This window comes from Paenibacillus sp. LC231 (assembly GCF_001860525.1).
In the GTDB taxonomy this organism is placed as follows: Bacteria; Bacillota; Bacilli; order Paenibacillales; family Paenibacillaceae; genus Paenibacillus_AQ.
In genome coordinates, this window is record NZ_JFOM01000005.1 from 57,672 (window position 1) to 115,342 (window position 57,671).

Here is a 57,671-nt window from a genome sequence, read left to right on the forward strand (position 1 = left end):
GTGCAACGCCGAACGACGGCCAAGATGACCTATCGGCGTTTGAAGATGCTGTGCAGGCTGCCGCTTCAACCGGCAAAACCTTATACATTCCTGAGGGGACATTCCATCTGGGCAACATGTGGAAGATCGGTTCGGTTGGGAATATGATTGATGACATCAAGATCATAGGGGCAGGCATCTGGCATACCAATATTCAATTTACCAACCCGAATGCCGCTTCTGGAGGGATATCACTTCGGATTGCGGGTCAGCTTGATTTCAGCCATATCTACCTCAACTCAAATCTGCGGTCACGTTATAATCAAAACGCAGTCTACAAGGGATTTATGGATAACTTCGGCACCAACTCCAAAATCCACAATGTGTGGGTTGAACATTTTGAGTGTGGGTTTTGGGTAGGCGATTATGCGCACACCCCAGCCATCATCGCGGAGGGGCTGATCATTGAAAACAGCCGGATCCGCAATAATCTTGCCGACGGTGTTAATTTTGCCCAAGGAACCAGCCATTCAACCGTACGTAACAGCAGCATTCGTAATAACGGAGACGATGGTCTCGCCGTATGGACGAGTAACGTGAATGGCGCACCTGCGGGCGTTAACAACAACTTCTCCTATAACACCATCGAAAATAATTGGCGTGCGGCAGCTATCGCATTCTTTGGGGGAAGCGGTCATAAGGCTACTCACAACCTGATTGTTGACACCGTAGGCGGTTCCGGTATTCGAATGAATACCGTGTTCCCGGGTTACCATTTCCAGAACAATACCGGCATTCTGTTCTCCGATACAACGATCATTGGGAGTGGAACCAGTAAAGACCTGTACGATGGGGAGCGCGGCGCCATCGATCTGGAAGCGTCAAATGATGCGATCCGCAATGTCACGTTTACCAACATCGATATCCTGAACACCCAGCGCAGTGCAGTTCAGCTTGGTTATGGCGGCGGTTTTCAGAACATCGTGTTTAACAACATCCATATTGACGGTACGGGGCTTGACGGGGTCACATCCTCCAGATTCTCGAATCCTCATCCAGGTGCGGCAATTTACACCTATACGGGCAATGGGTCGGCAACATTTAACAATCTGACAACGCAAAATATCGCTCATCCTGATTTGTTTTTCATTCAGAACGGTTTTCAATTAATCGTGCAATAACCCGGCTTAAATATCAAAAGGAGGAGTCCTGTGCGACTCCTCCTTTTGATGTTGACGGATTAGATAGATAACGTTAGGTTTGTTTCAGATTAACCACCAACATATTGATTATACAACGACCTGGCCTTGGCGATATCTGATGTGCCATGCACCAGGGTTCTGCCGTCCCGGAATATAACCAAACGATGTGGATTCACCTGATAGATGATCATATACGGCGTTACGGTTGCTTTTCCTTGATGAAGCTTGTTCAATCGCTCAGCCATTTCGTCCAATTGAAGCTGCAGGGGTCTGGCTGGCCTGATCTGCACCGTATCCCTACCGCACAACACTTCGCTTTTATCCGCGTGTTCAGCCGTCAAGTAAGGATATTTCGGATGCTCCCCGCATGTGGGGCAATCCGATTTTTTCGCTCGGTCTACACCAAACTCCACCCGTTCATTACGCCACAAATCGAAGGACAGCATCTTTTTTCTAAGAACATGTCGATGCCCCGATAAAAGCTTCATCGCTTCCATCGTTTGATGGGCAGCGACCATCTGTACCGCTTGCGGAAGAATTCCGTTAATGTCGCAGGTGTCGCCGCCCAAGGGAATCGTCCCCAGCAGACAGTTCAAGCATGGCGTCTCTCCCGGCAAAAATGTGTAACTCATGCCTGAGCTTCCGACGCAGCCTCCGTAAATCCACGGGATTCCATACTTAAATCCGATGTCGTTCAGGATTAGCCGGGTTCCGAAATTATCGGTAGCGTCCATCATCAAATCAACGCCTTGACTGAGTACTGCCAGTTCCTGCGCACGTACATCCATAACGATACCGTCCACGATAACGTCTGAATTAATAGCAGATAAGCGTTTAGCTGCTGCTACGGCCTTCGGCAATCGATCGATCGCGTCCTGTTCGGTAAACAGCTGCTGACGCTGCAGATTGCTCCATTCCACGTAATCTCGATCCACGATGGTTACATGCCCGACACCTGCGCGAACCAAAGTTTCCGCTACGGCGCTTCCCAGTGCCCCGGCACCAAGAACGAGCACATGGCTCTTTCGGAGGCGAAGCTGACCTTCTTTTCCAAATGGGGTAAACCGCTCTTGCCTAGAATATCGATCCTCTCGTTCCATAGGAACTGTTACCCCGCGGTCCGAAGACTCCGAGGCTGCCATCAAGTGAGGCAACGTACGATTTACTTCCTCCCTGTTATCGTTTAAACGAGACATGAATTATCCTCCGATCAATATCTGCAAATCTTCTAAATAAGAGAAGACTTCTCGAAGTTTTTAGATGACAACCTATGATTAGAAATACCCATCCCCCGAAGTGGATGGGCTGTTTACTATTTCAGCCTAAAACAACCTTGTATTCAGCGCCTTCTCCAGGACACCGCGATGACGCAGAATCCAGGCTGCACTCCGCGCCCTCCAGGCCAATCCCCATAGAGGGCCTTCCGATTCCGGCGTGACCTGCAGCTCGATCGCTTCCTCTGCCGTTTCCCGAACGACCACCTCAACGATCATATCAAACAGAGCCGTTCGAAGGGATGGATCGACGCCATAGGCGTCAACCAATAAACGGAGCTGCCTTGCACGGGCATTAACATCAGGCAGACCAACTCTTCCTGCAACATCATCATCGTGCAGCTGCGGAAAGAGCCAGCACACACGGGCTAATTCGACGAGCGGATGTACAGGTCCGGCATATTCCCAGTCAATTAACGCAATTGGCATCCCATCACGGGTAACCATATTCCAAGGTGCAATATCACCATGGCTGTATACAAGTCTGCTGTCACCCAGCTCACGCAGGAACCACGGCTTCCAGACACTCCCGGGCTGCGATTTAAATGTAGCCGAAGCGTCATGAAGTTTACGCAATAATTGTCCTACTTCGATGATGCCTTCGTCGCTCCAGGGCCCGGGATGAACAAATTCGCCTTCGATATAACTTAACATCTCTTGGCCATTCTCATTACATCCAGAGCCTATAATTTCCGGAATCGACGTAAACCCTGTTTGCCTCAGATGCCTCAACAATGAGTGTATAGCCGGCGTCCAAGGTCCTGATGGGCGGTACACAATCTGGCCCTGCCGTACAACCGACTTTTCAGGAGAAAGGACGACGTCCTCTCCCTGACTGGAGTTATGTTCCGAATTCATTTTAAATACGTCTCCCCTTCAGAAGGGAATTACACGGGTTAACGGGGCTATGGATGCGAATCCCCTTCATATAATAATGCCCCGATGGATAAGTCCAGGTCTTCCATCAACATCTCCTCCGTTCGTTTCAGGTTGTTTCTAGCATATCACAAATAAACCATAAACCGAATGTCCATCTTACCGGATATATCAAAGGAGGACAGGCAGCAATCTGCCCATCCTCCTTATAAAATACTAATACATTCATTCTAATCAAAGTTTTCATTTCATATATCCTGCTGAGGGCAGGATGGGGATTCTGAATTGAATCAGGAATTCTGGTTGGACCAATCTTCGACGTTCCAGATCTTGGTCACCCAATCCTCATAAAACTCAGGTTCGTGGGAAACCAGCAGAATCGTGCCTTTATATTCTTTCAAAGCACGTCTTAGTTCCTCCTTAGCCACAACATCAAGGTGGTTCGTCGGTTCGTCAAACAGAATCCAGTTGCTTTCGCGCATCAGAAGTTTACACAGACGGACCTTGGCTTGCTCTCCGCCGCTAAGTGCCTTCATTGGACGTGTAATATGCTCGTTTTTGAGCCCGCAGCGAGCAAGCGCTGCACGAACCTCGTGCTGGTTCAAATGGGAAAATTCGTTCCACACATCATCAATCGGCGTAATATTCCCTGGACGTACTTCCTGCTCAAAATAAGCAGGCACCAGGAAATCCCCTTGATAGGTCTTCCCCGAGAGCGCTGGAATTTTGCCGAGTATGGTCTTCAGCAGCGTTGATTTACCTACGCCATTACAGCCTACAATAGCAATTTTCTCTCCACGCTCGATCAGGATATTCATTTTGGGGAGCAATGGCCGATCGTATCCGATCTCAAAGTCGATTCCCTCGAATACCGTTTTACCGCTGGCACGGGCTTCCTTGAAGTTAAACACAGGTTTAGCCGCTTCCTCCGGACGGTCAATCCGCTCCATACGATCCAGCTGTTTCTCCCGGCTCTTCGCCCGGCCAGAGGTGGAATAACGAGCCTTGTTCCGCTGAATGAAGTCTTCCTGTTTCTTGATGAACTCCTGCTGCTTCTCATAAGCATCAATATGCTGGTTCTTATTGATATCAGCCATTTCCAGGAACTTCTCGTAGTTCGCTGTATAGCGAGTTAATTTCGCAAATTCCAGATGATAGATCACATCCACCACCTGGTTCATAAACTCCGTATCATGGGATATCAAAATGAAAGCATATGGGTACTGCTTCAAATATTGAGTGAGCCAATCAATATGCTCAACATCCAGATAGTTGGTAGGCTCGTCCAGCAACAGTACATTCGGCTTCTCCAGAAGAAGCTTCGCAAGCAATACTTTGGTACGCTGTCCTCCGCTTAAAGTTGCGACATCGCGATCCAGGCCGATGACGGATAATCCAAGACCATTCGCCATCTCCTCAACCTTTACGTCCAGCATGTAGAAATCCCCGATATCCAGCTGCTCCTGAATTTCACCCATTTGCTCGAGCAGCAGCTCCAACTCTTCAGGAGAAGCATCACTCATCTTATTGGTGATCTCCATCATTTCTTTTTCCAGCTCCAGTAGAGGCAGGAAGGCATCCTTTAACACATCGCGAACCGTTTTGCCAGGTGTCAGCTTGGTGTGCTGGTCCAGGTACCCGTACCGGATCTTCGGTGTCCACTCCACCTTGCCGCTGTCTTTTAACAGCTGCCCGGTCAAAATGTTCATTAGCGTTGATTTGCCTACGCCGTTTGCTCCAACCAAACCAACATGTTCGCCTGCCAGCAAACGAAAGGATACATTCTTAAATAGAGTACGTTCCCCGAAATTATGTGATACGTTCTCTACAGTCAATAAACTCATGGCTATAGTAACTCCTGTCTGTATAAAATGAACTTATTTCATGTTAATTTAGCGAAATATACACAGTCAAGAGTTTATTGTATCACATCATGGAGTCCGGCAGAAACCATAACTTTCAGGGATTAGAGGACACCGGGATTAGAACAGCTTTTCTCCTGATATCCTGCTGCCGCTGCATCTTTGGCACTCGGGAATACTTCTTCCACGCGATAGTTGAATTGACAGACATCACGGTAATAATATTTGAGCCCCCTGCTATCCACCCCTCCGAAATAAACAAGAGCTTTAACAAGTCTGCCTCCTCCAAGGGCATAGTTATTATAATACTGATCGCCCATGGGAATGCCTTGAATGAACGCCATCATACCGATGTCATCCATCGTATTCACCCACTCTTCCTGGGATATCAACGGAAGCGCGAACGTATAGGATACTCCGTTTCGGAGAGCCACTTGGTTGTGCCGCTGTATGTAATAAGCAAGACGATCTTGAACGCTATTTACAATCGTGATCCGTCTGACTTGTTCAAACCTATCCTTATCTTCCAGCAAAGTTATACCCGTCCTGCCGCTCAGATCCTCCCGATAGCCGGAGTGCCAGATGGAAGAGCCTCCACGTGATTCATATATCTGAACGAAGGAATCCAATGTAAACTGGATGCTGTTGCCCCTACCATCATTCCAGGCATAAGGAATTTTGGGGGTCCATCTGTGCTCCACGAGCTCCTCCCCATACGCGTTGGTGAAGGTTTGTGAAACATACATATAAAACCCGTCATAATCCAGAACAACGATAGCAGGAATATACCACCACAGAGCAGACTGCGCAGCCGGATCATCCGCGATCCCCATATTGATGTACAACGTCCGGGAAAAGAACTCCAGCGCTCGTTCTTTATCCGCACGCATAAATTTTAAAGAATCATATGCCGACTCTTTGTCCTGGGTCTCATTATCGTTCAGCATCATCCCGCCGTCTTGAACGGCTGTACGCAGAGCAGCCGAGTATTTCATTTCTACGTACCGGACATCCTCTAAACTCTCGGCACGCATGCCCAGAATAATAAACATGGGGAAAAACACGGCGGTAAATACGATGGCAAGATCAGTAATCTTCATTCAGTACCAAACCTCCGTATGGAAATGCGATTGCTGCTTTGCCACCTGAATTTGATCCGGTCAACGTATCGAACATGATCAATCCGGGTGTTCGATTCAGAGTACTGACACTTACCTGAAAGTGATCTCCGGCCGTTAGACGGTATCGGCGCCTTTCATCCTGTTTATCGACATTCGACTCCGGGAATAGATAACCCATAACATCTTCCTGATAATAAGCATCATATACGACGGAATAGCGGTTCAAGAACGTTCCAGGATCTGAAGGATCGGCATATTCCGGGTGGTATTTCTTATGATGATGTTCCATTTCCACATTGTAAATGTTCCCGGTGGCTGCCAGCTCTTGCAGGAAGTCATTGTACATGATCGGAGTAATATACCCCTTCGTACGAACACTGTCCACGAATTTGGTAACGGATTGATAAACAACGAGTCGTGACAGATCATCCTGTCTTCTGGCCATCTCGCCTGCGGGAACCAAGTACAGCAGAAGAAGGGCCAGAAAGGCAGCAAACCATTTCGAAACCGAGTTTGACATTGTTGTTACCTCACTTTTACAAACTGGATGCTCTCCACATCTCCATCGATCCTTCGAACGTACTCCGCATCATAATCGGCTTCCATATCTATGATCGAAAGATCTAGTTCCTCCGGATTACTGCCTGATCGGAACAGCACGCCATCCACATACATATTGAAGCCGCCAGCTTGAACCTCTCGCAGCGTGAATAATACTTCGCTTCCCTTATAAATGAGCTTCATGTTCTCGTTCGTCATCTCTACGGTGATCATACCCGCATGCTGCTCCTGAGTCATTCTGCCTACGGCTGATATACCGCCATCCACCATCGTCTGAATATGGAAGGCATACAGGGCTGCGCCAAGAAATAATGCCACCGCTGCTGCCAATTCAAGTGCGCTTATCGTTTGTCCACGCAAGGCAAGTCACCTATCCATTCATAACTATTGATCGAATTTAATGCCTCTGATTACGTTAGAATCATCCTTAACGATGGTCGCCTTAAATTTGCCGCTTGGATTGACGTACTCCGGGCTTTTCTCATCCATGACGAGTTCGATATTCCCTTGTCTTGAATCCGGATTGAGAATCGAACCGTCCTTCTCCAACACATTGCCGTACCATTGCCCTGCTTTATTTTTCCCTGTTGCTATAAAAACGCCAAATTGATCCTTATCCTTGTATTTGCGCAGTGCGTTTGTCACCTGAGAACCGCTGATGGTTGTTCCGTCATACACGGTAAATGCTGCCTGGGACAACTCAGTCTGAATATCTGAAAAATTGTTTTGAGCGGTTTTGGTTGCCTCCTGCGCCGAAATAAACAAAATAACAACAATGGTAATCAGTGCTATGGTCAGAAATATGCCTGCTGCAACCTTTAAAGCGGATGATGCATTATTCATTGAAATCTCCCTCATTCTTTCAATTATTTTTTGATCCTGTCGATCATGATTCCAGTTGAGCCAATCCACGTATCGTTATAATCGTTGAATTTGCTCATAATACGTTTCCATCTGGGAGAAACTCATGCCGATAAGCGGGATAACAAGATACATAAAGATCAACGCATACATCGGAGTAAAACCGATCATTCGCCCCCATGCGGCCTTCGTATCGATCATCGCTTCGTACTCCTGCTTGCGTCGCTCGAAACTGTATATCATTTCTCCATCGAGGTCATCAAAAACATCCTTGATCGGTACTTTATCTACCGCAAGCAGCAGCTTGTCCACCAACCGCTGAAATTCAGGAAACCAGACGTCTTCCTTCAGCTCCAGCAATGCCAGCTGGGCGCCATGTTCGTAATGAAGCAAGCTTTTTTGAATGGGAATCTTAAAAATAACAGCAAACCGATTAAGCCATTCCAATATGGCCTCAACCGAGATGCGCTCCATTCCGCGCAGTATGGATATGACCGTCTGAAATTGATAAATTTCATGCCTCATTTCCATATTGCGTACTTTCCGGTGAAAATGCAGCAGCCATAATGGCGCCGCATATGCAGCCACACCTGCCAGAAAGGATAGCAGCAGCTCCCACCATTTCAAATACTCGCTGTCATAGCGCTGCAGTTTGGTCATAATTCGATCGGTTATGATCTCAACTTGTTCCTTGGTCAATGAAGTAGGATCTGTCTCACTAATCATCTGCTTGACCTGATCATCGGTCACTTCCGGCGACATATGCAATTGTTCCATTAGCAGCCGATCGCGCTCAACCGTTTCCTCTGCCTGCCGACGCTCGATCTCATTCATCTGGCCGAACAGGGAATGATTCAAAGAAACGGGGACATACAGCAGATGATGTTTAGCCTGCACATGCAGACCTGCAGCCAGCGATAGCGACAGGAAGAAAGCCAGGAAGAAGAACGTCACCCTTCTGATATAGAGCCATTCGAACTTGATTCTCGCGTTGCTTTCCTTTAGTAAGCGTACCTGCCTGTCATATTTCACCGTACCGGGTGTCGGAGCCATCACCTTCACAAGCCAGCGCATAACAGCAATCCGGTACATTCTTTCTTCCAGGGTCATCTTCTGAACCTCTGCGCGGTAATCCGTTTCCCGATTTTGCTGGAGCTTCTGAAGCAATATGTAAGAGATTAGAATGATGACATAAATCGATATCTTGGTCATAAACCCGAGCTTGCTCATATAAAACTCATCCATCGACGGAAAACTGCTTCTGGCCCAGCGTTCAATCGGTTTGGTGAAAAAGACCGGAGCCAACGCAATCACATTCAAGCCCTTCATTAAATAATCCAGCTTGTCTCTGCGCAATATTTCCAATTGGATCTCCTTGGTCAACCCGCTTAGGCCATGCAGATAGATAGAGCCTTGTTTTCTCGCATGATCACCAAACTCCATGACAAGATGTGAAATACCCGCAAACGCTTTAAGATATCGGTTCGGCGCTACCTCATAATACCTCTCCAACTCGTCATCAGGATCGTTGGATACCAAGGCATTATAGATACGATGAGCATGCATAGAAATTTCATGCCCTGAAGTCTCCGCTCCCTCGTACAAAGCTTCCTCTACCATTCCATGCTGCTGATAGTGATGGCGGACGGAGGAGAACAATTCAACCGATTGGACAAGTATTTTTCGTTCCAGTCGGTTTATGAACATCTCAATAAGCATGTTGTTTATAACCGCTGCTGCAAGAATAACAATGACAATAAACCCCAGGTCCGGATGACTCCATATAAGGAGCATGGCGGTTAACCCGATCGTACCGGTAATCGCGAAGGCTAATCTCACGGTTTCAAACCGGAGTGATATTTCGTCATAGGGATGCATGATCGCGATCCGCTGTCTGATCCGTTTAAGATAGGCCTTGATTATAGGAAGCTTCATTCCGTACCTATAGGCCAATTGAAACCATTGCCGGTACATCCCGCGCAAGGACCTTACCTCGCCCGCATCCACCTTTACGACAGCTACCTCACGATACCCTCGTCTTCTGTTCATCCACGACACGATACCGAATGTGATGGAAAACAGTGCCAAAGATATGATTAAAATCAGAATTAATACATCTTTAGAGGACACTTTGTTCCCCCCAACCCGAAGCCAGAAACACTCTGAATTCCTCGGCATCTTCCGGATGCATATGCTCCGTCATTTCGCGAACACTGCTTTCGGATAACTTGGCGGCAGCGATATAGCTACCGTCCCGGTATTCAATCACATTACGAGATACGAAATAACTTACTTCGTTCAATCTCCGCATATGTTCTGTACTTAACTGAAAATATTCCTCCATACTGTTCTTCCAGCGCTTTTCTGAAGTTCCCTCAAATGGTGGCAGGGATCCCTTCTCAACCGGGATGCACTCTGTAATACGTTCTATGTAACGGTTACCGTAAGCGTCTCTTCTTAGATGGATGTCAAAGTTGATCACGCTGACCACCTGCTGCTCCGCAATATGCTCTTGCCTGAAAACGCCGCTCTTGAGCAAGGAGTTGCGCAAGGATTGTACAAGGTCTTTGAATGTCTTGGCATGATGGGTAAACACGGTAAACAAACTTGCCACTTGAGACATCTGTATCATCCATGACGCTACCTCGTCACTGGCAACCTCACCAAGAATATTAACGGTACCGTCCGTCTTCTTCTGCAGATCCAGACCGGCCTGCCCACTAATATGCTCGGTTTCCCTGAAGCTGAGAATATTTCTGCGGCTATAGATTTTCCTTAAATGCAGCTCAAAGGCCATCTCTTGCACCCGAAGGGTATAAGACGCATAAATATGACCCACCATCGCCATGAGCAGCGTTGTTTTTCCGGAACCCTGCGCACCGGTGATTGCCGTAATCCGGCTGCCTTTCATTAAATACCTCAACAAACCGATCACCAATTCCGAGCCGTTTCCCGTAATTAACTGATCAAGCGAAGCCTTGGGCAGATCAAACTTGCGGACAAAGAACGCCCAGGACTCGGCAAACGGAGGCCGAACCACAACGACCCTGGAGCCATCTTTCATCTCATTCACTTTATAACCGCTGGCTTCTGAAAGCTGTCCGGGATGATTGTATTTGTATATGTTTTGACATACTCTCTTCAGTTCCAGCATCGAACCAAACGATAAAAAAGCTAGATGCAGCGACACCCCCCGATAAAAAATCCAAACACTCTCGCAGCCTGTTGCTGGCGATTCGGTATTTGAAAAGCTTAGCCCCAAAAACTCATCTTGGGTGTGAAAGATATTCTGTCCGCTGTCATGGTTGACAGGAATGCCACTTACCCCGCCACTGATCCCGTCGATCCGTTGATCCCTGATTTCATCCACAACGGAAAAGCCTTTGTACTGCTGATAAATGCGCTGAACAACGATATCAAGCTTCTCCGGAAACAAGAGCGGTCGCTGCTCTGACTCATAGATATAAGCAATATCCTCTGCGGTTACCGCATACACGCTGCCCTCTCCATAACCGGGAATCACGCGAGGCCCTGCAAGATCATACGTCTCAAGAAGTACGGATAAAGCATTCTCTCCGTGCCTCTGCTTATACAGGTATAAGATGATCTCGAATTGATCCTGGGCTGTTAACTCGGTCAAGTTTTCGAATGGAATGGCAGCATGAATGTTGGACTCGTTCAAACCCAGATCTCTGACCAGCAGCTGCTTTAAAAAATCCTTTACATATGCTTTATCCAGCACATCTCCGGATACGCAGCCCTTGAGGGCACTTCTCAATTCACTTCGCTTGTTCAGCCTTCGGCGATACTCCTCTTCGTGCAGTCCTAAATCAGACAACTGGCTGTGCGTCAGCTGATGGAGGCTTTCTTTAACAAACGCAGTCATGGCTTCAAGAGAATAAGGGCCGGACCCCCGCGAAATAGCAGCCGCCGGTTTTCGGGTATCCAAATAACGCAGATATACAAACAGCAGTACAAACAAAATAATGACGATGATCCATATCGTATTGAAGGAATTACCCAAGAGCATGCTGGCCTCCCGCTTTCGAACCACTGGAAGGAAGACCAAGTTGTTCAGCCGCGGCATCCGCCAAATTACGAACGGCATCATACAGTGAGCTCATCCGTTTCAGGTCCGCGCCTCCCCGACTTCGCTGCATATAAGGCATAACGGAGCGCATATTCCATGCATCCGTCATGCCGGAACAATATGGAACACCAAGCACCGTCGTCTTGATGCCAAAGCGGCGCTTGATATTTTGCAGTGTACAATGGCTCTCCCGGTCATATTTGCCGACGATATACAGGCTTGCCTTATCCTTCAGTTCAGGGGGCAGCCCCTCCTGTTCAAGCTTATTCTCAAGTACATGCAAATTTTGATTCAAACCAACCACGATGAAGTCGGCAGCTTGAAGTATCGCGCGATCTACCGCTCCCGGAACTCCATTACCTGCATCGGCCACCGTGATGTCGTAACTTCGCTTGGAGAACTCCATAACTCTGGTCATAAGTTCCGCCTGTTTTCTGTCCTCCGCACTGCTTGCGGTCTGTATATCATCGGCGGACATTAGTTTCGGTCCACATAAAAGATCCAGCCGATCAGACAGGAGCGGCAAAGTATAATTACGTACATTCTCCGGGTTCAGCCTCCCGCTTGTACAAAGTCTTTCTAAGGCATCCATTCCGGTATCTTGAAATGCCGTCATAAAATCAAACGATTCCTGCTTAAAGGAAAAAGCTTGTTCCACTCGCCCCCCTGCATGTCCACCATGGGCGAGCAGCACTTTGACCGGATATTCAAACGCCAATACGATAGGTAAACTCGAGGCCAGCATCGTACTGCCGCTGCCGCTCTTCAAGGGACTCCATACAGCAATCAGACTCATGCATGCCTCCTTCCTGCTTGCCGAAGTGCCCGGCGAATATGCCGCTGCTCCATTTCCGTTAACAGGCGGATAAGTTCGGTAAGCGATCGTTTATATTGTCTGGATAATGGCTTAATACCCAGTCTTCCTGCATGTTCATTTTTTATTTTCAAGGCGAAGAACAATTCATCCCACGGCATTTTCACGGGAGGACCCAGCCACTGAATCCGGCTGTCTTCCAGATAGCCTTCTATGTAGGACTCATCCATCAAATCTTTAATGACCTGAACATATACCCGATGAAAAGGAGGGAGCGGATCATCTGTTCTTGCGGCTCTTAGTTCATCAAGCAAAGCCGTACTCTTGCGCAGCCCGGTTACCTCGAACCCGCTAGCCCAAACATGGGCATCTGCTGTATCCCACTGCATCTTGTCCAGGAATTCCGACTTCTCCACGTCCATGACGATATAGTCGTACTTCTTCTCGTCTGTTTCTTCCAGATAGTTCATGAGCGAGGTATAGTTCTCAAATCCGGTTGCCACGTCGAATCCGGCAAACTCCATAACCGGCAACTTCGGGTGCATCACGCCTATGCAATGTTTGTACTTCGCATCCATCGCACCATCCACGAGCAGTACCCTGTTGTCTCCATTGGCTAATATTTTGCACATGTAGAGAAGCATGTCGCTCTTATCACAGATGCCTGTAAATATCCATGTCTTCACTTTGATTACACTCCTTCAATCGCTCATCTGTTCTTCAGGCTTAGCTTTGTCTTTACTAAGGACTTGAGAATATCAACTCCGCTTCTTCTGATTCCTTATCACTGCCCGCCTCGGCTTCTGGCGGTCCGGATGACCCCAGAATCTGCTCCGCTTCTGAATCCCGCTCTTCACGGAGCGGAGTCTCTGTATTATCCTCGTCGTCAGGACGGATGTCAGCAGTATTCGGTTTTGTATCCGTTGAAGATTTCGTTTGGGAGCTTAAATTGGACGCTGGACTCCAGGAGTCTGGACTTCTTGCCCCACTAGCGAAGATGGAGTTGTGATGCATGTCGGATACCTGTGCCTGCTGATTCGGCTGAAGCTTGCTCAAATCCTCTTCCAGCGTGTTTCGCAGCGTAACCTCGAAGTGTTTCTCGGCTTTCTTCACAATGTTCGGGTTGCTTCCAATCAGCTTCGTTACTTCAGCGTTCGGAGGATAATTAGGTATTGCTCTCTCTTGCAGCTCCGGCTCTACATAGGTGAGTGCATAGAGTGTGGCATTATGCAGATAAGCATCCACCAAAGCGCTGGAAAGCAATAAAATCTCCTGTTCGCTTAACGTTGTCCAGAACGCCGGATATTGAAGCCTGTCGATCTTCTTCTTGGATAAAATGATGTAATCCTGTCCGCTTGGAAACTGGACCCTTACATCGATCACGTCCCCTTGGCGTAAATCGCTTGGCAGATATACGGACTTCATCTCCCGATGACGAAGATCGGACGGTGTCGGCTCTTCTTCAAAGAGCATCGAGCGGGTAATCGGTGTTCCCTGCAGCAGCTCGATCTTGGCCCCCTTCCCGGCAATCTCTTCCTTGACCGAGAACAGATTGCCGGAAGAACCGTCATCAGGCAAACGCACCTCCTTAATATCCTTCGCATTGATGAAATGACCAGGCGGAATATCTTTTAACGGGACCCATGCTACCTTCATTGAATTGAGCTGCTGAAGCTGCGTCTCTTCAAGCTCCGTGATTCGCTGCTCGTATTTAGTACGCTCTATACTCTGCTGCTCTTTATAGCCGTGCACATAATACAGCATTGCGCCGGCACATACGGCAGCTGTTACGGCTGCGCCGGCTAGGCCAGCAAATATCAGTTTGCGGCTGCGCCTCCTGATAATCGGCATTGCTTCATCTCCTTCAGTTCATATGCAGTTAATTCTTTAGAAACCTGAATCTTCGCTTCCTTTCTGCCGGCGGCAAGTAGTCCTGAAATAACTGTGCAAATGCCTCCCGGCTGCTGTCAGGCATTTCAAACGGGTCCAATTGCAGGGGCAAAGAATGAACTCTATTCGTTCCTAGCGTTCTTCGCATCTCATGAATCGTTTCTTCTCCAGCAAGAGGCAGCGCGTAGATCCTGGCCGGCTGAGGATGTCTTGACAGCATCCGGGCCAGCGTTACCACATCATGCTGTCGCCACTCCGCTCCTGATCCGATAACGATAGGGAGATCGGCCCGAAGAAACTCCTCAAGCCGTTCGCTGTCCCGGTATGCTCCCAAATCCAACACCACTGCATCGTAACTGCCCCCGAGCAGCGAAATAACTTCCGTTCTGGCTGTTTGCCGCCAAAAGTGAATCCCGTTGATTTCGAACTTTCGGATAGACCCCAGCTTCCCGCCCTCGGCAATTTCCTGAATCCGGGTAAAGGCGGTGGATTTTGCGCTCATTTCTACGATCGCTACCTTCCCGTACCTTGAAGCCAGGTAATGCCCGAATGCGATACAGCTATGGGTTGTTCCTACACCGGATGATGCCCCCAATACGGCTGCCACAAGCGTCCCGGCTAGCGTGTTGGACTGAGCACTTGATATATTCGCAGTGATCGACTGATGCCGACTGAGCGCTGAACGAACTTCTGCCGCGGATTGATATCGATGCTCCGGAGCATATTGCAGCAGCTTTCGAATAACGGGCACAAGTGCTCTTGGTAAATCGCCACGGATATGTCGCTCCACGCCCGTTATCCATTCACTGAATTTACCGCCGGTTGAGAGATAAAGCAGAAGCGCTCCAAGCCCATACAGGTCCGATCTTGCATCGCTTTGCCTTCCTCCGTACTGCTCCGGCGCCGCAAATCCAACCGTGCCCAACTTGACGGTATCCTCTCCACTCTCCTGTTTATAGCTTCTGGCGATTCCAAAATCGATGAGTCGAACCTCCAGCTGATCGGTCAGCATAATGTTTGATGGCTTTAAATCCCGGAATACAACCTGAGGTTCGTGATTATGGAGATACTCCAAAACATCCAGCAGTTGCTCCGTCAGTTCCATGATGAAGTCCGGATTCACATTCCCCCGATATCCCCGGAAGTACTTCTCCAATGTCATGCCCTGAATATAATCCATAACTAAATAGGTGTAGCCGCTAGCCTGAGCATGAAAAAAATCGACAATGCGCGGCAGCCGCGGGTGACTGAGTTTAATCAGAAGCTGTGCCTCGTCCTGAACGGTGCGCTGCATACCGGGTTCAGACAAACTCTCCTTCACTGCCCATTTCTTCCCGGGCAGCTTCAGATCCTCAGCCAGATATACACAACTCATGCCCCCTTCACCGATCACGCGGTCAATCACGTAACGCTCGCTCAACACTTCCCCATGTACCAATCTGCAAGGCTGATTCATCTCAACGCCCTCTCCCCTGACTTACAAGCACAACAAAAAAAGGAAAGCACTCCGCCACATCACTGAATCGTGATGAATAGCGGGATGCTTTCCCTATCGTTGTCGTTGGTTAATTTTGGAATCATTATAGAACAAGATACATTGACTTGTAAAGACTTTTTTAATACTTAATCATATAAAGCGTAATCTCGTCCCGATTGTGGAACAGCTGCTTTGCTCCCTGAATCTGCATTCTGGACTCTTCAAACACCGACATGATCTCTTTCACCAGCGCCATCGGTTTCTTAGTCAGCAGCTTAACCGTAATGACAGCCGTGCCGCCCGTCTGAAGACTGTGCAGCAGCCCGGTTACCATTCTGGCCATTTGTTTAGGACTCCAGCTCATATCACACACCAACAGATCAAACTCAGAATCTCTAAACGATACGTCCGCTGCATTCTTGTGAATCACGCGGAGGTTTTTGTGACCATCGAGTGATGGATGCATTTTCGCCGGATCAATGGCCGTAACTTGCAGGCCGCGCTCCAATAAAAAGGAGGTCCATCCGCCAGGCGCTGCTCCGATATCGACAGCCTTGCGAAAGGAATCAAACGGAATTCCGAACTGCTTCTCCGCCTCAAGGAGCTTGAATTTGGCTCTTGAGATTTGTCCCTCTTCCCGCTGAAAGCGGACGGCGCCTCCGTTCCAATCCGACAGGTTGTCCTCCGGCCGTGATACGCCAACATACCAGACACTGTCAGCAGCGAATAGTGAAATGATCCACTCCGGTGCCTGTACCGTGTATTCAAGTTCTAGTGCAGCCAAGCGATGCTGTAATTCATCCCGAAGGGCCGCGGGGTTTTCCTTCCACGAGCTGTTCTCCGTCTTTCGGATCTGGATGGATACACGGCTGCGGCCGATTTCCTCCCGCTTCATGACATGCTCAACGACAGCATGCAATGCATCGCCAGCGGTATCGGCTGTCACCTCCAGATGTACCGGAAACAAATGCCGCAGAAAAATAGGCGGGGAAGACGTAATCAGCCGCTTCGCCTCATCTTCGGAGCTGCCGACTGTCGCTAAAAACACCTCACCCGGTATCATCATCGTGCTCTTTATACTGCCAAACATCCGGCGGAGCTCTTCTTGGGCGTAAGGAGCAAACCCATGGTTTGCCGTACATACCCACTTGCTGTGAAAATCCCGGTGACTTTGATTCTGTTCCTCATGCTCTTGCATAACATTTAATTCATCCAAACGGATTAACCTCCAGAAATAACTTTGATCCAGGGACGTCCGCCATCCCATTCCAGCTGAGCGTCGATATCATAAGTTTGTTTGATAAGTTCATGGTTTAATACTTCTTCTTTTGTTCCCGCACCCGTTAAGCGGCCGTCTTTCATGAGCGCCACATGAGTAAATAAAGGGACAATCTCCTCGATATGATGCGTGACATACACAACCGTAATTTCGCGCTGCCTCAGCTTGTCAATCTCCTGCAGCATCTTCTCCCGTTCATACAAATCCAGGCCCGCACACGGTTCATCCATAATCAGAATCTTCGGATCGGCCATGAGGGAGCGTGCCAACATTACCTTTTTACGTTCACCCTGTGACAATATCCCGAGCGGCTGCTCCGCCAGATGGCCGAAATTCATTTCGTTCAGCAGGGCATGGGCCTGGTTCCTGGCCTCTTCCGGTATGTCCTGGTAGAAGCGCAGAAAGGCGTAAGCCCCTGTTGCCACAACCTCCCAGACGGGGTCGCTCAGCGTCAATTTCTCCAATAACGACTGGCTAATATAGCCGATCGATTTGCGTACCTCGCGAACGTCGCATTGTCCGTAAACATGGCCAAGGACCTCCACACGCCCGATGGAAGGAAACATATATCCTGTCATCATTTCCAGCAGCGTCGTTTTGCCTGATCCGTTCCTGCCCAGGATGGCCCAGTTCTGTCCCGGCTTCATCTCGATACTAACATCATCCAGAATCTGACGGCTCCCTCTGACGAGCGACAAATGCTGTAGCGAAATCATGATTTCACGCTCCTCACAAAACTCACAATATCCTGCACGGAACCCATCCGGTACAGCACCTCCGGTGCGGGGAGGGGACTCGACTGAATAGCCAGCAATGCAGGAACGCTGCGGATTTGATACCGCTCCACAATGTCCGGAAGAAAGTTCACATCGGCTTCGAGCAGCTGCACGTCCGGCACCACATGTTCTACAATGTTGATCATCTTACGCGCAGCGGCACATGTGCCGCATAATGGCGTATGTAAAAATACGATGACAGGATCCGCATTCGCATCCCGTTTCATCAGACGCTCGTGCCATTCAAGCCTTTCCGTCAATTCACGCTGCGTTACCTCAATCATCTTGAACCCTGGGCGACTTCCCGCAGCACGGATTCCGGCATCGGACCATTGTGAACCCGGACACTTTCCGGCATATGCTCATAGAGCAGCTCATACATTTTTCTTCTGCCTGATGGGCTTGAGGTATGCAAATATATTTCTCGGGCCTGCAGTTTTTCCGCGATCATGGCTGCAACCACGTCTCCGCCGTTCATTTGGCCATGTCCCAATTCAAAGTCAAGGGACAGAACATCCACTTCACATTCACGGAGCATCAGCAAACACTCTTCCCCGCTTCGTGCCAGCGCAAATCCTTTCGGATTGGGGCGCCAGTCGTCTAAATACAGATGAATCATATTACTCTCTCCCTTAATCAGGACCAGGACAGCACCTTGGCGATGTCTTCCCGGTGCGTGCCGTCAGCCCCTTTTTCACTTTCCAGGACAAAAGCCTTGCCTGCAAGTTCCGGTGCCAGAACCAGACGTTTCAGAGCTTCTGTTCCTATCATACCTTGTCCGATGCGGGCGTGGCGATCTTTTCTTGAGCCGGCCCCATATTTCGAATCGTTCAAATGAACGGCAACGGCAGATTCCCAATAGCCCAGCGATTTGCCCCTGGCAAGGAGCTCATCCGTATTCGAAATGTCCCAACCTCCGGCGGCAAACAAGTGGCAGGTATCCAGGCAAAAGCCTATTTTCTCCGGATAATCAGCAAGCTGTCTGACCTTCACGCTCTCTTCAAGCGTCATCCCCATTGATCCATGATCCCCCGCCTGATTCTCGATCAGCAGCTTAGCCCTTCCCGTCCAGGAAGACAACACATCATTCATGCAGCGGATAATATTCTGATACCCTTCAAGGATATCCTGGCTCTTGAGATGCCCAAAATGAACCACGATACCCAGCGATCCGCAAGCCTCGGCAATCATGAGATCATTCTTCAGGGAATCTACCGTCAACTGGTAAAACTCTTCGCCCCGGGTTAAGCCAACCGCCATATTCGTCGGATATGGGGTGTGCGCGATCGAAACGAGTCCTTGTTCCTGACAAAACTTGGAGCAGGCGGCGGCATTGCGGACGTCCGGCATCTTTAAGTGAAGACTGCGCGGATTTTTCGGAAAATACTGATAGGCTAGTGAACCGATCCCGGCTGCATGCTGGGCTGCTGCGAGAAATCCGCCCCGTGTGCTGACATGGCTCCCAATTCGGACTTTAGACTTCATGCTGACAGTTCGGACAAAAGAACACTTTGCGCGAGGTATGCTCCATCTTTACGATCGGAGCACCGCAGCGAACACAAGGCTCTCCTTCGCGATCGTACACCTTGCACTCGTCGTTGTATGCCCCCGTCAGGGTATCCCCTTCCTGAAACGGCATTTCCATATATCCGCCGCCATCTGTCGCCTCGCGCATCACTTTAACGGTACTCTCGTATAACTGCTCTAAAGACTGCTCCGATAAATCCTGGATTTTGGACAGCGGGTGAATGCGGGCATCAAAGGCAATCTCATCCGCATAACAGTTGCCGATCCCGGCGACAACCTGCTGATTGACCAGCGTAGTTTTTAAAGCGCCCCGCCGTTTTCCAATCCGTTCGACAAAGCGAGCTTTGGTCATTCGCCGATCCAGAAGTTCAGGACCAAGCTCTTTAAGCGCATTTTCCGTCTCTCTGGCTGTCAGGAAATGCAAGTAACCCAGACGCAGTCCGATAAAATACAGCACCTGATCACCAAAGGTGATCTCGACCTGGGTCGACCTTGATGGACGCTCCTCATCTTTATGCCCTAAATACAAAATGCCGCCCAGCATCAGGTGAAGAAGCAGTCTGCCTCCGTTATGCAAATGGAATATGAGGTGCTTGCCTCTACGTTCCACAAAAATGACCTTGCTTCCCTTTAACACGGAAGTAAATTCGTCAACGGTCACATTCAGTGATTTTTCACGGTTCACGACGACATTCGTGATCGGCACATTCAAAATGCTCTGCGATAACAATCTTCGGTAATTTTCCATTTCCGGCAGTTCCGGCATCATTCATCTTCCCTTTCGTCAATCACAAAAGTTTATATGTACACTCTCACTCATCATGAACACAGCAGATCTTTCACTTCACTCAAATCCCGGCAGACAAAATCCGGTGTGACACCCGTGGCTTCCATATGGGCTTCCATATTGAGATCGGTCGTGATGCCGGTCATAACGAGCACCGTCTTACAGCCGGCATGCGCGCCAGCCGCGATATCCGTACGTATATTATCTCCGATTACATAAATGTCCTCCGGAGCCAAACCAAGTCGATCCGAAGCGAATTTCATTAATATCGAGGACGGCTTTCCGATGACCGTCGGTTTCACTCCGGAAGCGGCTTCGATCGCAGCGCCCAGCGAACCTGCACCGGGCATCAAGCCGGTATCCGATGGAAGCTGCAAATCCGGATTGGTCAATATCGACGCGGCTCCCTCCTGAATCCAGCGAACGGCACGGGTTAACTTCTCGTAATGGAACGAGCGGTCGATTCCTTGAATGACATATTCAGGGGACTGCTCCACGATGTTCAGACCTGCAGACAAGAGCGCTTCACGAAGCCCCTCTTCGCCAAGCATCGCCACTCTGGCACCCGGCGACTCCTCAGCGATATATTTAGCAGCAGCCAGGGAGGAGGTGCATACTTCCTCCGGCAAGGCAGGTATTCCCATCTCCATCAGATGCGCGGCCACTTGCTCCGGTGTTCGTGATGAGTTATTCGTTACATACAGAAACGGAATCTGCATTTCCTTCAGCCGCTCGATGAGAAGGTCTGCTCCCTCAATCCGATAACGGCCATGATACAGCGTTCCATCCAGGTCAATCAGCAATCCTTTTGGTTTTGGTTTTTCCATGAATTGATAGCACCTTCTTTATTTCTTTCCTTCACGCCATAAATGATTCATTGATTAAAGTATTAGCGTTCTCGGCATCGCCGTGTCGTTACTCATCGTCATATATCAAAATAAATATGTATAACCATGGTTCATACTCTATGCAAATGTTTGCTTACGTAGAAACCCCGGTTAGTATTATTGTAAAGAAGGCTACTTCCGGTTGCAAGGTTCGTGGACAGCTCTTCAGTCCGGCAGCTAAATAGTCGAAAGAGATCGAAGACTGTCCAAGGGTTAGTGATTATAAACCGCTTTGTCATTTCCTGCGCTTTCCCGGAAAATAATTCACTCAATCCCTCGATATTTCCCTGTAAATAGCAGCTGTTCCTGCTTATGATTTGCGCTGGATTGGGTACAAGCCAAAGTCCTCTGCCAAGCGTGTATTCTCAAAAATCTCCTGCGCTTCCTTGAGCAGCGGCTGCAAATGCTCTATATCCTTATACCGGGAGCTGAAATGGGTCAGGAATAACGATCTTGCTTCAGCCCGTTTCGCTGCTTCCGCCGCCTGTTTAGCCGTACTGTGATAGTATTCGTGCGCGAGCTCCGACAGATCCTCCATGAAAGTGGCTTCATGAACCAACAGATCGGCTCCTTTGGCCAGAGTCTCCACCCCAGGGCATGGCCTTGTATCCCCGAGAATCGTGACCACTCTCCCTTTTTTCGGTGTCAGGAGCACATCTGAGGCATGAATCCATCGTCCGTCGCCGAGTTCCACGCTTTCCCCTCTCTTCAGCTTGCCATAAAGCGGTCCTGGCTTGAGTCCATAATCCGCCAAGCGTTTCAGGTCCAGACTGCCGGGAAGATCCTTCTCCACGATACGGTATCCGTAACTCTCGGCCCTGTGATCCAGCTTTGCCGATTCCACGAGGAAGTGATCGTCCTCAAACAACATGCCCCCGGTATGCTCAATGACCTCCATCGTATAGGGCACGCGCGATTGGCTGATGCTCAGCGCAGTATCAATGAATGTCTTTATACCTGGGGGACCATATATCGTCAGGGGTGAAGTTACCCCTTGGGCACCTCGGCTGGACAGCAAACCTGGCAAACCGAACACATGATCACCATGCATATGTGTAATAAATACCTTCTCAAGCTTGGACAGCTTGAGCGGGGATTTCAATATTTGATGCTGCGTGCCTTCTCCACAATCAAACAGCCACAGACTTCTTCGTTCTTCCAGCAAACGCAGTGCAATCGAGGTCACGTTACGCTGCAGCGTAGGAACCCCCGCATTTGTTCCTAGAAAATAGAGTTCCATCCCTCTTCTCCCCTTTCGGTTGTAAACCGGAGAAATCCCCCGAAACATTCGGAGGATTTCAAACCGGCTGTACCGGTATTCAAATGTTAAGCTTTATCCACGTTAAAATAATGAGCCTCCGGGTGGCTGAACACCATAGCGGATACCGATGCCTCCGGCTCCATCATGAAACCTTCGGTAAGATGAACGCCGATATCCTCTGGCTGCATCAATTTAAATAACGGTTCCTGATCCTCCAGATCCGGACAGGCCGGATATCCGAAGGATACGCGAATGCCTTGGTATCTCGCACCCAGGCGCTGTTTCATAGTCATGTCTGCTGGATCTGGGTATCCCCACGTATCCCGCATCATATGGTGAATCCGCTCCGCCAGCCCTTCTGCCGTTTCCAGTGCGACCGATTGAAGTGCATGGGAGCGCAAATAGTCACCCTTGTCCTTCCATTCCCCGGACAATTTTCCGACGCCGTGACCGGCTGTAACGACAAGGAATCCAACGTAATCCATAACCCCGCTGTCTACGGATTTCAGGAAATCCGCCAAGCACAGGTACGGCTCAACCTGCTGTCTCGGAAACGTAAAGGTATGCAATACTTTTGTTGTATCTTTTGGATCGTATATGAGAATGTCATTTCCTCTAGACTGTGCCGGGAAGAAACGGTACATCGCATGAGCCTGTATGATCCCCGATTGAACGGCCTCTTGCAGAATCCCATCAACGGTTTCCTTAAGCGATACCGCCTTGGGATCATTGGCTTTAAGCAGCTGTTCCACTGAGCCTTTCAGACCTAAATGATGTCCTAACAGCATCTGCATGTTGATATATGGCAGAATATGCGAAATCGGATAATTTCGGAGCACATGCCGCTCCATATCCGGTGGTAAATATACAGGAGCGTCGGTCGAAATTTTGGAGCGCAGTCCTTCTGACAGCTTTGGCATTACTTTAACCACTTGCGGAGCCGCAGCATCGGCTTCCTGCTCTGCCTTAATCTCTTCCGCGATTCTCGTCCGCTGGACCGGATCGCTGAGCTGGTTGGCCAAGGCAAGACCATCCATTGCGTCCTTCGCGTAAAGCACCATGCCGTCATACTCGGGACGAATGCGGGTCTTCGTGAATTTTCGTGTAAGAGCCGCCCCGCCTACCATGATCGGAACGCTAATCCCCGCGTTCTTCAAATCCTGGGCGGTGGATACCATCTGTTGGGCTGACTTCACGAGCAATCCGGACAAGCCGATAGCATCGGGCTGCTCGCGGCGGTATGCCTCGATAATTTGCTCTGGTGGTACTTTTATACCCAAATTAATGATTTGGTAACCATTGTTGGATAAGATGATCTCCACCAGGTTTTTACCGATATCATGCACGTCCCCCTTCACGGTGGCAAGCATGATTTTCCCTTTAACCGACGACTCGTTTTTCTCCATAAAGGATTCGAGATAAGCCACGGAGGCTTTCATTACTTCGGCGCTTTGCAGCACCTCCGCGACAATCAGTTCATTGTTGTTGAACAAACGTCCAACCTCGGTCATCCCGGCCATCAGAGGTCCATTAATGATCTCCAGCGCTCCGTATTTGGTTAGTGCTTCATCTAGATCCGGAATGAGGCCTTCCTTGGAACCTTCCACCACATAGGATGCAAGTCGCTCCTCAAGCGTCAGGTTGGATACCTTAACCTTCTTCTCTACCTTCTTATCCCGGAATGCCGCGACAAATGCCGCCAGCGTCTCATCATTGGTTCTGTAAATCAGATCCTCGGCTAGACGACGCTCTTCTTCAGGGATCGAGGCATAACGCTCCAGCTTCTCCGTATTCACGATTGCGTAATCCAATCCGGCCTTCGTACATTCGTACAGATATACAGAGTTCAAGACTTCACGACCCGCTTCCGGCAATCCAAAGGAAACGTTGCTGATACCGAGAATGGTATGCACTTTTGGCATGGCTTCTTTAATTATGCGGATGCCTTCAATCGTTTCCTTGGCTGATCCGATATACTGCTCGTCCCCCGTACCTACCGGGAATACAAGTGTGTCGAAAATAATGTCCTCTGGCGAGACCCCATATTTGTTCACCAACAGATCATATGAACGCTGGGCCACCTTGAGCTTGTCATCGCGATGGATTGCCTGACCGGACTCATCAATAGTTCCAACGACAACCGCGGCACCGTATTTATGCACCAACGGGATCACATGCTCAAATTTCTCTTCACCGTCTTCAAGGTTAATGGAGTTAATAATCGCTTTCCCTTGCGAATATTGCAGCGCCAAGTCAATGACTGCCGGATCCGTCGTATCGATCATAAGCGGCACTTTAACCTTTTTAACTACGAGCTCCAGGAACTTAATCATATCTTCCGATTCTTCACGATCCGGATCCTGTACGCACACATCAATGACATGCGCGCCATTCTTGACCTGTGCACGGGCGATCTCGGAGGCCTCCTCGTATTTACCTTCTACGATTAAACGCTTAAACTTTCTGGAACCCAGAACGTTCGTTCTCTCCCCTACCATGTACGGTCGATTTTCCTGCTCGATATATACCGGCTCGATACCGGATAATGCCGGCAAATGTCCACCATCCAGCGGTCGTGGGGAGAAGCCATCCATCGTTTGTTTTAATGCGCGAATATGGTCGGGTGTTGTCCCACAGCATCCGCCGGCAATGTTAAGCCAGCCTTTTTCAGCAAAAGCCCCCATCTTTTGAGCCAACGATTCAGGAGATTCATGGTACTGCCCATTCTCGTCCGGGAGACCCGCGTTAGGGTAACAGCTGATCGCGCTTCTGGACATTTCGGATAAGGAGCGAATATGGTCACGCATGAATTCCGGGCCCGTTGCACAGTTTAGGCCAATGGATACGGGATTCAGATGTTCTAATGAAATGTAGAAAGCTTCAATATTTTGTCCGGCCAACGTCGTGCCCATCGGCTCAATCGTTCCGGATATCATGATTGGGAGCGTGACTCCCGTTTTATCAAACGCTTGGCGGATCCCAATGCTCCCGGCTTTCACGTTTAATGTATCCTGCGATGTTTCAAGCAGAAGTGCATCAACGCCGCCTTCAACCAAGGCAACGGCTTGCTCCTCGTAGCTCTCAATCAATTCGGCAAAGGTCACACCGCCGGTAACCGAGAGCGTCTTCGTTGTCGGCCCCATCGCTCCGACCACATAACGCGGGCTGTCCGGCGTGGAATATTTTTCAACAGCTGCGCGGGCCAAGTGAGCCGCTTTCAGGTTAATTTCTCGGGCAAGTTCAGGTATATCGTATTCAGCAAGCACAACCGAGGTTGCGCCAAACGTATTGGTTTCAATCAGGTCGGCACCTGCTTCAAGATATTGTTCATGTATTTTCTGAATGACATCCGGCCGATGGATGACCAGCATTTCATTACAGCCATCAAGGTCCGGACCGCCAAAATCTTCAGCTGAGAGGTCCTCCTGCTGGATCATTGTGCCCATGGCACCATCAAGAATTAATATTCGTTCTTTAAGTACTTCTTGTAAGCTAGGCTTGTTCAACTCATAAACCTCCCCCGAAAACGTTAAATCTTAGTGTATCAGAATATTTTTCAATAGAAAAGCCGAAATATTGCGTTGCAATGGGTACAAATCAACATTTGCAGATGACAAATGCTGTGAGGGGGGCTATAATACATATTAATCCAACGGGAGAAAGAGGGTTAAAGCTATGGCAGAGATTGTGATTCGCAACACGAACGAACGCATTACTGGGGAAGAGAATGTTCGGGAATTCCTGAATAACCAAGAGGTTGTTTACGAGCACTGGAATATGGAAAAACTCCCGGCAGCGCTTCAAGAAAATTTCAAGCTGAGTGATGACGATAAGAAGCGCATTTTGGACATCTTTGATGAAGAAATTCGTGACTTGGCTGCAAGACGCGGCTACAAAATCTGGGATGTCATCACACTATCCGAGTCCACGCCTAATATAGAGGACCTGCTGAAAAAATTCGAAGAGGTTCACACCCACTCGGAAGACGAAATCCGTGCGATTGTCGGCGGAAAAGGAATTTTCATTATTAAGGGCTCCGACGATGTCGGTTATTTTAATGTAGAGCTTGAGCCAGGCGATGTCATTTCCGTACCGGAAAACACGCCTCACTTCTTCACATTGATGGAGAACAAGCAAATCATCGCCGTTCGTCTTTTCATTGAGGAGAACGGATGGGTAGCCACACCGGTAGAAGATCCTCAATTCCAATAAGCCCTAAGGTTCATGGAAGCTGATTGAACAGGAAAATGGAATAAGGCAGCGCATCAATCCGCTTCCCGGGATCATGCGCTGCCTTATTTATTTACGATGCGTTACTCTGTTACCTTCAGTTCCTTTAACGGCATGGAATGTTGTCCTCTCGCCGTGACATGTGAAACAATCCGATAGGTTCCTGCCTCATCGAAGGTTTTCTCCATTTTGTATACCCCGCCTTGATCATGCTTAACCGGGACCTTCGCCTGAACGCCGCCGCCTTCCAGCGTGACTTCAAATTCCACAGCGTTCGCGTCTTCCACCGGACTTCCGGCTTGCGTCACCTTCGCTTCGATCAATACCTTCTCGCCAGCCTTAATGCTCTCCGGCGTCAGAGACAGCTCGACGATGATGGGTTCCGCCATCACATCGTCACCGGATTCTGCCTTGCTGTCATTGCATGCGGCAAGCGCAACCGCCATCAGCACCATAGCTGCAATTAGGGCCATCTTTTTTCGGGTCATGCTCTACACCTCTTTTACAAAATAGGGCTATGTATGGTTCATTCACGTAATGGTCATTTCCAAACCTCGTTAAGTTTCCTATTCCATTATATCGCATTATTCTGTTACTTCTATCTCATGCAGCTTACAATTGTGTGACGTTTATCATAGCCAGCTGCAAGGTTGTAGTCCGATCGTATAACTAACAAAAAAACAGCCGATAACCGCAAAATTCCGAAGTTATGGCTGTTCCTATGTACAATCGAATACCCAAATATAAGGGTGTAAGCTCTTTATTGCATGGTTTATAGGGATGCTACGATGGCATGCAGCTCCGATAAATGTTTGATCTCAAACTTCGGTTGAATGGAAGGATCATGAGGTCGGTTTACCCGATTGATCCAAACCGTATGCAGTCCAGCCGCATTTCCGCCTTTAATGTCTGTGGTCAGCTTATCTCCCACCATCACGGCCTGATCCGCCTCGACACCTAACAAGTCGAGTGCATGCTGGAAGATGGAAACATCCGGCTTTCCTCTGCCAAAATCGCCCGAGATGATAATATGATCAAAATAAGGAACCAGTTCTGGAACACCGTCCAGCTTCTCCTGCTGCAGATCTGGACTTCCGTTCGTAAGAAGCAGCAGCTTTACATTCCCCTGCAGTTCCTTCAGAACTTCAAACGTTTCTTCATATACGTATGGTCTTGTTCTGCGTTCAGCAGCGAATTGTTCGGCCAACGTTTGGGCCAATGTTTCATTATCAACGCCCAGGCGCTGAAGTCCGCGCCGCCATGATTCCTTGCGGTATACGGGTGCCAGCTCCTGCAGCTGTCTGAATTCAGGCTGCGATCCAGCCGTAAAATTAGCCCACAAGCCTTCAAAAGGGTTTATTCCGATCATTTTGGTAAAAGCAAAGGTATCATAGGATTCATATAATGCTCTCGCTTCTTCCCGTACTGCGGCCAACAGTGCTTTGGCATCAACGCCGGTCTCGTCCGCTCCGGCCTGGCAAGTCACTTCAAACGCTTCTTCCACACTACGTTCATCCCACAACAAGGTATCGTCCAAATCAAACAAAACCGCAGCTATCGGCATGTCTCTCCCACTCCTCATATACCACTGTGATCTATTTTATTTGTTAATTATGCTCCACTGGAATTTGATGAGTCTTTGCGAACTCTTCCAATCTTTCGCCCATCGCTTTCGTATCATAAAGATTCATCATGCGCGAGAATACCCAGTTGCCTGCTTTTCCCTTGCCTTGGATCACGACGGAGCCCGAAGCCAATTTGATTTTCTCGATATCCGATACAGCCAAACGACGTTCCCGATTGAACTTCATCGTGGATACGGAAGCACGCTCAATCTTCAAGTAAGGCTTGCGCAAGAAAATCATAAGCGCCAACAGAATATACAAGCTGACACCAACCCAATTCAACACGTCATTGCTTCCGCCGGCTGCCTGTGACGTCGCCGTTCCGAGAAGAGCATACAAACCAGCCAATGCAACAAGCACTAACGGAAGTACATACTTACGTCCTTTAAACACGTCATGCTTATCATTAACGGCAGAGCCTTGGTACGAGGTCAGCCCCTGCTTCTTACGCTGCTTGTTGAGCTGTGACATATTTTTGTTGACTTTTCTTTCCCATGATCGTGACATATGGTTCCCCCTGGACTCAATTTCAAAATATTACCAATCCATATAAACTTGGGGTCACCGTATTCGATTCCCACGAATAATCGGCACCCCAAGTATTATAATTCTATCCTTCTATCTGGTCCTGAATCCACTGTTGTAGATCCAGATGCCAGTTCATCGACTAATGCTTTAATCGCGGGCCGCCTTTTTGTTCATTTTCATCAACCCATTCGATCGATTCCAGCTGTTGTCTAAAGTTACTGCGAATATTGTTAAGGTATATTTCCCGAAGCTCAGCCCGTTCTTTGAGCTCATCCGCGGTCAATCCCTCACTCTTCTGTTTTCTTGCTAGTACATTGATGCGTTCAACCAAAGTATCGATGTCCATGACTTCTCCTCCAATTCCGATATCATGTATAACTTAAACATGTGAAAAAGAGCTTGTCAAGGCAACAGCGCCCTTGCAAACTCTTATTAAGAACAAATATGAACATATGCTCCCTATAAATGGGTTCCTCATTGTTAAGAAATCAATACTCGTCTATTATAAACACGCTTACACTGCGTGAAATCACATCGTCAGGCAATACTACAAATATGAAGCGAGAAGTAGGGACATATATAAGGAAAGAGTTTCTGTTAGTGTCATCCCATTACCAGACTGGTAAAGACAACACCTCTCCGGCCTGTATATCCGGACCTTTCAATCCATTCATTCTTCGGATGCTATCCAGATATACTCGTGTATCCATATCTGCCGGTTTATGAAGGGAAGCAATCCGCCACAAACTATCACCATATTGAACAATAACCTGCTTCTCCCCTGTGGGCTTGTCCATCCCCCCGGCAAAAACAGAGTATGCCCCTGTCCAAAAAGAAGCTACGATCAACAGGATGAATAAAAGCTTTATAAAAGGAATGGATTCAATTCTGGACTTTAATTGATGGATCCAAGTCTCCGGGGACTTCATCGTTTGCACTGGAACGTTCTCATAAATGCTGCGGTATGTACTGTATTTCAACATGGAATCATCATCTCCCAAACAAGTGTTCTCTTATGAATCTATAATAACACGAACACTTGTTTGATTCAATACCTAAAAGAACATTTGTTCTATTTATATTTAGAACTTATGTTTGTACGAACGGAAGTTCTATGTTATAATTTTCCCAAACGTTACTAAATGGGGTTGATACGGCATGTCGAAAATATCCAGCCGCCAGCTGGCGATCTTAGAGTTTATCCGCAACGAAGTTCGTAGCAAGGGTTACCCGCCTTCTGTCCGGGAAATCGGAGAGGCTGTCGGACTAGCTTCCAGTTCAACGGTCCATGGACATCTTGACCGTTTGGAGAAGAAAGGCCTAATTCGCCGTGACCCTACGAAACCAAGAGCAATCGAGCTGCTTGGCCAAGAAGAGTCCGAGAGCGCGAATCTGTTTACCCACACCATTGCCAGAGTGCCTGTTGTTGGTAAAGTCACTGCAGGTGTTCCTATTACAGCCATGGAAAACATTGAGGATTATTTCCCGCTCCCGCAGCATTATGTAGGCGACGATAAGGTGTTCATGTTGTCGGTTGTCGGTGACAGTATGATCGAAGCTGGCATTCACAGCGGTGACTATGTCATTGTGCGCCAGCAGCAAACTGCAGACAATGGCGACATTGTAGTAGCGATGACAGAGGAAGACGAAGCAACTGTAAAGACCTTCTATAAAGAGAAGGATCATGTACGATTGCAACCGGAGAATCCTACCTACGAGCCACTGCGCCTGAACCATGTTACGATTCTCGGTAAAGTAATCGGACTCTTCCGGGATGTCCACTAATCTCATAGATCTATGAATAAGAGGTTACCTCCCTTAATTGGATGGTAACCTCTTGCTTTTTCTATATAGATCACAAAAACTTGATCATAGCTAGTTTGTTTGCTCCATAATGCCTTGTTTAAGATCCAGCCGATACAGCCGTAAAGGTTTATAATCCGGCGAGCCTTCCCCACCCGGCCCCTCCGTGGACTGCAGAACAAGCTTATTGTCTTTCACCATGGGTGCAGTACCTGGTCTGTAATAGGAAGTATAGGACACCGTTAATTCATCTTGAAACCTGAGCTGCACAGCCTTGCCCGTATCATGCTCCACGGCGAATGCGTAGATCTGTATGGCATGACAGTCCTGGTATTGCGGTGCAAGAATAAATACATCCGCATCCAGAAACGGCAATCGAACCATATGGACAGCTGCAGAAGTTGGCTGAATAAAAGTAAGATCATCCAGCGTGGTTACTTCATCCGTAACTTCATTATCGCTATATCGTACGATGTAGTTTCCGGTAAACGATTGGTCCGTTTCGATACCGAAGCAGCTAGGAGCTCCCAGTGTCGTGATTTTTTCCTTTTCCACAGCAACCACACTGAGCCTTCCCTGATCTGTAAATCCTTGTGCCCGAATTGTCTCCTCCTTATGTGGTGGTACATCCCCAGCTCTCTGTTGTTTCTCACCGTCAAAAGGCAGCTGTATGGCAAGTAACATAACCAGAAGCAGCAGCACGCCTATAAAGCCAACTTGTAGATACTTTCGGCGCTTAGGCCTACCTTCGTCACGGATCACGGACATCTGGACGTTTTTTTTCATTTCAGCCGTAAATTTTTCATTTGGAAAAGGTCCCTTTGAAACCCGGGAATACCAGTCTGGTTTATCCTCATTCATCTCCATTCTCCTTTAACAGGTTCTGCACTTTTTTCCTTGCCCGATACAGTCTGGATTTTACGGTACCCGCCGCTAGGTTAAGGAACTCCGCAATCTGATTGATTGACATCTCATAGTAAAGGTCCAAGATGAGCACCTCCCTAAACTTCCTGGGTAAAGTCATAATCATGGCCCATATTTCATCCGTGTACTGCCCGTCCAGATACTCCAGTTCCGCGGACCGACTTGACGCATCGATGTGCAGTCTGTCCTTAAGGGTCACTTTCCGAAAGAAAAAAGCCTTTTTGTACCGGAACGCGGTATGTCGTGTGATCGTGAGCAGCCACGTTCTTAACGACGCCTGACCGCGAAATGTATGTATGCCAAAATAAGCTTTAATAAACACATCTTGAGCAATATCGTCTGCCAGTGCTTGCTGTTTGGTCAGAAAATAAGCGTAATTCCAGATATCATTTCCATACAAGCTCATGATTTTATCCAGTGCCTGTGTGTCCATCACCGTCATCTGCTTCAAGTATTCCAGCTCCAACCGATTCACCTCATCTAATTAGAGTCATGGAGGTCAGCAAAGGTTCCCCTCTTCCGAAAAAAACAAAAAAAAAGAATCTCCCCTTATAGAGGGTGATTCTGTAGTAGTTTCATTCTATGAACGATTCTCCATAACCATAAGTCAAAATGATTACTATTATTAAACGAGCGGAGCCTCATCCCAGTCCTGTTTAATTTGGGAACCAAATCTCCGGACAGATTCCTTGTCGGCCTTTAACTGAAAATCCTGTTCCGATCCGTAAAAACGCAACTGATAGATTCCTTCTTGTTCCATGGGCTTCCAGCTCAGCTGATATAAATGTTTTTCAAATGACATAAATAAACCATCTAATTTAAAACCATTTAAGTACTCCAGCGGAAATTGAGCAGTTACCGAGATAAAGTTCCGGATCGTCAAATTCGTCCACCCAAAATTCAAATCATAAATGATTCGGCTAGCCTCATAAAACTTAAAATTGATCTGGCATCCTTCATCCTCACCAGGAATACGAGATATAAAGGTGAACTCTGCCCAGGTCCCTTTTTCTTCATGGTCGTTTAGAATCGCCATTTACTGATCTCCTTTTGTTTCATCCACTACATTCATCCTGCCCCACTACTTTATATGATTTCAACTAAATCCCACAAGCCCTGTTTAAAGCAGCTATCCATTCTTAAATGGGGGCATTTCGGGGGTGAAACAAGAATGGCTATCATTCCACATCATCTGCCCAAAAAAACAAAAACCCCTCACGTCTTACGGCGCAAGGGATTCCTCTATTAATACATCGTAATGTACTGATCACGTTCCCATTGGTGAACTTGCGTGCGGTACATGTCCCATTCGATTTCTTTCAGCTCGTAGAAGTGAGCCAGCGCATGATCACCGAGTGCATCGGAGATGACTTCGCTGCGGATCAACTCGTTGAGCGCTTCCTTCAGGTTTGCAGGCAAGCTAGGGATGCCTTCCTCAATGCGCTCTTCTTCCGTCATCACGTAGATGTTACGGTCAATTGGAGCCGGGAGCGACAGCTCGCGCTTAACGCCGTCCAAGCCTGCTTTCAGCATGACAGCCAGAGCCAGATACGGGTTAGCCGCCGGATCCGGGTTACGCACTTCGATGCGCGTGCTGAGACCACGGGACGCAGGAATACGAATCATCGGACTGCGGTTACTTGCAGACCATGCAACGTAGCAAGGTGCTTCGTAACCAGGCACGAGACGCTTGTACGAGTTAACCGTTGGATTGGTGATCGCGGCAAACGCGCGTGCATGCTTAAGAATACCCGCCATATAGTGCCGAGCCGTTACGCTCAAGCCAAGCTCATCACTCTCGTCGACAAACGCGTTCTCTCCGCCTTTGAAGAGCGATTGGTTACAGTGCATACCGGAGCCGTTCACACCGAATAGCGGTTTTGGCATAAATGTTGCAATCAGTCCATGCTGACGAGCGATCGTCTTCACTACCAATTTAAACGTTTGAATCTGGTCAGCTGCTTTAACCGCATCTGCATATTTGAAGTCGATTTCGTGCTGGCCGGGAGCAACCTCATGGTGAGAAGCTTCGATTTCGAAACCCATCTCTTCCAGCGTCAGCACGATATCGCGGCGGCAGTTCTCGCCAAGATCCGTAGGCGCGAGGTCAAAGTATCCGCCTTGGTCATTGAGCTCCATGGTCGGGTTGCCTTTTTCATCGGTTTTGAACAGGAAGAATTCAGGCTCCGGACCGACATTCATGGAAGTGAAGCCCATCTCTTCAGCTTCTTTCAGCGCTCTCTTCAGAATGCCGCGCGGATCTCCTGCAAACTGAGTGCCGTCAGGCATGTAGACATCACAGATCAGACGCGCAACGCGATCCTCGGATACCCAAGGGAAGATCATGAAGGTATCCAGGTCCGGGTACAGGTACATATCGGATTCTTCGATCCGTACATAACCTTCGATGGATGAACCGTCGAACATCATTTTATTATCAAGCGCTTTAGGCAGCTGGCTTACAGGAATTTCAACGTTTTTAATCGTTCCAAGCAAATCTGTAAATTGCAAGCGGATAAATCGAACATTTTCTTCTTTGGCAATGCGTAGAATGTCCTCTCTGGTATAACTCACTTTATCCTCTCCTTTTTAAATAAAAACTAGATTGAATGAAGAATTACAGCATGGCAATCCTTATTTATTAAAAAACCGGGATAATTCCCCTTGAATCAATGAAACCTGACCCGGTCTTTTAGCGGTAATCAATTCCTGCTTCAGCAAACGTCGCAACTGGGATTCAGACATCTCACGGCGTCTGTTCTCGGTATCAGGAGTAATGACGGTAGCCTCTTCTGACTCCTTCGTGACAGGGTTCATTACTTGCTTAATGCCGGCGATATTAACACCTTTTTCAATCAAAGCCTTAATCTCTAGCAGTCGCTCCACATCATTGAAGGAAAACAGGCGTTGGTTGCCCGACGTACGGGCTGGGACAATTAAGTTATGCTGCTCATAATAGCGAATTTGTCTGGCAGATAGATCCGTAAGCTTCATAACAATGCCTATCGGAAATAACGCCATATTCCTCCGAATCTCATCACCCATATCTCATCAACCTTCCAAGTGGTCTATTCTGATCCTATTGTACATTTCCTGATCAACCACGTCAACCGCATGTAAGGATAACTCACAACAATTTACGATCTTTCATGCTTTGGAGGGCCATAAGCACACCATATTTAACATGAGAGTAGGTTAAGCCGCCTTGCATATAACCGATATAAGGTGATCGGATCGGCGCGTCCGCAGATAATTCGAGACTTCCCCCCTGAATGAACGTACCTGCCGCCATGATTACGGGATGTTCATACCCAGGCATATCCCAAGGTTCAGGCACCACATGACTATCGACCGCCGCAGCCCGTTGAATCCCTTGAACAAAAGCGATCAGATGATCCGCTCCGGTAAACGATACCGCTTGGATCAAATCGGTTCGCTCATCCTGCCAGCCCGGCTTGGTTGTGAATCCCACCGCCTCAAACATCGCGGCAGCATAAATGCTGCCCTTGACCGCTTGTCCAACCGTGGATGGTGCCAGGAATAATCCCTGATAGATGCCTCTGGTCGTTCCCAGCATAGCCCCCACTTCTCGTCCGATGCCGGGAGCGGTCAGCCGATAGGCCGCCTTATCGACATAGGCTGCTTTACCGCATATGTAGCCGCCGGTTTCAGCAATGCCGCCGCCAGGGTTTTTGATAAGCGAGCCTGCCATCAGGTCAACGCCAACCTCCGTCGGTTCCAATCGCTCCGTAAACTCGCCGTAACAATTATCAACGAAAATGATCAAATCCTGGCGTATAGACCTGATCCGGCTGACCATGTCACCAATCTGCGATACCGTGAACGAAGAACGCCAATCATACCCGCGGGAACGCTGGATACCGATCACCTTAGTTGAAGGCGTGATGGCCCTCTCTACCCGCTCCCAATCAATCTCCCCTTGTTCGGTTAGCGCAACCTCCTGATAACCGATTCCGAAATCCCGAAGGGACCCGTTGCCGTCCCCGGGTTCGCCAATCACTTTATGGAGGGTGTCATAGGGACGCCCCGAAATATACAGCAGCTCATCTCCAGGCCTTAACACACCAAACAGTGCTGTTGAGATCGTATGGGTACCGGAAGCAAAATGCGGCCTTACCAGGGCAGATTCGGCTCCAAATACGTCCGCATAGACTTCATCCAGCACTTCACGGCCGCGATCATTGTATGCATACCCGGTGGAAGCCGCAAAATGAAAATCACTCACCTGAAACTTCTGGAAAGCATCAATCACCTTCCACTGATTAAAATCAACAATAGCGTCGATCTCCCGTATACGCTGACCGATTTTGGACTCAATCTCACTGCTCAATTCGAGTATATCTTGCGAAAATCTTGCCATGACTAACTGCTCTCTCCTCTTATACACATGATGTCTCACATCTTAACATATATTTTTGTTGCATAGAACTCATCAACGTCGAGCCGCCCTGAACACGCAATATAAGCCCCTGTACAGGGGCTTATATTGCATTTCCTACCTATGCCTAAGATCCATTCTGAATGTAATCATGAAGCAAATAACCCATTTTCTCATAATCCGCTTTATTGATCCGAACCTCATAGAGGATATCATTCTCATCAAAAGACTGCTCCAGCACGTCTCCGACACGGTATACAACCGAATTCAGATCCCCGCGGTCAGCCGGAATCCGGAACGTCACGTTCCCTCCGGACAGCTGGTCCTGAATCGCTTCGCGTACCGTTTCCAAATCCTGATCCTCATACGCGCTGATCTTTAATTGTCCATCTCCCGTCGGCAGCATTTCCAGCTGGCCCGGCTCACAAGCATCCTTTTTGTTAAACAGAACGATCTGCGGTTTATCCGCCGCCCCCAGATCCTGAAGGATGGATTGAACGACAGCCATCTGTTCGTCCCGCATAGGCGAAGAAGCATCTACCACATGAAGGATCAGATCGGCTTCGTTGGCTTCTTCCAGCGTCGCACGGAACGCCGCTACCAGATCATGAGGAAGGTTCTGTATAAATCCTACGGTATCCGTAAGGACGACTTCTTTGCCGCTCGGCAGCTCCAGCACGCGCGAAGTGGGATCCAGCGTAGCAAACAATTGATCCTCGATATATACGTCTGCTGCCGTTAAACGGTTCAACAATGTCGACTTCCCGGCATTGGTATAACCGACCAGAGCAACCTGCACGGCCCCGCTCTTCTTCCGGCGCTCCCGATGGAGCGTCCGGTGCCGGGTGACTTCATCCAGCTGCCGCTTCAGATCGCTGATTCTGTCCCGGATATGCCTGCGGTCGGTTTCAAGCTTGCTTTCGCCCGGTCCGCGTGTCCCGATCCCTGCTCCGAGCCTGGACAGATTCTTGCCATGTCCCGATAACCGCGGGAGCAAATAAGTTAGCTGCGCTAACTCCACCTGGATAATCCCCTCACGGGTCTTCGCCCGCTGAGCGAAAATATCCAGTATCAATTGAGTCCGGTCGATAATTTTTACATCGAGTGTCTCTTCCAAATTCCGAACTTGTGCTCCGGACAATTCCTGATCGAATATGGCCGTTGTTGCGCCCAAGCCATCAATTGCCATGCGCAGCTCTTCGACCTTTCCTTTGCCGATAAACCACTTGGAATCCGGAACTTCGCGATTCTGCGTAATGACATCCAGCACCTCCACTCCAGCGGTTTCAGCAAGCTGAACCAACTCCTGCAGCGAGTGTTCCGGGTTTATTCCCGAGCGTTTAACCGCATCCGTCACCAAACTGACCAAAACGGCTTTATCTTCGATCTCTGTCCGGGTATCATGCGTTATATTTGTCATATAGCCAACTCCTTCTACCATTACGTCTCCTAATTTAACTAACCGCTGCTGCCCGCAATAAACATTATGATCCAAAGAAAGCAGCGCTACCCCTTCATTATGTTCGAAGACAAGCTTAAAATCATTGTATTTTTCCGTTTAACTTAAAGTCCTCCGGCCGCAGGGTCATAAGCTCCAGCTTGCCGGGATTACCGGTTACGTACTGATTCAGCAGCCGAACCGATTGATTCCTTATCGATTTCTCGATGACATTCCGTACATAACGCGCATTACTAAAAGCGTGCAGCCCGTGATCCTTCTCCATCTGCAGGTGTTCCTTGAGCTTGTTCAGCGACTGCGGCATCAAGATATAATCCCTCTCCTTCGCCATCAGCTCCGAAATCTGGATCAATTGATCCAGATTATAATCCGGGAAGTCCATCTGGATCGGAAAACGGGAATACAGGCCGGGATTCGAATCCATAAAAAAATCAATCTCATCGCTGTAGCCTGCCAGAATAAGAATGAACTGGTTTTTATGATCCTCCATCGCCTTGACCAGCGTATCGATCGCTTCCTTGCCAAAATCCTTCTCGCCACCGCGCGCCAAACTGTAAGCCTCGTCGATGAACAGGATCCCTCCAAGCGCTTTTTTAACCAGCTCTCTGGTCTTCTGTGCCGTGTGACCGATATATTCACCTACGAGATCCGCCCGTTCCACTTCGACCAGATGACCCTTATTAAGCACGCCCATCTTCTGAAACAGCTTTGCCACGATACGGGCGACTGTTGTTTTCCCTGTTCCGGGATTTCCTTTAAAAATCATATGGTACACATGACCGCCGCTTAATAAGCCTGCTTCCGAACGCATCTGGGCCACTTGAAGCAAAGCATAGATTTCAAATACCAGGTCTTTGATCTGTTCAAGACCTACCAGTTGATCCAGCTCTTTCTGTATTTCCTGGAATAGACTGTGCTGGGAAACAGGGTTTGGCGAAGGGGCCGGTTCGCGTTCCGGAACCGCACTGCTGATGAGTGGAGGTTCCGCGCTGCGGAGCACGACATTAATCTGCCTGGATGGCCGTCCTTCAGATCGGCCGTTAGCGGCCGTTACACGCCCGTTCATTGCTCCTCACCTCTTTATCCAAAGGGCTGACTATCTATTCCAATGTATTCTATTTACAGCCTGCTTATTAGAAGTTTCGTCCTCATAGGACACCCATGGCGATCAACAGCCGATCGGCCGTCCATTTCGTATAAGCCAGCACTTCCCTAGACTTGTGTTTGGCCATCGGCAAAACGGTAGATTCCGTCAGCGATATAGAAGGACGATCATAACCAAGGGTTGTCGCAACCTCCATCGCCCTCGTCCCGTGATAGTCATGGGTTATTATAATGGCGGTCTTCCACCCATGCTCCTCCATTATTGCTTGGCTGAAGAGCAAATTCTCGTAAGTGCTCGTAGCTTCGTTCTCCAGGAAGATTTGTTCCTCGGGTACGCCCGCGTCGACCAAGAAATTTCTCATTCCTTCGGCTTCGGTAAATGGATACCCGGGCTTATCAAGGCCTCCTGAAACGATGAAAGTATCAAAACGGCCTGCATGGTATTCAACCAGTGCATGCTCAAGCCGTTCGCGAAGCCCAGGACTTGGCTGATCTCCCCACATGGAAGCGCCCAAGATGATGCCGACATCCGCCTTTTCCGACGGACTGCTGACGGCGCTTTCGATCTTCCAATATGCATAACCTGACCATAGCACTCCAAGAACAACGAGAGAGAGCAGGGTAATCATCCCTCTCCGATACCATGCCCTCTTCTTAGTGCCTGCTCGTGGCAGACTCTTATGTATTTCCTGACGCATTATTTCTTCCTCCTGAACTCTCCGTTATGAAATAGCTGGTCGCGATGCTTCAGAGACATCATAAAGTAAGGGAATTCATGCGCGTCGATGGCCCGAAGCAGATTCCGTGCGGTCACCTTGGCAAGCCTGTAATCATCCCGGGTAATGTCATTCCGCCCTAAGGCATCCTCAAGCTCATCTTCATCCAGCAGGAACACTTCACCATTTTTGACAACAACTACGTCCAAATACAGATCATCAAACCAAGGCACACCCTGATCCGTTACCCCTTGTTTCTTGCAAATATCGATGTACCATTGAACAATATTTCGTTTGTCATCAAACATGGCTGTCACGATGAAATGGCTGTCCTTCGGATAATACTGCAGCCATGAATAGCCTTTGTCCGCGATTCGGTAAGTATGACGGCCATACGTCTTCCACAACGGTTCTTTCAGGCCATATATGGTATATAACGTGAGATACCCTGTAAATTGCTCACATTCCACATACCGGGAAGTGAAGTGCCGGCGGGTGATACGGCGCCAGTTCGCCCGATCTCCGAATTTACGTTTCATGGAACTTTTCCTCCCCATTCGTATTCCCAGCTTACCACATTTGGGTTTCACACTCAAAACAAAGAAGCCTCCGCAATCATGCGGAGGCTTTCAAATTCATTATGGGCTGTCCTGGGACTCGTCAGATCCGTCAACCGGATCCGACGGCTCCACAATGGTTCCCGGTACCGTAGGAATATTGCCCGAATCGGTGTCGGTTCCTCCAGTGCCTGTGTCGCCATTGTTAATTCCATCTCCCGAGCCATCCGATCCATCGCCAGGAAATTGACCATCTTGGCCATTCCCGGCCCCGTTTCCATTGTCAGGAGGATTCGTTCCATTACCGTTACCGTTACCGTTACCATTTCCGTTGCCATTGCCTGGGCCTTCACCATTCCCATTGCCTGGCTCGCCATTACCGTTGCCGTTTCCGTTCCCGTTGCCATTCTCATTTCCAGGAGGGAACTCATTGCCTGCTCCGTTGTCACCTTCATCAACAGGAGGCGGTTCCTGGATGTCCCCCGGATCGGGTTCCAGATCCTCAGGCGGCAATTCCTCGGAAACAGCCACGATTTGTAAAATGTTCGAAGGTTCCGACTCATCGCCGGTTGATGGATCGAAGGCCGTCACGTAATAATCGTAAGTCAAACCTTCCATCGCACTCATATCCTCGATAGCGGTTCCTCCCAAGGAATCGAGAATGCGGGTGTATTCCGATTCCGACGTTTCCTTACGGTACACGCGGTATTGAATGTTGCCGTGAACCGGATTCCAGCTCAGTGATACAGTCTGAGTCTCCCCGTTATAGGAGCCCGTCAAACCGCTGACTGCAGTTAATGTCGTTTCTTCTACAGGCGGCTGTACCGGCTCGGTACTCGGGAAGCTCTTGGCTTCATATCCCTGAACCGCCTTCTCCATTACTTTGCCCCATAGGGAAGCCGAGATCGAACTGCTTCGTTTCAGCAGATGCTGCCGGTCAGGGTTGTCATAACCCATCCATACAGCTGCCGTTAACTCCGGCGTATATCCGACAAACCATACGTCGCGGTTTGAGCTGACGCCCTTATAGCCGCTCTGCGTGGTTCCGGTCTTACCGGCTACCGGACGGCTGATTCGAGCATTTCTACCCGTTCCGTCCTCTACGACGCGCTTCATCATGTCTGTCATTTGCGAAGCCGTCGAAGCACTCATTACGCGCTTCCCTTTGCTGCCTTTATTCTCATGCACAACCTTGCCTTTGTTATCCTTAATCTGTTTGATCGCAAAAGCCTCTTTAAATTCTCCGCCATTGGCAAAAGCGCTGAAAGCCTGTGCCATCTCAAATGTGTTCGTACCTGTATCCATTCCGCCGAGGGCCAGGGATAAGTTCGCATCGCCTTCGGTCATCTTGATGCCGAGACTCTGTGCAAACTCGAATCCGGCTTTTACGCCGATTTGGTTCAACAGCCATACGGCCGGAATGTTCTCGGAACGCTGAATCGCTTCCGGCATGCCAATGGTCTCCGAGTAACCGTGCAGGTTGTTCGGACAGTAATTGCTGCCAAAACATTGCTTTTTATTACTTAATCTGGAGTCCTTCGTAAACTTCCCGGATTCCAGCGCCGGTGCATACGATACAATTGGCTTCAAGGCGGATCCCGGCTGACGACGGCTGTCGGTAGCCCGGCTGAACCCGCCGCGCGTATATTCCCGTCCACCGGACATGGCGACGATACCGCCGGTTTCCTGGTTTATGATGACCATAGAACCTTCAACCGGCACGTCGTCCGGACTTTCTTCAAAGTTTTCCGGATTCTTGAACTCTTCTTCCATTGCCGTCTGGGCATTCACGTCCATCGTGGTGTAAATCTGATAACCGCCGATGTTAACGTCGTCCTCGGTAAGGCCCCACTTCTCTTCTGCCTCTTCCATGACATAATCGATAAACGCTGTATATTTCTGCTGTCTTTCAGGCGGTGTATAAGCATAGTCCACTTTTTTGGCTTCCGCTGCCTCTTCGGCCGTGATATACCCCTGCTGTTCCATCAGGGTCAATACGACCGCACGACGCTCTTTGGAGAGGTCAGGATTCTTAAGCGGATTATATCGGGACGGTCCCTTCGGCATTGCCGCAAGTGTCGCCATTTCCCATAAATCCAGCTTGTTCAGATCCGACTTGCCGAAATAACGCTCGGATGCGGCTTTGATGCCGTAATAAGGTCCTCCGAAGTTAATCCGGTTTAAATACATCTCGATAATTTCCTGTTTGCTGTGCTGACGCTCAAGCGCCAGCGCGATCGACATTTCCGTCGCCTTCCGGAAGAAGGTTTTATCCCTGGTCAAGAATATATTCTTCGCCAGCTGCTGCGTGATCGTGCTTCCGCCTTCAACCATGGAACGGGCCATGATATCCTTTACCGCTGCGCGGCCGATCGACCACATGTCCACGCCGTTGTGCTCCATGAACCGTTTATCTTCTGTTGCAATGAATGCTTGTATCAATTTCTCAGGAATATCCTCGTACTTCACGGGATCACTCTTCTGGAGGGATAGTTCGCCCATCAGCGCGCCATTACGGTCATATACCTTGGAAGTACCGTATGCGGTCAGCTTATCCTGATTCTGCTCCAGCAGCTTTTCACCGCTGATCAGGATGAACAAATAACCTGCAAGCGCACAGAAGATCGCAATGACGGCCGTGAAAAACAACGCCCACGCGATTCGCTTTCCCTTGCCCTTTTTCTTCTTCGCATTCGGTTTCGTGGTTTTGGATGTCTTCGAGTTGTCTTTGTTTTTATTCAACCGTGACATCTGATTATCTTTTCCAGCCATTTGTCCCCCTCCTTACTCCCTTGCGGGATCAAGCCTTCTGACTTTAAGTCATGCCTCGGAAAGAAAAGAACAACCTTCTCAGGTTGCTCTCTGCACTCCTTATAAGCTAAACGAATTATAAACCAAAAAGTTTCAAATTAATCAGTTGACGGTATGATTCTGCTCTTTATAAAACCATTCTAAAATCTATTGATCGCTGCTGTTATCCTGCATCAGGGACACATTACGCTGCGGCATGAACGTGGAGATAGCATGCTTGTACACCATTTGCTGACGGCCGTCGCTGTCAATCACGATGGTAAAATTGTCAAAAGCTTTGATCGTTCCACGGATCTGAAAGCCGTTTGTAAGGTATACCGTGGCCGGAATGTTCTCTTTGCGCAGTTGGTTCAAGAACGTGTCTTGGATGTTAATGGACTTGTTCATTAGCCGTACCCCCAATGGTTCATTTAGATTGTTTTGAAAATATATTCAAGATTTCAGTGAAACTTTCCTGCTATTATAGCACGGATTTTTTGATAGTTTGCAGAAAAATTTCCCGAGTCGGTGACGTCTACCCACTCGATGTCCTTCATGTGGCGAAACCAAGATAACTGCCGCTTAGCGAAACGGCGTGTATCGCGCTTGAGCAGCACGACGGCCTCCTCGTAGCTGAATTCTCCGCTAAGGTATGAAACGATTTCCTTATAACCCAGCCCTTGCATGGATACAAGTCCCGGAGCGAATCCTTTGTCCATGAGCGCCGCCACCTCATCAACAAGTCCCTGGCTCAGCATAAGGTCAATTCGCTCTTCAATACGGTTATATAGCATTTGCCTGTCCATTGTCAAACCGACCAAGCATAAGTCATAGGGAGATTGCTTGGTTTGGGGCGCCAGCTGGGCCGAAAGTGGGATGCCGGTCATATGGTATACTTCCAAAGCACGAACGACCCGACGTAGGTCATTAGGGTGAAGCCGTTCGGCCGTTTCAGGATCAACCTCTGCCAATTTTTGATGAAGAGCCTCGGCTCCGTGTTCATTGGCATAGCGGAACTGCTCTTCCCTAAAAACTTCATCCGCTCCGGTCTCGCTAAACTGATAGCCGTAGCACACTGACTCCACATAAAGGCCGGTTCCGCCAACAATGAACGGAAGTTTTCCCCGCTGCGTGATCTCCGTAATGAGCCTTTGGCTTTGCTCTTGAAATTCGGCTACCGAATAGGGGTGATCGGGCTCGTGAATGTCAATGAGATGGTGGGGGACGCCTTCCATTTCTTCGACAGAAATTTTGGCTGTTCCGATATCCATTCCCCGGTATACCTGCATCGAATCGCCGGAGATAATCTCACATCCGAATTCCTTCGCAATTTCAATGCTCATTTTGGTTTTACCTACAGCTGTCGGTCCAATAAGAACGAGCAGTTTCGGTTTGGTTTCATCTATCAATGGAAATCACTCCGTACGTTATTTTCGATTTTCCCCGTTCAGGCAATGTAAAGCCAAGCCGTTCAAACTCTCCGCTGGATCGCGCTTCCTTCATGACAACGGTTTTGCGCGCGACCCTAACCGCTTCCCTCACACTTTCCATTTCCAGCGGCTCCCCGTTTGCATAATGTCTCAAAGGATGAATGGAAGCCGATTCGGCGATCGGTTCGCGGAACATCGGATCAAAATAAACAATGTCTACGCTCCGATCCGGCAGCGACTTCAAATAATCCAGGTGATGGCTGTGTCTGACCTCGATTCGCCTCATCGCCTGATCACTGGCCTCCAGATGGCTTTCATAGGTCCGAAGCCCTTCTTTCAGCAGCGCATACAAGGGAAGTGAGCTTTCCAGAGCAGTGATCCGACTGTTCGGGCCGCCCTTGCCCGAAAATACCAGGGAGTCGGCTCCAAGCCCCGCCGTACAATCCAGTACGGAATCCCCTTCCTCCATTCCGGAAGCCTCCAGCATGGGATCGGGTTTTCCGCTCAGTACACGTTTCAATCGGACAAACCCCATACTCGGATGAAATTCCATGACCGAGCCGTCCGGTCCGCTTAGACGTACATGTCCGTTCAGTACGACCAACACGTCGTCATCTCCGAACCTGCGTGCTAATTTTCGCAATGAATGACCGCCGCGCTGGACATAACGGCAGCCGGTTTCCCGGGCTAAACTTATCGCGCGCTCCACAATGTCCGGCGCTTCCGTTTCTCCAGTTGTTATAATCATGAAGGTCCTCCTTGCTGTTACATAACGCGCTTAAACATTTTCTCCAAATCATAAGCCGAGAACGAAACCACAATCGGTCGTCCATGCGGACATGTGTATGGCTGCCGGCAGGCGCCCAAACGCTGTATCAACGTCATCGCCTCCTGCTCCGTCAGCTTCTGATTGGCTTTGATGGAAGCCTTGCAGGAACACATGATCGACGAGGTTTCTCTCAGCTTGGCGATATCGATATTGCGTTCGCTCAGCACCCATTCAGCCATCTCTTCGATAATGGCCTTCTCGTCGCCCTTGGGGAACCAGAACGGATGGGAACGCACCAGGAAGGTATGACCGCCAAAAAACTCCATATACACACCAACCTTCTCAAACCAGTGCAGCCGTTCCTTCACCTTCTCCGATTCCGAGGGCGTAAATTCCAGCGTAATCGGCAGCAGCAGCTCCTGGGATGCGTCTGCCGGGTTGCCAAACTGTTCGTAGTAATACTCGTAGTTAATCCGCTCATGCGCGGCATGCTGATCAATCAGGTACAGCCCGGTATCATTCTGCGCTATGAGATAAGTGCCGTGATGCTGGCCGATAAGCGTGAGCTCCGGAAATGGCGGGATCTCTGGAGCCGGTCCTGAGGCCGCCTGCAGCCACTCTTTCGTTACGGCAGGAATTCCAGCATTCCCCCTGGTCTCATTGCGGTATTCACTGCGATAAGATGAAGCTGCTGCCGTTTCCCGCATTTGCGAGGTGGCGGATGTACCTGCTGCTCCGGACCCATAAGCGCGCTTGATATCCGGCTCAGACTGGGTGAAGACCTGCCCCTCCGGCCATGTCGCTGCATGTGGCGCCCTGAGAGGCATGTTTCCGCCAGTTGAAGGCTCGCCGCTTCCGGGGATCGCAATATCCCGTTCATTGCCGCTGCCGTTCGCCGAGGCATGGCCTTGCGCAGGAGAAAATTGCAGCTGTTCCTGGATATAGGCGTTGTCGCTTTTGCCAATATTTTGTTTGGCCGGGCGTGGAATCAGGATTTCCTGCTGCAGGACCTTGCGAATTTCTTCCTCCACCAAAGCGAACAGCTCTTGCTCTTTACTGAACCGCACCTCCAGTTTGGATGGATGCACATTCACATCAATCAATGAGGGGTGCATGGACAGTTGAATGACAACGAGCGGAAACCGGTTGATTGGCAGCAGCGTATGATAACCTCTCAAAATCGCCTGCATTAAACCGTAGTTCCGAATATACCTCCCATTGATGATCAGCGACATGCCATTACGGTTGGCCCGAGTATAATCCGGGCGGCTGATATATCCGCTTAGCGTGTAGTCCATATTCTCCGCTTCAAACGGCAGCATCGCTTTGGCCGATTGGGTACCGTATATGGCCGCAATGACCTGAAGGGCATCGCCGTTGCCCAGCGTCTGCAGCAGCGAGTTTCCATTGTGCCTGAGCGTAAAGGCAATATCCGGCCGGGAAAGGGCCAGACGATACATATAGTCAGATATATGCCCCAGCTCGGTTTGGATCGTTTTCATATATTTCAGCCTTGCCGGCGTATTGAAGAACAATTCCTTCACGAGAAAATCCGTTCCTCGGGGTGCAGCCGTTTCTTCGTTCACGCGCAGATGACCACCTTCGATTTCGATCACCCGTCCGCGGCCATCCTGAGCATTGGACGTAACCAGACGCACCTTGGATACGGCCGCGATGGATGGCAGGGCTTCGCCCCGGAATCCAAGGCTGGTGATTTGAAACAGATCGCGGCCTTCAGCGATTTTGCTTGTCGCATGGCGGTAAAAAGCCGTCTCGCAATCCTCCGGATCAATGCCGGCGCCGTTATCCGTTACGCGAATGCTGTCCAGTCCGCCTTCTTCGACCGTTACGTCAATCTTGGTGCTCCCGGCATCAATGGCGTTCTCGACTAGCTCCTTCACAACGGAGGCAGGCCGCTCCACCACCTCACCGGCAGCAATCTGGTTTGCAATATGCTCGTCCAAAATCCGAATAATCCCCATCGTTCCTACCTCCGTTTCATTTCATTCCCATGCTAAAATCACATATCCTTCGCTTGAAGCTTCAGGTCATTCAGGAATTGCATGGCCTGAAGCGGCGTCATATTCATCACGTCCACGCCTTTAACGGCAGCAATGAGGCTCTTGACGGCAGGATCTTGGGAAGCTTCCTGCGCCATGGAATGCTGATCCTTGCCAGGCTTAACACTCGGTTCAGGCACTTCCTCCTCGCCAAAAATGGAGAGCTGCACCACGCCGCCCTTCCGGTCGGCACCGCTCAAGCTTTCGGTATACGGCATCTTATTATCACGATGCTCATAGACAGCTTCCGGTCCGCTTCGTCTCTCATCGGAAGGAGCTGCGGCAGCTGGCTGCTCGCGCTGCATCACAATCCCTTGCTCCGATGCCACCGCGGCCAGCGAGGCCATCTCCAGGCCCTGCAGGAGCCCATAGGCGCGGTCAATGATGCTGCCGGGCAAACCTGCCAATCTCGCACAGTAAATGCCGTAGCTGCTGTCAGCCGCGCCAGGGATCAGCTTGCGGAGGAAATGCACTTTGTCTCCGCTTTCCTGAACCGCCATGGAATAATTTTTGAGACCGCCAAGGCTTTCCTGAAGATGGGCGAGCTCATGGAAATGCGTGGATACCAATGCCTTACAGCCGATATGGTCATGCACATACTCAATCACGGCTTGCGCAATCGCCATGCCTTCACTCGTCGACGTACCGCGTCCCAGCTCGTCAATGATAATCAGACTGCGGGGCGTTGCTTTTTCCGTCATGACCTGAATATCCGCCATTTCCACCATAAAAGTGCTCTGGCCGCCGATCAGATCGTCTGCCGCTCCGATGCGGGTAAAGATACGGTCCACCAGCGGGATAACCGCGCGCTCTGCCGGAACAAAGCAGCCCATCTGGGCCAAAATCGATAACAAGGCAACCTGGCGCATGTATGTGCTTTTTCCAGCCATATTCGGACCGGTAATCAGCAGGATCGAGGAGCCGTCTTTGCGTAAATCCGTCCCGTTCGCGATAAACGATGAATCCTTCATGACGGCTTCCACGACAGGGTGGCGACCGCCTTCAACGATATAATCATAACCTTCGCTCAGTTCCGGCTTCACGAACCGGTATTCCGCGCTGACCGCGGCCAGGGATTGATAGACGTCAATCTCGGCAATGCGCTCCGCGAGCTTTTGGAGCCGGCTCACTTGGGTATTCAGCTTGTCCCTGAGCTCGGTAAAGAGAGCGTACTCCAGATCCACCATCTTCTCCTGTGCCTCAAGGATCAATCCTTCCTTCTCCTTCAGCTCGGGCGTGACATAACGCTCCGCGTTCGCCAGCGTCTGTTTGCGCTCATACCGGCCTTCCGGCAGGGACGACAGATTGGACTTCGTCACCTCGATATAATAGCCGAACACCTTGTTGTAACCGATCTTCAGCGACTTGATCCCCGTAGCGGCGCGCTCCTTGGCTTCCAGCTCGGCGATCCAGCGTTTGCCGCTGGTGCTCGCTTCACGAAACTCATCCAGCCGCTCGTGATAACCCGGCTTGATGATGCCTCCGTCACGCACGGATACCGGCGGTTCGTCAACAATCGCATTCTCGATCAGTTCGCACAGATCGTCGCAAATATCCGTATCCTGAGCCACCCGGCGCAGCGTCTCGGAAGTAGACTGGGCACACAGCTCTTTCAGAGAAGGAATTTGTCTTAATGACAGCTTGAGTGCGTTCAAATCCCGTCCGTTCGCGCTGCCGAACGCAATCCGGCCGACCAACCGCTCCAGATCGTATATCTCTTTAAGCGCCATCCGCAAATCTTCACGCAGTATGTACTGGTTATACAAATGCTCAACAGCCTCCAGCCGCTCTTCAATCCGGCTGCGGGACAGCAGAGGTTTATCGATTCTCCGCCGCAGGAGTCTGGCTCCCATCGAGGTTTCCGTGCGATCCAGAAGCCACAGGAGCGAACCTTTCTTCGAACGCTCACGAACCGTCTCAACCAGCTCCAGGTTGCGTCTGGTGAACGGATCCAGAACCATGTATTGTCCCGGTTCATAGGAAGCAATCTGCGTCAGCTGCCCCAGCGACCGCTTCTGCGTCTCGCTTAAATACGAGATCAGCAGGGATATGCAGGCTCTTCGCTCCTCTTCCAGGCGGGCCCAAGCCGGCTCACCGAACTGGGTGCGTACCAATGCGTCCTCCCTACGATCCCATGCCGTATAAACGATGTTGCGGCTGCCTGGAAGCGCCTGAGATGAAATGATATCAAGCAGCGCTGCATCCCCAATAATCTCGGAAGGCTCATAGAGGCCAATCTCATCCCGCAGCCATTCCTCCGAAGATGGAACTGACGTCACATAAAGCTCCCCGGTTGACAGATCGCATGCCGATAAAGACATCAAGCCGCCCGTTTCCGTGACACACACCATGTAATTGTTCGACTTGTCGTGCACAACCTTGCCGTCCATGATGGTCCCCGGCGTCACGACCCGAACGATTTCCCGCCGCACCATGCCTTTGGTGACTGAAGCATCCTCCATCTGTTCGCAGATGGCGACTTTGTACCCCTTCTCAATCAACCGCTGAATATAACCCTCCGCGGAATGATAAGGGACTCCGCACATCGGTATTTTCTCTGTACCGCCGCCTTCGCGGCCGGTCAGCGTAATCTCCAATTCCTTCGATGCGAGGATCGCATCATCAAAAAACATTTCGTAAAAATCGCCTAAGCGGAAAAAAAGAAACGCATCGCGCGCTTGTTCTTTGACCTTCAAATATTGTTCAATCATCGGCGTATATTTAGCCATGACGTACCTCCATTACCTTCTAGCTTGACCTCCATTATAACAGAAATTGACCGCAAGGCATTACGGTTTAACGTGCGCGTTCAAAAAGGTCGGTTTTCAGCACCGAGAAGGTTGGATGAAGCTAGGGAGTGAGGAGCGGAGCGTACGTAGTTTGTACGTGAGCACCGGAAGGCCCGGCTGAATTCAAGATTCGATGCCGAGTTGCTTCTTGATTCACTTCGTGATCAAAATCGGACTTTTTGAACAACCTCTTAAACGGGAATATTCCACAGCGGCCTGATATCCCTGCTCTCATCCCAGGCCCGCCCCGCTTCCATGTGAGCAAGCGCCAGTTCGATTTCGCGGGCAAAGTCCGAATATTCCGGCAGCGCTGATAAATCCCTGTGCCAGCCTGCGATACATTCTTTAAGCACGGACTTGTCGCCTTCATAATAGGCGCGATGGTAACGCTCCGTATTGAATGGCCTCGCCAGCAAACGGTCGCTGTATCGAGCTGCCAGGTAGGCAACATACAATGACACCTTCGCGACAAGCGGGGAAACGAGAAAGCTGGGAAGCGTACGGTATTCAAACCCGCCATACGGCTGCCTCCGAAAATCCCCCAGGAACCCATAACGGGGTCTGCGAGAACGCCCCTTGGGGTCTTCGAGCAGCGCCAGCGGCAGAGCCAGATAATTATCCAGCGTCTGAAGAAGAGACAGGGAGAGCGGTACTCCGCTGAAATGAATATGGCCGCCTAGCGGAAAATCACCATAAGGCAGGGCTCCTGCCCTCCATGTCAGTGAACGATCGGTAATCAGGCTCTGGGCTTGATGCAGAGCTTTTTGCATTTCAATCATTAACGCCTTCGGATTCGCTCTCGGTAACGGCCTGAGCTCGGCAATGGGGTAAATGACCTCACCCCGAAAACGAACGGCGTCACTCCCGACCGACCCGCCGCGCTCCATAAATTCGGATGCAAACACAATCTCCCCGTTATCCTTCATCAGCACAAACTCGGGATCCATCCCCATGAGCAGCGGCGCAGCCAAAGGGGATTCACCGTCTTCGTTATGCGCGGGAAAACCTGCCGCCGGCACCCCCTTCGCACTCATAACGGTTTTAATCCGGCCCGCTTTCATGCGGATGTCCTCGACTACATATCTTCGCCCTGGCCGGGCATTGATGATAACCTCTCCTTCATCCACACCCAGCGTATACAGCGACCGCAGGGCCGCTTTCTCCAATCGCCGATGCAGGCCATCCTCATACCTCCCGTTCTCGGGGTCAGGCTCAAACATGACTTCACTGCCGCCGAGCTGGTAGGAGCGGATTGAGACTGCGGACAGCTGCTCAACATGGACGGCGTACCTGGCCGTGTAATGCTTTTCCTCAACCGAACTCAAGCCCAGAAGGGACGGTATCCCGGATCTGGACAGACGCGCTTGCGCGAGAAACACAGCAGCTCCCTTCAAGGGTACATATTCTTTTACAGCAGCTGGTTTTACTTTAAATTGAGCCATCTCCTAGTCCCCCTGTAAAAAAAATAAAAAAGAGGGCATCCGCCCTCCGCAAAGCTGCCCTCACTGCATATGCTAAGATTAGAATCATTCCTACAGGAGGGTTATCTTACAGTTCATCCTCCAGACCTTCGTAATCAAGGTCTTCGTAATCATCGACTTCGTCTCCCAGGACGTAATCGAATTCTTTGTCCTCGTAGTCGCCATGATGATGGCTGCATACTTTGACAACGACCTTGGTTTCGGCAATCAGCTCCACCGCGTACTCTCTCTCTACCCGCAGAATGACACTCGTGCCATTCGAGGATACGCTGGCCTCAACGCAGCTCGGCTCCTGTGTCGCTTCTGCCGACACTTCCACCGTGGATGCACGATGCTTCGGATCCAGATAGGAAAGAGGCACGCGTTCTACATACGATACCGTTTCTTTCGCCACATCGGTCTGTGAATTTTTGTCATAGGAATACCAGATGTTAACATCGTAAGTACCAATAACTTCAATTCCGTCTCCGGCGGCAACCGCCTCGTATTGATGGTTTATAATCCAAGCCCCCAAAATACTGGTCGGATTATTAGGCGGAGTCACGGTATGTGTTACGGTAGAGAATTTACGACCCTTGCCGCAGATCGCCTTCGTGATGATTTCTCTACATTGGTGTTTATGACTCAATGACATCTTCGAACCTCCTCCATACAATCATTCCATACATGTGTATGCAAGACATGGGCGAATGTTGAATGAAGTGGTCCAAATAAATTCATATGATGCTAAAAATATCAGATTTTTTTTTGCAAATCCCAGAGCTATACGGCCGAATCCGCGCGCTTCTGCGGTTTTTTTGCCGTGGGCGCCTTATACTTCTTTGAAATATTCAAATAGTATTCCAGCTCATGGCATAGCTGCAGGATCGCGGACCGGACCTCGAATTCTTCGCGGGTCGTCGGCAGTTCCATCTCCTTGAACCTGTCCTCCAGCTCAATCAGCAGTCCTTCGGACTTGCCCGTATACCCTTCGGCAACGACATCCATGCTTAATTGATCGAATATTTCCGCCGTCAGCACACCGTGAGGAAGCCGCTCGTACACCTGGGATATTTGATGCATCATGCTCTGGATATTCTCCATCTGTTCCTTCCGCATATAAAAATAGATGTTCCAGGAGCCGTCCGGATGAATCATCTGGTTCTCCGATGCCCGCTTCGCTTCCTCAATTCCTTTCTCAATCTGCCGGTTGGCCTCAATCAGCTCTTTACCGTCCCATATATGTTCAGGATCCCGAAGCGTAAGCGAGAAGTGACGGAAAATGACGGAGAAGAGCCCGTCCACCTTCTGGCGGATCTCCATCATCGCTCCCTCGCTGTTCGGCATATAAACCAGGTTCACAAGCATGGCCGATCCGAGACCGATAATCAACAGTTCGATTTGGGTGAGCAAAATGTCCATACCAATCTCTTCCCCCTGGAACACCCGAAACACCACGACCGAACTGGTTACGATGCCTTCCTTGAAGTTCGCCTTTGAAATCGCGGGAAAGGCAAGCAATATGTATAGAGCCAATACCCAATAATGAAATCCGAGAAAATAAAATAGAATACACGCCAGCACCAGACCCAGCAATGAAGCGAACAATCTGGACGATATGGAGCGCACACTCCGTTTTCGCGTGACGTCAACGCCAAGTATAGCAAGAAGACCGGCGGACGTAGCCCCCGGTATGTTCAAGGCATCTGTAATTAAGATGGCAAGCAGGCTTGCCGCAGCCGTTTTGATGACACGAAATCCCATATGATGAAGAGCCTCCAGGCGAGTTGATGATGACTATATATGTTTCATTTTTCATGTGACCACATATATAAGGTATCTTCATCCTAGCTTATTTTTATGCCATAAACAACCATGCCTGGGGGCAATAGACCAAGCCCATTAACGATGAGTCAGCAATTTCCTTTCTATATATACCACCATTTGATACATGGCTGTAGCCACAACGGCGATAATGAGCAGACTCGACAGCACAAGCGTGAAATTGAATACCTGAAACCCGTACATAATCAAGTAACCGAGACCCGATTTGGCGACCAGAAATTCGCCGACGATAACGCCGACCCACGCCATGCCCACGTTGACCTTGAGCGTTGATACAATCGCCGGATACGAAGCTGGCAAAATAACCCGCTGAAACACCTGGCGCTTGGTTCCGCCGAACGTCCGGACGACCTTGATCAGATTGGAATCCACCTCATGAAAACTGTTGTATACAACAAGCGTGGTCACGATGACCGTGATGGATAACGTAGTGACAACAATAGCCGTAAAACCTGCGCCAAACATCACGATAAATATCGGACCCAGCGCTACTTTCGGCATACTGTTGAACACAACCATATAGGGATCCAGAACCTTGTTAAGAAACGGTGACCACCAGATGAATACGGCGAGCAGCGTGCCTACCAGCGTACCGAGCAGAAATCCGACAACCGTCTCCCCTACCGTGATCCCCAAGTGCCCCCATAACTCGCCGCTGATCATATTCCCCCATATGTTGGCAAAAATTTTGGTCGGATAACTGAAGAGCAGCACGTCTATCCATTTGAATCTGCCCGCCGCTTCCCACCAGATAAAGAATAGCAGCAGCAAGCTAAGCTGGACGGTCAGCACGCGTCTGCGCAAACTTTTCTTCCGCTTCATGTGTTTTACATAAATATCCTGGAGCCAGCCCTTCGAAGAAGAAGCAGGAGGCTCATCCCTTGATGTCATAGGCTTCACTCCTTCCCGATCGTTTGCATTTCGCCCCAGATCTCATGAAACAATTCGTTGAACCCCGGCTCCTTACGAGCATAAAAAGGCTGTACCCGACGTATGTTCTCAGGAATATTGAACATCCGGTGAACCCTTCCCGGATTGCGGTTCAGGAGAATGACCCGATCGCTCATCGCAATGGCTTCGGACAAATCATGGGTCACCAGGATGGCGGTCTTCCCGCGCTCCTTCAAGGTGTCCACGATCAGATCCTCAAGCTGCAGCTTCGTCTGATAATCCAGTGCAGAGAAAGGTTCATCCAGCAGCAGCAGGCCCGGGTCCGTCGCCAAGGTCCTGACAAGTGCAACCCGCTGTCTCATTCCGCCTGACAGCTGGGCGGGATAGAGGTTGCCGCTGTCCCCAAGGCCCATCTCCTTGAGCAAACTCTGTACGATACCGCGACTTTCCGGATTCAACCGCTCCGTCAGTTCCAAGCCGATCAAGGCGTTATCCATAATGGTGCGCCAAGGAAATAAATAGTCCTGCTGCAGCATGTACCCGACCGCCGGCGACGGCCCGTTTACAGGTTTGCCGTTCACATAAGCGGCTCCTTTGGATGGCTGCAGCAAGCCGGCAATGACAGACAAAATCGTTGTCTTGCCGCAGCCGCTAGGCCCAACCAGGCTGATGAACTCCCCCGGTTCCACCTTCAATTGAATCCCTTCCACAGCCAGAGAGGCTTCCCGATCCGTGACATATACGTGAGCGATATCGTTCAATTCAACTACCGGTACCATTGGTGCTCTCTCCCTTCGTTCTATGGATTAGGCTAATTCATCATTTGGCTTGTTTCGCTTTCTCGGCAAAGCTGTTGTTGACGATTCTTTCAGGCGCTACCCGTTCTTTCAGTTCCCCGGCCTGCTCCATCACGTCCAGCAGATTGTTCCATTCCGCCTCGTCTACGATCGGATCGGTCGCATAGCTGCCCTGCTCCTTGTAGCGTTTAACGGAGGACACCACGATGTCGCGGTCGCTATCCTTAAAATAAGGCATGATCGCGTCCGCGATATCTTCGGGGCTGCTCGCATCCACCCATTGCTGTGCCTTGTAAAGAGCATTCGTAAACTTCTGCACCGTGGCATCGTTTTTGTCGATAAAGCTCTGTTTTGTCATGAATACGGTATATGGCAGTCGTCCGCTTTCTACGCCAAAGGAAGCCACCACTTTGCCACGGCCTTCTTTTTCAAAGATGGAGGCCTGCGGTTCAAAGAGCTGAACAAATTCACCGGTGCCGGAAGCATAAGCAGAGGCGATATTTGCAAAATCGATATTCTGAATCAGTTCCAGGTCCGCATGCGGATCGATTCCTTTTTTACGGAGCGTAAACTCGCCTGCCATCTGTGGCATTCCGCCCTTACGCTGACCGAGGAATACTTTACCCTTCAGGTTGTTCCAATCAAAAGCGCCCGCTCCATCCCTGGCCATCAAAAATGTCCCGTCTGTCTGCGTCACCTGTCCGAAGTTAATGACCGGATCTTCAGAGCCCTGTTGATACACGTAAATCGAAGTTTCCGAGCCGACAAGTGCCACATCGATGGCTCCCGACAGCAGGGCCGTCATCGTTTTGTCTCCGCCAGGGGTCGTCTGCAGCTCGACATCAAGCCCCTCTTCCTTAAAAAATCCTTTTTCCAATGCGACATACTGCGGCGCGTAGAAGATCGAGCGCGTCACTTCGCCAATCTTGACCTTCGTAGCCGATCCGCCGCCACCGCACCCGGCAAGCGCCACTCCGCAAACAAGCAGCATGGTTAACGCCAGCCCCCACCATTTTTGACGCTTCATCGTAACCCTCCATTCCCATTGACCCTTTGTTTCTTTTCAGCATATGCATGTGCCTGCCCAAAGGTTAAACGCCTGATAGATATGCTGGGGCTATTAATTTGGCATGATCGATCATAAACCGTCTATCAACGTATTTTCTCGGAAGACAGACCACGGTTAGTGTAAGCTTTTCTAGCGAGATAAGGGTTGAGGCTTCAGAGGTGTATACTGTCTTAATACAAAAAAAACGCAGCCACTTGGGCTGCGTTTATAATGTGGATCAAAGTTTGTAAATCTCTTTATACTTCTCTTCGAGATAATCGGCCAGATAGTCCGGATTCAGTTCTTCTCCGGTGACGCGTACGATGATCTCGGACGGCTTCTCGCTCTTTCCGTACTTGTAAACCTTGTCCGTCAGCCATTCCTTGATCGGAGCCAGGTTCCCCTCTTCGATGAGCTGGTCGAGATTCGGCAGTTCTTTGCGCATCGTGTAAAGGAACTGAGCCGCATACATATTGCCGAGGGAATACGAAGCGAAATACCCGAAATCGCCGCCGGACCAGTGAACGTCCTGCAGGACGCCCATTCCGTCGTTCGGCGGCATAATGCCGAGGTATTCTTTATACTTCGCGTTCCAGGTCTCCGGCAGATCCTTCACGGCCAAACCTTCGTTAAAGAGTTTCTTCTCGATCTCATAGCGAATGATGATATGCAGGTTATAAGTAAGCTCATCCGCCTCAATTCGAATGAGAGAATTCTCTACCTTGTTCGCGGCCAAATAGAAATCCTCGATGTCCACGTCCTTCAATTGTTCAGGGAAATGCTGCTGCAGATCTGCAAAATAACGGCGCCAGAACGGACGGCTGCGACCAATCATATTTTCCCACAGACGGGATTGAGATTCATGGATGCCCATCGAGGTACCACCGGAGAGCGGCGTACCCGCAAGCTCCTTATCGATATTTTGCTCGTAAAGGGCATGCCCTCCCTCATGCAAAGAGCTGAATACCGCACTTAGCACATCGTCCGGAAGATACATGGTCGTAATGCGCACGTCTCCAGGGTTTAAGCCCGTCGCAAATGGATGCACGCTTTCGTCCAAACGTCCCGCTTCAAAGTCGTAGCCCATTTGCTCCAGCAGGAACAAACTGAATTTCTCCTGCTGTTCTTTCGGGAACAGCTGTTTCAAGAAGTCCGTTCTTGGCTTGAATGGCGATTCCTGGATCGCATGAACCAGCGGTACCAGACGCGCTTTCAGGCGGTCGAAGATGGCATCCACCTTTTCCACCGTTAAATCCGGCTCATACATATCAAGGAGTGTATCGTATCTGGTGTTTTTCACGCCCCAATAATCAATAAACTCTTGCTTGAACGAAACGATCTTCGTTAAGTAAGGTTCGAAACCTTCAAAATCGCTGTTCTTCTTCGCTTCCTCCCACTTCGTCTCCGATTGGGCGGCGAGAATGGAATACTCCTGGAAGCGTTCAGGCGGGATGGATTTGCTCTGATCGTACACCTTTCGCACTTCCGCAATCATGCGGCGTTTGCGATCATCCAGCTGCTGCGCCTGTTCCGGCTCCGCAAAAAATGATAATAGCTGTCCCATTTCTTCCGATATTTGCAGTTTAAATGCCTCTGTGGATAGAACCCCGATCGTTTCCGAACGGATTTCGGTTCCCTTGCGTGGAGCACCCGTCCGTAAATCCCAATGAAGTAGGCCAATAGCTTCGTAATAACTCATAATTTTGCGAACCAATCGATCAAATTGTTCCCATTGTGGTAAATGTTGTACTGCCATTCCGGCACACCTTCTTTTTTTATAATAGGATTCTTCTATACTCTATTGATGATACGTTTTACAAGGTATATAATCAACTTCCAGAAAGAATAAATAACAATATACATATAAAGGAGTGTCATGAGGCCGTGAATATTCAACTCACCCGGCAAGCCGAGCTGAAGCTG

The 57,671-nt window shown here is 49.5% G+C and carries 54 protein-coding genes (2 of these 54 cut by a window edge); 4 read left to right on the plus strand and 50 right to left on the minus strand.

Annotation, left to right across the window (positions count from 1 at the left end; genetic code table 11):
* Positions 1–1,160 carry the 3' portion of a discoidin domain-containing protein gene (locus AK95_RS01835; protein WP_071218207.1) on the plus strand. It extends 2,191 nt beyond the left edge of the window, so 1,160 of the gene's 3,351 nt are visible here — the last part of the coding sequence; its start codon lies beyond the left edge, outside the window; its stop codon occupies positions 1,158–1,160.
* Between the two features lie 89 nt (positions 1,161–1,249).
* Here AK95_RS01835 and AK95_RS01840 read toward each other — a convergent pair whose 3' ends face one another.
* From AK95_RS01840 to metH, 22 genes are all read right to left on the minus strand, one after another.
* On the minus strand, positions 1,250–2,323 hold the full coding sequence (locus AK95_RS01840; protein WP_071218415.1) for a ThiF family adenylyltransferase: 1,074 nt from the start codon (positions 2,321–2,323) through the stop codon (positions 1,250–1,252).
* A gap of 180 nt (positions 2,324–2,503) precedes the next feature.
* A complete protein-coding gene (locus AK95_RS01845) occupies positions 2,504–3,313 on the minus strand; it encodes an aminoglycoside phosphotransferase family protein (RefSeq protein ID WP_071218208.1) in 810 nt (269 codons plus the stop codon).
* A gap of 308 nt (positions 3,314–3,621) precedes the next feature.
* Positions 3,622–5,175, minus strand: a complete 1,554-nt coding sequence (locus tag AK95_RS01850) for an ABC-F family ATP-binding cassette domain-containing protein (protein WP_071218209.1) — start codon at positions 5,173–5,175, stop codon at positions 3,622–3,624.
* 122 nt (positions 5,176–5,297) lie between these two features.
* Positions 5,298–6,293, minus strand: a complete 996-nt coding sequence (locus tag AK95_RS01855; protein WP_071218210.1) for a hypothetical protein — start codon at positions 6,291–6,293, stop codon at positions 5,298–5,300.
* Positions 6,280–6,834, minus strand: a complete 555-nt coding sequence (locus AK95_RS01860) for a hypothetical protein (protein WP_071218211.1) — start codon at positions 6,832–6,834, stop codon at positions 6,280–6,282. The genes AK95_RS01855 and AK95_RS01860 overlap by 14 nt, the downstream gene beginning before the upstream one ends.
* Positions 6,835–6,839: 5 nt before the next feature.
* Positions 6,840–7,235: a hypothetical protein gene (locus AK95_RS01865; RefSeq protein ID WP_235612965.1), complete on the minus strand. Its 396-nt coding sequence runs from the start codon at positions 7,233–7,235 to the stop codon at positions 6,840–6,842.
* A 24-nt stretch (positions 7,236–7,259) separates the two neighbouring features.
* A complete protein-coding gene (locus AK95_RS01870; protein WP_071218212.1) occupies positions 7,260–7,718 on the minus strand; it encodes an ABC transporter permease in 459 nt (152 codons plus the stop codon).
* A gap of 75 nt (positions 7,719–7,793) precedes the next feature.
* Complete coding sequence (locus AK95_RS01875) at positions 7,794–9,866, minus strand: hypothetical protein (RefSeq protein WP_071218213.1); 2,073 nt, start codon at positions 9,864–9,866, stop codon at positions 7,794–7,796.
* A complete protein-coding gene (locus AK95_RS01880) occupies positions 9,856–11,766 on the minus strand; it encodes an ATPase, T2SS/T4P/T4SS family (protein WP_071218214.1) in 1,911 nt (636 codons plus the stop codon). Before AK95_RS01880 ends, AK95_RS01875 begins: the two co-directional genes overlap by 11 nt.
* Entirely contained in the window at positions 11,753–12,622 is an 870-nt protein-coding gene (locus AK95_RS01885; RefSeq protein WP_071218215.1) for a CpaE/TadZ family protein, read from the minus strand. The genes AK95_RS01880 and AK95_RS01885 overlap by 14 nt, the downstream gene beginning before the upstream one ends.
* Positions 12,619–13,326, minus strand: a complete 708-nt coding sequence (locus AK95_RS01890; RefSeq protein ID WP_071218216.1) for a hypothetical protein — start codon at positions 13,324–13,326, stop codon at positions 12,619–12,621. Before AK95_RS01890 ends, AK95_RS01885 begins: the two co-directional genes overlap by 4 nt.
* 55 nt (positions 13,327–13,381) lie before the next feature.
* Positions 13,382–14,491 (minus strand): SAF domain-containing protein, encoded by a 1,110-nt coding sequence (locus AK95_RS01895; RefSeq protein ID WP_071218217.1) that lies wholly within the window; start codon positions 14,489–14,491, stop codon positions 13,382–13,384.
* A 28-nt stretch (positions 14,492–14,519) separates the two neighbouring features.
* Complete coding sequence (locus tag AK95_RS01900; protein ID WP_071218218.1) at positions 14,520–15,986, minus strand: serine/threonine protein kinase; 1,467 nt, start codon at positions 15,984–15,986, stop codon at positions 14,520–14,522.
* A 160-nt stretch (positions 15,987–16,146) separates the two neighbouring features.
* Entirely contained in the window at positions 16,147–17,223 is a 1,077-nt protein-coding gene (locus tag AK95_RS01905) for an SAM-dependent methyltransferase (RefSeq protein ID WP_071218219.1), read from the minus strand.
* A gap of 5 nt (positions 17,224–17,228) precedes the next feature.
* The gene (locus tag AK95_RS01910; protein WP_071218220.1) at positions 17,229–18,002 is read right to left on the minus strand and encodes an ABC transporter ATP-binding protein; all 774 of its coding nucleotides are present in this window, start codon (positions 18,000–18,002) and stop codon (positions 17,229–17,231) included.
* Positions 17,999–18,346: a thioredoxin family protein gene (locus tag AK95_RS01915; protein ID WP_074961791.1), complete on the minus strand. Its 348-nt coding sequence runs from the start codon at positions 18,344–18,346 to the stop codon at positions 17,999–18,001. Before AK95_RS01915 ends, AK95_RS01910 begins: the two co-directional genes overlap by 4 nt.
* Positions 18,343–18,681, minus strand: coding sequence for a cyclic-phosphate processing receiver domain-containing protein (locus tag AK95_RS01920; RefSeq protein WP_071218221.1), 339 nt, complete (start codon positions 18,679–18,681; stop codon positions 18,343–18,345). Before AK95_RS01920 ends, AK95_RS01915 begins: the two co-directional genes overlap by 4 nt.
* 17 nt (positions 18,682–18,698) lie before the next feature.
* On the minus strand, positions 18,699–19,547 hold the full coding sequence (locus tag AK95_RS01925) for a deoxyribonuclease IV (protein ID WP_071218222.1): 849 nt from the start codon (positions 19,545–19,547) through the stop codon (positions 18,699–18,701).
* Positions 19,537–20,355 carry a DNA-formamidopyrimidine glycosylase gene (mutM, locus tag AK95_RS01930; RefSeq protein ID WP_071218223.1) on the minus strand — a complete coding sequence of 273 codons (819 nt, stop codon included), beginning with the start codon at positions 20,353–20,355 and terminating at the stop codon, positions 19,537–19,539. The genes AK95_RS01925 and mutM overlap by 11 nt, the downstream gene beginning before the upstream one ends.
* 53 nt (positions 20,356–20,408) lie before the next feature.
* Positions 20,409–21,203, minus strand: coding sequence for a TIGR01457 family HAD-type hydrolase (locus AK95_RS01935; RefSeq protein ID WP_071218224.1), 795 nt, complete (start codon positions 21,201–21,203; stop codon positions 20,409–20,411).
* Between the two features lie 370 nt (positions 21,204–21,573).
* Positions 21,574–22,503 (minus strand): ribonuclease Z, encoded by a 930-nt coding sequence (rnz, locus tag AK95_RS01940; protein WP_071218225.1) that lies wholly within the window; start codon positions 22,501–22,503, stop codon positions 21,574–21,576.
* A gap of 86 nt (positions 22,504–22,589) precedes the next feature.
* Positions 22,590–26,030, minus strand: a complete 3,441-nt coding sequence (gene metH / locus AK95_RS01945) for a methionine synthase (protein WP_071218226.1) — start codon at positions 26,028–26,030, stop codon at positions 22,590–22,592.
* A gap of 169 nt (positions 26,031–26,199) precedes the next feature.
* Between metH and AK95_RS01950 the strand changes: the two genes are divergently transcribed.
* Positions 26,200–26,736, plus strand: a complete 537-nt coding sequence (locus tag AK95_RS01950; protein WP_071218227.1) for a cupin domain-containing protein — start codon at positions 26,200–26,202, stop codon at positions 26,734–26,736.
* 101 nt (positions 26,737–26,837) lie between these two features.
* On the opposite strand, the gene AK95_RS01955 is transcribed toward AK95_RS01950, so the two are convergent.
* The 5 genes from AK95_RS01955 to AK95_RS01975 all read right to left on the minus strand — a co-directional run bounded on the left by AK95_RS01955 (position 26,838) and on the right by AK95_RS01975 (position 29,890).
* Positions 26,838–27,242 carry a FixH family protein gene (locus AK95_RS01955; RefSeq protein WP_071218228.1) on the minus strand — a complete coding sequence of 135 codons (405 nt, stop codon included), beginning with the start codon at positions 27,240–27,242 and terminating at the stop codon, positions 26,838–26,840.
* 284 nt (positions 27,243–27,526) lie between these two features.
* Positions 27,527–28,318, minus strand: coding sequence for an HAD family hydrolase (locus tag AK95_RS01960; RefSeq protein WP_071218229.1), 792 nt, complete (start codon positions 28,316–28,318; stop codon positions 27,527–27,529).
* Positions 28,319–28,361: 43 nt separating this feature from the next.
* Positions 28,362–28,886: a hypothetical protein gene (locus tag AK95_RS01965; RefSeq protein ID WP_071218230.1), complete on the minus strand. Its 525-nt coding sequence runs from the start codon at positions 28,884–28,886 to the stop codon at positions 28,362–28,364.
* Positions 28,887–29,046: 160 nt separating this feature from the next.
* Positions 29,047–29,253, minus strand: coding sequence for a DUF896 domain-containing protein (locus AK95_RS01970; RefSeq protein WP_071218231.1), 207 nt, complete (start codon positions 29,251–29,253; stop codon positions 29,047–29,049).
* A 265-nt stretch (positions 29,254–29,518) separates the two neighbouring features.
* Positions 29,519–29,890, minus strand: a complete 372-nt coding sequence (locus tag AK95_RS01975) for a LysM peptidoglycan-binding domain-containing protein (protein ID WP_071218418.1) — start codon at positions 29,888–29,890, stop codon at positions 29,519–29,521.
* Positions 29,891–30,065: 175 nt separating this feature from the next.
* Here AK95_RS01975 and lexA point away from each other — a divergent pair, with 175 nt between their 5' ends.
* Positions 30,066–30,692, plus strand: a complete 627-nt coding sequence (gene lexA, locus AK95_RS01980; RefSeq protein WP_009596010.1) for a transcriptional repressor LexA — start codon at positions 30,066–30,068, stop codon at positions 30,690–30,692.
* A gap of 90 nt (positions 30,693–30,782) precedes the next feature.
* Here lexA and AK95_RS01985 read toward each other — a convergent pair whose 3' ends face one another.
* From AK95_RS01985 to AK95_RS02095, 23 genes are all read right to left on the minus strand, one after another.
* Entirely contained in the window at positions 30,783–31,571 is a 789-nt protein-coding gene (locus AK95_RS01985) for a hypothetical protein (RefSeq protein ID WP_071218232.1), read from the minus strand.
* A complete protein-coding gene (locus AK95_RS01990; RefSeq protein ID WP_071218233.1) occupies positions 31,564–32,100 on the minus strand; it encodes an RNA polymerase sigma factor in 537 nt (178 codons plus the stop codon). The genes AK95_RS01985 and AK95_RS01990 overlap by 8 nt, the downstream gene beginning before the upstream one ends.
* 159 nt (positions 32,101–32,259) lie before the next feature.
* Positions 32,260–32,670, minus strand: a complete 411-nt coding sequence (locus tag AK95_RS01995; protein ID WP_071218234.1) for a hypothetical protein — start codon at positions 32,668–32,670, stop codon at positions 32,260–32,262.
* Between the two features lie 209 nt (positions 32,671–32,879).
* Entirely contained in the window at positions 32,880–34,208 is a 1,329-nt protein-coding gene (glnA, locus tag AK95_RS02000) for a type I glutamate--ammonia ligase (protein WP_071218235.1), read from the minus strand.
* 60 nt (positions 34,209–34,268) lie between these two features.
* Complete coding sequence (locus tag AK95_RS02005; RefSeq protein WP_006209652.1) at positions 34,269–34,679, minus strand: MerR family transcriptional regulator; 411 nt, start codon at positions 34,677–34,679, stop codon at positions 34,269–34,271.
* 82 nt (positions 34,680–34,761) lie between these two features.
* On the minus strand, positions 34,762–36,015 hold the full coding sequence (locus AK95_RS02010) for a methionine gamma-lyase family protein (RefSeq protein WP_071218236.1): 1,254 nt from the start codon (positions 36,013–36,015) through the stop codon (positions 34,762–34,764).
* Positions 36,016–36,160: 145 nt separating this feature from the next.
* A complete protein-coding gene (hflX, locus tag AK95_RS02015) occupies positions 36,161–37,453 on the minus strand; it encodes a GTPase HflX (RefSeq protein ID WP_071218237.1) in 1,293 nt (430 codons plus the stop codon).
* 121 nt (positions 37,454–37,574) lie between these two features.
* Positions 37,575–38,558, minus strand: coding sequence for an AAA family ATPase (locus tag AK95_RS02020; protein WP_071218238.1), 984 nt, complete (start codon positions 38,556–38,558; stop codon positions 37,575–37,577).
* Positions 38,559–38,640: 82 nt separating this feature from the next.
* Positions 38,641–39,294, minus strand: coding sequence for a YdcF family protein (locus AK95_RS02025; protein ID WP_071218239.1), 654 nt, complete (start codon positions 39,292–39,294; stop codon positions 38,641–38,643).
* A complete protein-coding gene (locus tag AK95_RS02030) occupies positions 39,294–39,851 on the minus strand; it encodes a ribonuclease FAU-1 family protein (RefSeq protein ID WP_071218240.1) in 558 nt (185 codons plus the stop codon). Before AK95_RS02030 ends, AK95_RS02025 begins: the two co-directional genes overlap by 1 nt.
* Before the next feature lie 99 nt (positions 39,852–39,950).
* On the minus strand, positions 39,951–42,641 hold the full coding sequence (locus AK95_RS02035) for a transglycosylase domain-containing protein (protein WP_071218241.1): 2,691 nt from the start codon (positions 42,639–42,641) through the stop codon (positions 39,951–39,953).
* A gap of 186 nt (positions 42,642–42,827) precedes the next feature.
* A complete protein-coding gene (gene hfq / locus AK95_RS02040; RefSeq protein WP_071218242.1) occupies positions 42,828–43,067 on the minus strand; it encodes an RNA chaperone Hfq in 240 nt (79 codons plus the stop codon).
* Positions 43,068–43,120: 53 nt separating this feature from the next.
* Entirely contained in the window at positions 43,121–44,068 is a 948-nt protein-coding gene (gene miaA / locus AK95_RS02045) for a tRNA (adenosine(37)-N6)-dimethylallyltransferase MiaA (protein ID WP_071218243.1), read from the minus strand.
* Positions 44,058–44,837, minus strand: coding sequence for a class I SAM-dependent methyltransferase (locus AK95_RS02050; protein ID WP_071218244.1), 780 nt, complete (start codon positions 44,835–44,837; stop codon positions 44,058–44,060). The genes miaA and AK95_RS02050 overlap by 11 nt, the downstream gene beginning before the upstream one ends.
* Before the next feature lie 17 nt (positions 44,838–44,854).
* Positions 44,855–46,840 (minus strand): DNA mismatch repair endonuclease MutL, encoded by a 1,986-nt coding sequence (mutL, locus tag AK95_RS02055; RefSeq protein WP_071218245.1) that lies wholly within the window; start codon positions 46,838–46,840, stop codon positions 44,855–44,857.
* Between the two features lie 38 nt (positions 46,841–46,878).
* Positions 46,879–49,647, minus strand: coding sequence for a DNA mismatch repair protein MutS (mutS, locus tag AK95_RS02060; protein ID WP_071218246.1), 2,769 nt, complete (start codon positions 49,645–49,647; stop codon positions 46,879–46,881).
* Positions 49,648–49,898: 251 nt separating this feature from the next.
* Positions 49,899–51,149, minus strand: a complete 1,251-nt coding sequence (locus AK95_RS02065; protein WP_071218247.1) for a putative amidoligase domain-containing protein — start codon at positions 51,147–51,149, stop codon at positions 49,899–49,901.
* A 106-nt stretch (positions 51,150–51,255) separates the two neighbouring features.
* On the minus strand, positions 51,256–51,822 hold the full coding sequence (locus AK95_RS02070) for an outer spore coat protein CotE (protein ID WP_071218248.1): 567 nt from the start codon (positions 51,820–51,822) through the stop codon (positions 51,256–51,258).
* A 128-nt stretch (positions 51,823–51,950) separates the two neighbouring features.
* Complete coding sequence (locus tag AK95_RS02075) at positions 51,951–52,931, minus strand: aromatic acid exporter family protein (RefSeq protein ID WP_071218249.1); 981 nt, start codon at positions 52,929–52,931, stop codon at positions 51,951–51,953.
* A 138-nt stretch (positions 52,932–53,069) separates the two neighbouring features.
* The gene (locus AK95_RS02080; protein WP_071218250.1) at positions 53,070–53,903 is read right to left on the minus strand and encodes an ABC transporter permease; all 834 of its coding nucleotides are present in this window, start codon (positions 53,901–53,903) and stop codon (positions 53,070–53,072) included.
* 5 nt (positions 53,904–53,908) lie between these two features.
* Positions 53,909–54,682 carry an ABC transporter ATP-binding protein gene (locus AK95_RS02085; RefSeq protein ID WP_071218251.1) on the minus strand — a complete coding sequence of 258 codons (774 nt, stop codon included), beginning with the start codon at positions 54,680–54,682 and terminating at the stop codon, positions 53,909–53,911.
* 40 nt (positions 54,683–54,722) lie between these two features.
* Positions 54,723–55,727, minus strand: coding sequence for an ABC transporter substrate-binding protein (locus AK95_RS02090; protein ID WP_071218252.1), 1,005 nt, complete (start codon positions 55,725–55,727; stop codon positions 54,723–54,725).
* Positions 55,728–55,986: 259 nt separating this feature from the next.
* Entirely contained in the window at positions 55,987–57,504 is a 1,518-nt protein-coding gene (locus AK95_RS02095; RefSeq protein ID WP_071218253.1) for a carboxypeptidase M32, read from the minus strand.
* A 128-nt stretch (positions 57,505–57,632) separates the two neighbouring features.
* Here AK95_RS02095 and AK95_RS02100 point away from each other — a divergent pair, with 128 nt between their 5' ends.
* Positions 57,633–57,671, plus strand: the start of a protein-coding gene (locus tag AK95_RS02100; protein ID WP_071218254.1) for an iron-sulfur cluster biosynthesis family protein. The gene runs 291 nt beyond the window's last position; 39 of the gene's 330 nt are visible here — the first part of the coding sequence; its start codon is at positions 57,633–57,635; its stop codon lies beyond the right edge, outside the window.

Bases quoted from the DNA above. Each gene is read 5' to 3' on its own strand.
- AK95_RS01840 (WP_071218415.1), bottom strand. From the start codon at position 2,323: ATGGCAGCCTCGGAGTCTTCGGACCGCGGGGTAACAGTTCCTATGGAA.
- AK95_RS01845 (WP_071218208.1), bottom strand. From the start codon at position 3,313: ATGAATTCGGAACATAACTCCAGTCAGGGAGAGGACGTCGTCCTTTCT.
- AK95_RS01850 (WP_071218209.1), bottom strand. From the start codon at position 5,175: ATGAGTTTATTGACTGTAGAGAACGTATCACATAATTTCGGGGAACGT.
- AK95_RS01855 (WP_071218210.1), bottom strand. From the start codon at position 6,293: ATGAAGATTACTGATCTTGCCATCGTATTTACCGCCGTGTTTTTCCCC.
- AK95_RS01860 (WP_071218211.1), bottom strand. From the start codon at position 6,834: ATGTCAAACTCGGTTTCGAAATGGTTTGCTGCCTTTCTGGCCCTTCTT.
- AK95_RS01870 (WP_071218212.1), bottom strand. From the start codon at position 7,718: ATGAATAATGCATCATCCGCTTTAAAGGTTGCAGCAGGCATATTTCTG.
- AK95_RS01880 (WP_071218214.1), bottom strand. From the start codon at position 11,766: ATGCTCTTGGGTAATTCCTTCAATACGATATGGATCATCGTCATTATT.
- AK95_RS01885 (WP_071218215.1), bottom strand. From the start codon at position 12,622: ATGAGTCTGATTGCTGTATGGAGTCCCTTGAAGAGCGGCAGCGGCAGT.
- AK95_RS01895 (WP_071218217.1), bottom strand. From the start codon at position 14,491: ATGCCGATTATCAGGAGGCGCAGCCGCAAACTGATATTTGCTGGCCTA.
- AK95_RS01900 (WP_071218218.1), bottom strand. From the start codon at position 15,986: ATGAATCAGCCTTGCAGATTGGTACATGGGGAAGTGTTGAGCGAGCGT.
- AK95_RS01910 (WP_071218220.1), bottom strand. From the start codon at position 18,002: ATGATTTCGCTACAGCATTTGTCGCTCGTCAGAGGGAGCCGTCAGATT.
- AK95_RS01915 (WP_074961791.1), bottom strand. From the start codon at position 18,346: ATGATTGAGGTAACGCAGCGTGAATTGACGGAAAGGCTTGAATGGCAC.
- AK95_RS01920 (WP_071218221.1), bottom strand. From the start codon at position 18,681: ATGATTCATCTGTATTTAGACGACTGGCGCCCCAATCCGAAAGGATTT.
- AK95_RS01925 (WP_071218222.1), bottom strand. From the start codon at position 19,547: ATGAAGTCTAAAGTCCGAATTGGGAGCCATGTCAGCACACGGGGCGGA.
- mutM (WP_071218223.1), bottom strand. From the start codon at position 20,355: ATGCCGGAACTGCCGGAAATGGAAAATTACCGAAGATTGTTATCGCAG.
- AK95_RS01935 (WP_071218224.1), bottom strand. From the start codon at position 21,203: ATGGAAAAACCAAAACCAAAAGGATTGCTGATTGACCTGGATGGAACG.
- rnz (WP_071218225.1), bottom strand. From the start codon at position 22,503: ATGGAACTCTATTTTCTAGGAACAAATGCGGGGGTTCCTACGCTGCAG.
- AK95_RS01950 (WP_071218227.1), top strand. From the start codon at position 26,200: ATGGCAGAGATTGTGATTCGCAACACGAACGAACGCATTACTGGGGAA.
- AK95_RS01955 (WP_071218228.1), bottom strand. From the start codon at position 27,242: ATGACCCGAAAAAAGATGGCCCTAATTGCAGCTATGGTGCTGATGGCG.
- AK95_RS01960 (WP_071218229.1), bottom strand. From the start codon at position 28,318: ATGCCGATAGCTGCGGTTTTGTTTGATTTGGACGATACCTTGTTGTGG.
- AK95_RS01965 (WP_071218230.1), bottom strand. From the start codon at position 28,886: ATGTCACGATCATGGGAAAGAAAAGTCAACAAAAATATGTCACAGCTC.
- AK95_RS01970 (WP_071218231.1), bottom strand. From the start codon at position 29,253: ATGGACATCGATACTTTGGTTGAACGCATCAATGTACTAGCAAGAAAA.
- AK95_RS01975 (WP_071218418.1), bottom strand. From the start codon at position 29,890: ATGTTGAAATACAGTACATACCGCAGCATTTATGAGAACGTTCCAGTG.
- lexA (WP_009596010.1), top strand. From the start codon at position 30,066: ATGTCGAAAATATCCAGCCGCCAGCTGGCGATCTTAGAGTTTATCCGC.
- AK95_RS01985 (WP_071218232.1), bottom strand. From the start codon at position 31,571: ATGAATGAGGATAAACCAGACTGGTATTCCCGGGTTTCAAAGGGACCT.
- AK95_RS01995 (WP_071218234.1), bottom strand. From the start codon at position 32,670: ATGGCGATTCTAAACGACCATGAAGAAAAAGGGACCTGGGCAGAGTTC.
- AK95_RS02005 (WP_006209652.1), bottom strand. From the start codon at position 34,679: ATGGGTGATGAGATTCGGAGGAATATGGCGTTATTTCCGATAGGCATT.
- AK95_RS02010 (WP_071218236.1), bottom strand. From the start codon at position 36,015: ATGGCAAGATTTTCGCAAGATATACTCGAATTGAGCAGTGAGATTGAG.
- hflX (WP_071218237.1), bottom strand. From the start codon at position 37,453: ATGACAAATATAACGCATGATACCCGGACAGAGATCGAAGATAAAGCC.
- AK95_RS02020 (WP_071218238.1), bottom strand. From the start codon at position 38,558: ATGAACGGGCGTGTAACGGCCGCTAACGGCCGATCTGAAGGACGGCCA.
- AK95_RS02025 (WP_071218239.1), bottom strand. From the start codon at position 39,294: ATGCGTCAGGAAATACATAAGAGTCTGCCACGAGCAGGCACTAAGAAG.
- AK95_RS02030 (WP_071218240.1), bottom strand. From the start codon at position 39,851: ATGAAACGTAAATTCGGAGATCGGGCGAACTGGCGCCGTATCACCCGC.
- AK95_RS02035 (WP_071218241.1), bottom strand. From the start codon at position 42,641: ATGGCTGGAAAAGATAATCAGATGTCACGGTTGAATAAAAACAAAGAC.
- hfq (WP_071218242.1), bottom strand. From the start codon at position 43,067: ATGAACAAGTCCATTAACATCCAAGACACGTTCTTGAACCAACTGCGC.
- AK95_RS02050 (WP_071218244.1), bottom strand. From the start codon at position 44,837: ATGATTATAACAACTGGAGAAACGGAAGCGCCGGACATTGTGGAGCGC.
- mutL (WP_071218245.1), bottom strand. From the start codon at position 46,840: ATGGGGATTATTCGGATTTTGGACGAGCATATTGCAAACCAGATTGCT.
- mutS (WP_071218246.1), bottom strand. From the start codon at position 49,647: ATGGCTAAATATACGCCGATGATTGAACAATATTTGAAGGTCAAAGAA.
- AK95_RS02065 (WP_071218247.1), bottom strand. From the start codon at position 51,149: ATGGCTCAATTTAAAGTAAAACCAGCTGCTGTAAAAGAATATGTACCC.
- AK95_RS02070 (WP_071218248.1), bottom strand. From the start codon at position 51,822: ATGTCATTGAGTCATAAACACCAATGTAGAGAAATCATCACGAAGGCG.
- AK95_RS02075 (WP_071218249.1), bottom strand. From the start codon at position 52,931: ATGGGATTTCGTGTCATCAAAACGGCTGCGGCAAGCCTGCTTGCCATC.
- AK95_RS02080 (WP_071218250.1), bottom strand. From the start codon at position 53,903: ATGACATCAAGGGATGAGCCTCCTGCTTCTTCTTCGAAGGGCTGGCTC.
- AK95_RS02085 (WP_071218251.1), bottom strand. From the start codon at position 54,682: ATGGTACCGGTAGTTGAATTGAACGATATCGCTCACGTATATGTCACG.
- AK95_RS02090 (WP_071218252.1), bottom strand. From the start codon at position 55,727: ATGAAGCGTCAAAAATGGTGGGGGCTGGCGTTAACCATGCTGCTTGTT.
- AK95_RS02095 (WP_071218253.1), bottom strand. From the start codon at position 57,504: ATGGCAGTACAACATTTACCACAATGGGAACAATTTGATCGATTGGTT.